The 57,671-nt window shown below is 38.0% G+C and carries 52 protein-coding genes and 1 pseudogene (1 of these 53 running past the window's edge); 50 read left to right on the forward strand and 3 right to left on the reverse strand.

Going from position 1 to position 57,671, the window contains the following annotated elements; all coding sequences use genetic code 11:
• Positions 1-662 precede the first annotated feature (662 nt).
• Positions 663-1,514, forward strand: coding sequence for a hypothetical protein (locus G602_RS0108280; RefSeq protein WP_026658585.1), 852 nt, complete (start codon positions 663-665; stop codon positions 1,512-1,514).
• Positions 1,515-1,580: 66 nt separating this feature from the next.
• Here G602_RS0108280 and G602_RS0108285 read toward each other — a convergent pair whose 3' ends face one another.
• On the reverse strand, positions 1,581-2,177 hold the full coding sequence (locus G602_RS0108285) for a TetR/AcrR family transcriptional regulator (RefSeq protein ID WP_026658586.1): 597 nt from the start codon (positions 2,175-2,177) through the stop codon (positions 1,581-1,583).
• Positions 2,178-2,457: 280 nt separating this feature from the next.
• On the opposite strand from G602_RS0108285, the gene G602_RS0108290 reads away from it, so the two are divergent.
• The 4 genes from G602_RS0108290 to G602_RS0108310 all read left to right on the forward strand — a co-directional run bounded on the left by G602_RS0108290 (position 2,458) and on the right by G602_RS0108310 (position 6,322).
• Entirely contained in the window at positions 2,458-4,401 is a 1,944-nt protein-coding gene (locus G602_RS0108290) for an NAD(P)/FAD-dependent oxidoreductase (protein ID WP_026658587.1), read from the forward strand.
• Between the two features lie 395 nt (positions 4,402-4,796).
• Positions 4,797-5,060, forward strand: coding sequence for a hypothetical protein (locus tag G602_RS0108295; RefSeq protein WP_026658589.1), 264 nt, complete (start codon positions 4,797-4,799; stop codon positions 5,058-5,060).
• A 426-nt stretch (positions 5,061-5,486) separates the two neighbouring features.
• Positions 5,487-5,870 carry a hypothetical protein gene (locus G602_RS0108305; RefSeq protein WP_026658590.1) on the forward strand — a complete coding sequence of 128 codons (384 nt, stop codon included), beginning with the start codon at positions 5,487-5,489 and terminating at the stop codon, positions 5,868-5,870.
• On the forward strand, positions 5,867-6,322 hold the full coding sequence (locus G602_RS0108310; RefSeq protein WP_026658591.1) for a hypothetical protein: 456 nt from the start codon (positions 5,867-5,869) through the stop codon (positions 6,320-6,322). Before G602_RS0108305 ends, G602_RS0108310 begins: the two co-directional genes overlap by 4 nt.
• Positions 6,323-6,482: 160 nt before the next feature.
• On the opposite strand, the gene G602_RS0108315 is transcribed toward G602_RS0108310, so the two are convergent.
• Together G602_RS0108315 and G602_RS0108320 are read right to left on the reverse strand one after the other, a co-directional pair.
• Complete coding sequence (locus tag G602_RS0108315) at positions 6,483-7,589, reverse strand: hypothetical protein (protein ID WP_026658592.1); 1,107 nt, start codon at positions 7,587-7,589, stop codon at positions 6,483-6,485.
• A 4-nt stretch (positions 7,590-7,593) separates the two neighbouring features.
• Positions 7,594-8,415 carry an SPFH domain-containing protein gene (locus G602_RS0108320; protein WP_026658593.1) on the reverse strand — a complete coding sequence of 274 codons (822 nt, stop codon included), beginning with the start codon at positions 8,413-8,415 and terminating at the stop codon, positions 7,594-7,596.
• 192 nt (positions 8,416-8,607) lie between these two features.
• On the opposite strand from G602_RS0108320, the gene G602_RS0108325 reads away from it, so the two are divergent.
• The 45 genes and pseudogenes from G602_RS0108325 to G602_RS25845 form a co-directional block, all read left to right on the forward strand.
• The gene (locus tag G602_RS0108325) at positions 8,608-8,802 is read left to right on the forward strand and encodes a hypothetical protein (protein ID WP_026658594.1); all 195 of its coding nucleotides are present in this window, start codon (positions 8,608-8,610) and stop codon (positions 8,800-8,802) included.
• Positions 8,803-8,863: 61 nt separating this feature from the next.
• Positions 8,864-9,559 carry a hypothetical protein gene (locus tag G602_RS0108330; protein ID WP_026658595.1) on the forward strand — a complete coding sequence of 232 codons (696 nt, stop codon included), beginning with the start codon at positions 8,864-8,866 and terminating at the stop codon, positions 9,557-9,559.
• Between the two features lie 54 nt (positions 9,560-9,613).
• Entirely contained in the window at positions 9,614-9,820 is a 207-nt protein-coding gene (locus G602_RS0108335) for a hypothetical protein (RefSeq protein ID WP_026658597.1), read from the forward strand.
• 50 nt (positions 9,821-9,870) lie between these two features.
• On the forward strand, positions 9,871-11,028 hold the full coding sequence (locus G602_RS28790) for a transglutaminase domain-containing protein (RefSeq protein WP_049945135.1): 1,158 nt from the start codon (positions 9,871-9,873) through the stop codon (positions 11,026-11,028).
• A 64-nt stretch (positions 11,029-11,092) separates the two neighbouring features.
• A complete protein-coding gene (locus G602_RS0108345) occupies positions 11,093-11,833 on the forward strand; it encodes a hypothetical protein (protein WP_026658598.1) in 741 nt (246 codons plus the stop codon).
• Positions 11,834-12,323: 490 nt separating this feature from the next.
• Positions 12,324-13,097, forward strand: coding sequence for a hypothetical protein (locus tag G602_RS0108350; protein WP_155829735.1), 774 nt, complete (start codon positions 12,324-12,326; stop codon positions 13,095-13,097).
• 211 nt (positions 13,098-13,308) lie between these two features.
• Positions 13,309-13,908: pseudogene (locus G602_RS31400) on the forward strand (DUF2625 family protein).
• 182 nt (positions 13,909-14,090) lie between these two features.
• On the forward strand, positions 14,091-14,942 hold the full coding sequence (locus tag G602_RS0108360) for a hypothetical protein (protein ID WP_026658600.1): 852 nt from the start codon (positions 14,091-14,093) through the stop codon (positions 14,940-14,942).
• A gap of 181 nt (positions 14,943-15,123) precedes the next feature.
• Positions 15,124-15,345, forward strand: a complete 222-nt coding sequence (locus G602_RS25825) for a hypothetical protein (protein WP_044931572.1) — start codon at positions 15,124-15,126, stop codon at positions 15,343-15,345.
• Between the two features lie 189 nt (positions 15,346-15,534).
• Positions 15,535-16,896, forward strand: coding sequence for a transglutaminase domain-containing protein (locus tag G602_RS0108370; RefSeq protein WP_026658601.1), 1,362 nt, complete (start codon positions 15,535-15,537; stop codon positions 16,894-16,896).
• On the forward strand, positions 16,897-20,007 hold the full coding sequence (locus G602_RS0108375; protein WP_026658602.1) for a clostripain-related cysteine peptidase: 3,111 nt from the start codon (positions 16,897-16,899) through the stop codon (positions 20,005-20,007).
• Between the two features lie 225 nt (positions 20,008-20,232).
• The gene (locus tag G602_RS0108380; RefSeq protein ID WP_026658603.1) at positions 20,233-21,735 is read left to right on the forward strand and encodes a TPM domain-containing protein; all 1,503 of its coding nucleotides are present in this window, start codon (positions 20,233-20,235) and stop codon (positions 21,733-21,735) included.
• Between the two features lie 20 nt (positions 21,736-21,755).
• Positions 21,756-21,908, forward strand: coding sequence for a hypothetical protein (locus tag G602_RS30245; RefSeq protein WP_155829737.1), 153 nt, complete (start codon positions 21,756-21,758; stop codon positions 21,906-21,908).
• Positions 21,909-22,093: 185 nt separating this feature from the next.
• Positions 22,094-22,843: an RNA polymerase sigma factor gene (locus G602_RS0108390; RefSeq protein ID WP_242835539.1), complete on the forward strand. Its 750-nt coding sequence runs from the start codon at positions 22,094-22,096 to the stop codon at positions 22,841-22,843.
• A complete protein-coding gene (locus tag G602_RS0108395) occupies positions 22,836-23,660 on the forward strand; it encodes a hypothetical protein (RefSeq protein ID WP_155829739.1) in 825 nt (274 codons plus the stop codon). Before G602_RS0108390 ends, G602_RS0108395 begins: the two co-directional genes overlap by 8 nt.
• 154 nt (positions 23,661-23,814) lie before the next feature.
• Positions 23,815-25,905: a peptidoglycan DD-metalloendopeptidase family protein gene (locus G602_RS0108400; protein WP_081675910.1), complete on the forward strand. Its 2,091-nt coding sequence runs from the start codon at positions 23,815-23,817 to the stop codon at positions 25,903-25,905.
• A gap of 323 nt (positions 25,906-26,228) precedes the next feature.
• Positions 26,229-26,825 (forward strand): hypothetical protein, encoded by a 597-nt coding sequence (locus G602_RS0108405; protein ID WP_026658608.1) that lies wholly within the window; start codon positions 26,229-26,231, stop codon positions 26,823-26,825.
• Positions 26,826-26,883: 58 nt separating this feature from the next.
• Positions 26,884-27,198: a zinc ribbon domain-containing protein gene (locus G602_RS0108410; RefSeq protein ID WP_026658609.1), complete on the forward strand. Its 315-nt coding sequence runs from the start codon at positions 26,884-26,886 to the stop codon at positions 27,196-27,198.
• 21 nt (positions 27,199-27,219) lie between these two features.
• Positions 27,220-28,065 carry a zinc ribbon domain-containing protein gene (locus G602_RS0108415; protein WP_026658610.1) on the forward strand — a complete coding sequence of 282 codons (846 nt, stop codon included), beginning with the start codon at positions 27,220-27,222 and terminating at the stop codon, positions 28,063-28,065.
• A 33-nt stretch (positions 28,066-28,098) separates the two neighbouring features.
• Positions 28,099-29,694 (forward strand): hypothetical protein, encoded by a 1,596-nt coding sequence (locus G602_RS0108420; protein ID WP_026658611.1) that lies wholly within the window; start codon positions 28,099-28,101, stop codon positions 29,692-29,694.
• Between the two features lie 162 nt (positions 29,695-29,856).
• Positions 29,857-30,297, forward strand: coding sequence for a hypothetical protein (locus G602_RS0108425; RefSeq protein WP_026658613.1), 441 nt, complete (start codon positions 29,857-29,859; stop codon positions 30,295-30,297).
• Between the two features lie 169 nt (positions 30,298-30,466).
• Entirely contained in the window at positions 30,467-30,655 is a 189-nt protein-coding gene (locus G602_RS0108430) for a hypothetical protein (protein ID WP_026658614.1), read from the forward strand.
• Positions 30,656-31,185: 530 nt separating this feature from the next.
• Complete coding sequence (locus G602_RS0108435; protein WP_026658615.1) at positions 31,186-33,027, forward strand: AAA family ATPase; 1,842 nt, start codon at positions 31,186-31,188, stop codon at positions 33,025-33,027.
• A 117-nt stretch (positions 33,028-33,144) separates the two neighbouring features.
• Positions 33,145-33,900 (forward strand): prolyl oligopeptidase family serine peptidase, encoded by a 756-nt coding sequence (locus tag G602_RS0108440; RefSeq protein ID WP_026658616.1) that lies wholly within the window; start codon positions 33,145-33,147, stop codon positions 33,898-33,900.
• Positions 33,901-34,096: 196 nt separating this feature from the next.
• The gene (locus tag G602_RS0108445) at positions 34,097-36,298 is read left to right on the forward strand and encodes a hypothetical protein (protein WP_026658617.1); all 2,202 of its coding nucleotides are present in this window, start codon (positions 34,097-34,099) and stop codon (positions 36,296-36,298) included.
• Between the two features lie 17 nt (positions 36,299-36,315).
• Entirely contained in the window at positions 36,316-36,801 is a 486-nt protein-coding gene (locus G602_RS0108450; protein ID WP_026658618.1) for a hypothetical protein, read from the forward strand.
• A gap of 25 nt (positions 36,802-36,826) precedes the next feature.
• Positions 36,827-37,288 (forward strand): hypothetical protein, encoded by a 462-nt coding sequence (locus G602_RS0108455; protein ID WP_026658619.1) that lies wholly within the window; start codon positions 36,827-36,829, stop codon positions 37,286-37,288.
• A 157-nt stretch (positions 37,289-37,445) separates the two neighbouring features.
• The gene (locus G602_RS25830) at positions 37,446-39,479 is read left to right on the forward strand and encodes an ATP-dependent DNA helicase RecG (RefSeq protein WP_049945138.1); all 2,034 of its coding nucleotides are present in this window, start codon (positions 37,446-37,448) and stop codon (positions 39,477-39,479) included.
• Positions 39,470-41,707, forward strand: a complete 2,238-nt coding sequence (recD2, locus tag G602_RS0108465; protein WP_026658620.1) for an SF1B family DNA helicase RecD2 — start codon at positions 39,470-39,472, stop codon at positions 41,705-41,707. The genes G602_RS25830 and recD2 overlap by 10 nt, the downstream gene beginning before the upstream one ends.
• 81 nt (positions 41,708-41,788) lie before the next feature.
• Positions 41,789-42,202 carry a hypothetical protein gene (locus G602_RS0108470; protein ID WP_026658621.1) on the forward strand — a complete coding sequence of 138 codons (414 nt, stop codon included), beginning with the start codon at positions 41,789-41,791 and terminating at the stop codon, positions 42,200-42,202.
• A gap of 116 nt (positions 42,203-42,318) precedes the next feature.
• Positions 42,319-43,914: a type I restriction-modification system subunit M gene (locus G602_RS0108475; protein ID WP_026658623.1), complete on the forward strand. Its 1,596-nt coding sequence runs from the start codon at positions 42,319-42,321 to the stop codon at positions 43,912-43,914.
• 2 nt (positions 43,915-43,916) lie between these two features.
• On the forward strand, positions 43,917-45,140 hold the full coding sequence (locus tag G602_RS30915) for a restriction endonuclease subunit S (RefSeq protein ID WP_044931578.1): 1,224 nt from the start codon (positions 43,917-43,919) through the stop codon (positions 45,138-45,140).
• 2 nt (positions 45,141-45,142) lie between these two features.
• Entirely contained in the window at positions 45,143-48,106 is a 2,964-nt protein-coding gene (locus tag G602_RS0108485; protein WP_026658624.1) for a type I restriction endonuclease subunit R, EcoR124 family, read from the forward strand.
• Positions 48,107-48,133: 27 nt separating this feature from the next.
• Positions 48,134-48,328 (forward strand): hypothetical protein, encoded by a 195-nt coding sequence (locus tag G602_RS0108490; RefSeq protein ID WP_026658625.1) that lies wholly within the window; start codon positions 48,134-48,136, stop codon positions 48,326-48,328.
• Between the two features lie 18 nt (positions 48,329-48,346).
• Complete coding sequence (locus G602_RS0108495; RefSeq protein ID WP_026658626.1) at positions 48,347-49,105, forward strand: GNAT family N-acetyltransferase; 759 nt, start codon at positions 48,347-48,349, stop codon at positions 49,103-49,105.
• A gap of 12 nt (positions 49,106-49,117) precedes the next feature.
• Entirely contained in the window at positions 49,118-49,561 is a 444-nt protein-coding gene (locus G602_RS0108500) for a flavodoxin domain-containing protein (RefSeq protein ID WP_044931580.1), read from the forward strand.
• 11 nt (positions 49,562-49,572) lie between these two features.
• Positions 49,573-50,355 carry a hypothetical protein gene (locus G602_RS28805; protein ID WP_049945139.1) on the forward strand — a complete coding sequence of 261 codons (783 nt, stop codon included), beginning with the start codon at positions 49,573-49,575 and terminating at the stop codon, positions 50,353-50,355.
• A 443-nt stretch (positions 50,356-50,798) separates the two neighbouring features.
• Positions 50,799-51,032 (forward strand): hypothetical protein, encoded by a 234-nt coding sequence (locus G602_RS0108510; RefSeq protein ID WP_026658630.1) that lies wholly within the window; start codon positions 50,799-50,801, stop codon positions 51,030-51,032.
• Complete coding sequence (locus G602_RS0108515; RefSeq protein WP_026658631.1) at positions 51,016-52,497, forward strand: hypothetical protein; 1,482 nt, start codon at positions 51,016-51,018, stop codon at positions 52,495-52,497. Before G602_RS0108510 ends, G602_RS0108515 begins: the two co-directional genes overlap by 17 nt.
• Before the next feature lie 129 nt (positions 52,498-52,626).
• Positions 52,627-53,025 (forward strand): PaaI family thioesterase, encoded by a 399-nt coding sequence (locus tag G602_RS0108520; RefSeq protein ID WP_026658632.1) that lies wholly within the window; start codon positions 52,627-52,629, stop codon positions 53,023-53,025.
• A gap of 122 nt (positions 53,026-53,147) precedes the next feature.
• The gene (locus tag G602_RS25840; RefSeq protein ID WP_049945140.1) at positions 53,148-53,489 is read left to right on the forward strand and encodes a DUF6465 family protein; all 342 of its coding nucleotides are present in this window, start codon (positions 53,148-53,150) and stop codon (positions 53,487-53,489) included.
• 101 nt (positions 53,490-53,590) lie between these two features.
• Positions 53,591-53,869, forward strand: a complete 279-nt coding sequence (locus G602_RS0108530) for an HU family DNA-binding protein (RefSeq protein ID WP_026658633.1) — start codon at positions 53,591-53,593, stop codon at positions 53,867-53,869.
• Positions 53,870-54,107: 238 nt separating this feature from the next.
• A complete protein-coding gene (locus G602_RS0108535) occupies positions 54,108-54,347 on the forward strand; it encodes a hypothetical protein (RefSeq protein ID WP_026658634.1) in 240 nt (79 codons plus the stop codon).
• A gap of 102 nt (positions 54,348-54,449) precedes the next feature.
• Complete coding sequence (locus tag G602_RS0108540; RefSeq protein WP_026658636.1) at positions 54,450-55,928, forward strand: hypothetical protein; 1,479 nt, start codon at positions 54,450-54,452, stop codon at positions 55,926-55,928.
• Positions 55,929-55,931: 3 nt separating this feature from the next.
• Positions 55,932-57,671: the 5' portion of a DNA topoisomerase gene (locus G602_RS25845; protein ID WP_049945141.1), read on the forward strand. Its footprint extends 507 nt past the window's final position; 1,740 of the gene's 2,247 nt are visible here — the first part of the coding sequence; the start codon lies at positions 55,932-55,934; the stop codon falls past the right edge of the window.

The raw sequence follows: 57,671 nt of genomic DNA on the forward strand, positions 1-57,671 counted from the left end.
AAGCTAGAAAGCGGCAGGCACCGCTCAACAAAGATGTGGTACTGCCGCCTCTATCACATCCTCATGTTACAACATTTGGATGCATGGGATCTGCCTTACGAATCCGCCCTGAGAAAGTTGGTTTGTAATGTAGCATGATCTCGTAAATATCATACAGCATTCTCAGGCATAGCAACAGTGTTATGTCTATTATTCATGCCCTGTTTTGCATCTTTTTTTCATCTTGGGTAATATTCACTTGTCAAAGTTCAATTGCCAGAATTTAGCTGGCATGATCACTCAAGATTCCGAGAGATCATATAATGATATGTTTTATCGGGAAGAGGAGGATATTATATTCATGCTCAAAATATCAGAATGGTGATGTTAGATGACGGAATATTGATGTTTTATTTGTGCAATTATACCAAATATGTTAAAGCCGTTATACTTTAATCAGAATAGTAGGACAGAAAACTATTCATCAAATAAAGAAATATCGGTTTCTTGCAAAATGAATGATATAAAAAAATCCCATAAAATATCACATGCTACGATTTGGTTCATACAGAAAATGTGCTATTGTATTTACATATATATTCTATTTTGCTTAGGATTATCTATTTCATATTTTGACTGCTGTTCTATCGTGTATGGCACAGCAAAAATATCAGGAGGCGTAAATGCTACATATCATAGTTCTCAGCAAGGGTTATTTCCCTGAAAAATTAAACACAAAGGATACTGCAAAGGACAGGGTCATTGTCATAGCATCAGCAAATGATTCCATACCGGTGTCTGCATATCAGAATGCGATGTTAAGGAATATGGAGGTAAAACTCCTTCCTGAGATAAAGGATACTTCTGCAGAAGGAAAGAATATTCTGCGCATTGCCCAGGCTATGCTCATAGGTCAGCTCACAGCAGCCGAGAAGGAATATGAACTTTATACAGATGATGATGTTCTAAAGAAAGGACTCGCTCCTTCTTCAGGAGCAAAAGCTTCTTCTAAAAAGCAGCCACGCAAAAAAGTGAGCATAGAAGTTGAAGTAAAAGAGAAGAAGTCTGAGCTTGCCAAAGAGAAGGTTCCAAAGAAGAAGGAAGAAAAGAATGAAACACCTTCTGAGAAACAGACTGTAAAAGCTTCAGATAAGAAAACAAAGTCTGAGACAGACGGGAAAGAAACAAAAACAGCGCCAGTAAAGAAAAGACCCATGATCACAAACAAGATGGCAGACTTTGCGCCAAAGCAGGAAAGCACACCTGAAAAGAAGGAGAAAAAAACAGCTAAGGCTCCGGCAAAAAAGAAGGAAGCCGTAAAGATTCCAACTCTTGCACAGATAAAAAAGGTGCTGGGAGCTGCAAACAGCGGTTATGCTAAGACCTTACTTGAAGTGTGTAAGAATTCCAATCAGATAACATTCGAGATGAATATAAGAATGGAACTTGCCAAAGCAGGACTTGGTTCAGGCACATGCCAGGAGATTGCAAAAACTCTAAATGATGAGTTTGGTAAACAGCTTCCACCGGCATAAGACAAAACACAAAAACCGCAAATCATCGATCATTTGATGGTTTGCGGTTTTAGTTTGCGCTAAAGATCAGTTATTAATGTACTTTTTATAAAGATCCTGGAGATCCTCCCTGACATCCAGCATGGCATTGAGCCCCAGGAAAAATTCTTCAAAGTCCTTGCTGCTGCCTTTATTGATGCACCATTTTACTTCATGACCAGTAAATAAATGTGCCAGGGCATTATAGAGAATCGCAGGAGAATTAGTGTTTCTGATTTCACCTTTTTCCTGGGCTTTTCTTATGATCAGTTCGCACATTTTGGTAAGAGAATCCCTCATGTCAAAACTATGCCTGTTGTCTTTAAGATTTGAAATTATCATCTGTGAAAACAGGTCGCTTCCAAATGACATGGTATCAGCTATAAGCTTTGAAAAAATATAAAGAAGCTGTTCAAGTGATGAATCAGTTGCTATGAACTGATATGGATCTGTTACAAGCTCTTTTATTGTCGTGTCATAGAGATCCAGAATAAGGTCATCTTTTGAACCTGCATATTTATAAAATGTCGGCTTGGTGATATCGCATGCATCACAGATATCATTTATGGTCACGTTCTGATATCCCCTTTTTCTGATAAGCTCAATGGTCGTATTTCTTATGGTTTCTTTGGATAGCTGTTTCATAATCGTGCAATTTACCTCGGTAAAAATTTATTTACTTTGATATGTTACCATATGAATTTTAAGTGGTCGATAGTAAATAAATCTTAATTAACCCCCAACAAGTCAAAAGTAAAAATATATAAAAGTTATCTGCGCAAATTAGTAAAGCTGACAGTATTGCAGTTTTAGAGCCCTTTTCGTTGACATGTATTTTTGTAAATGAGAACATTGACTTATGTTAATATTCAATTTACCCAAGTAAAATAGAGAAGGTTTTGGGTATGGAAAGGTAGGGGAAAATATGGATTACAAGGAACTATTTACACCATTTAGAATCGGCACAATGGAAGTAAAGAACCGCATCGGAATGAGCCCGATGGGCACAAACTCGGCATTTACCAACGGACGTAAGGATGCCCAGGAAATCGACTACTTCATTGAAAGAGCAAAAGGTGGCACAGGTATTATTTTCATGGGTTGCCAGATGCTTAATGAAGTGCTTGCACAGGGTTCAATGGAAGGTTATCTCGACAGCTTTACTGTACTTCCGTCACTTACAGCAGTATGTGATGGTGTACACCGCTATGGAGCAAAGATAGTATGTCAGATAAGCCCCGGTACAGGAAGAAATGCATTCCCTGATACTTTGGGAAATCCTCCGATTTCATCATCAGAGACGCCCTCTGTTTTCAATCCTGATATCAAGTGTCATGCGCTTACAAAGGACGAGATCAAGGAAATGATGGAAGGTTTTAAGTTTGCAGCAGGTCTCGCAAGGGATGCAGGCTATGATGCCATTGAGATCCATGCACATGCAGGATATCTCATTGACCAGTTCATGTCCCCTGTATGGAACAAGCGAACAGACGAGTATGGTGGAAGCCCTGAGAACTGCGCCCGGTTCCCTGTTGAAATTGTGCAGGCAATGAAGAGCGTTGTAGGCGACAGCATGCCCATCATCTTCAGAATATCTCTTGACCACAGATTTGAAGGCGGAAGAACACTTGAAGACAGCATGAAGCTCCTTAAAGTGCTCGAAGAAGGCGGCGTTGATGCATTCGATATTGATGCAGGCTGTTACGAGACCCTTGATTACATCTTCCCTCCGTCATATCTTGGAGAAGCATGCATGGCATATGTATGTGAGGAAGCAAGAAAGACAGTTAAGGTTCCGATTTTCAATGCAGGAACACACAATCCTGATACAGCACTTGAACTCATCAGGTCAGGGAATGCTGATTTCGTAAACTTTGGACGTGCTCTTATCGCAGATCCTGAGATCTGCAACAAGCTGATAGAAGGCCGCGTAGAGGATATCCGTCCCTGCCTTAGATGTAATGAGTTCTGTATCGGACGTATCTGGAATAACCATACAAAGCTTTCCTGTGCGGTTAACGTTCAGGCAATGGAAGAAGTACGTTTTGCACTTACAAAGACTGAGAATCCCAAGAAGGTTGTCATCATCGGCGGTGGTCCTGCAGGAATGGAAGCTGCAAGAGTGGCTGCGATCATGGGACATAAGGTATCGCTTTATGAAAAGGCTGACAAGCTTGGCGGCGTGATGGGAGATATATGTACAGCTAAGTTCAAGACAAACATTAAGAAGTATACAAAGTACCTCACAGTACAGCTTGAGAAGCTCGGTGTTGAAGTACATCTTAATACAGAAGTTAAGGGAGATGAGGCATTCCTTGCTGAGTGTGACAACATCATTATTGGTTCCGGTGCAACACCGTTCCTTCCTCCTATTGATGGAATAAATGGAAGCAACGTTGTTTCAATCCTTGATGCTCACAGAGACCAGTCAAAGATCAAGGGCGACAACATCGTTATCTGCGGTGGCGGACTTTCAGGCCTTGACGGAGCACTTGAGATGGCATCTGAGCTTGGCAAGAAGGTGACAATTGTAGAGATGCTTCCTGAATGTGGTAAGGACGTAATGTTCATCAATAAGATAACCCTTTTCCAGAAGCTTGCTGAAAACGGTGTCGAGATGAAGACGGATTCCAAAGTTGTTTCAATCGGTTCTGATTCAGTTACCATTGAAAAAACCGATGGATCAAAGGAAGACATCAAGGCAGATACTGTAGTCGCAGCATTTGGTATGAGACCTGTCAGGGATGTGGCTGAAAAGATAAGAGATAAGTATCCTACAAAGACAAGAATCGTAGGTGACAGCATGAGACTTGGCAAAATTGGTGATGCTGTAAGAGAAGGTTTCTATGCTGGTTCAAGCCTTGGCTAATTGCTAATTGTAACTTTGCACTTTAAATGTTTAAAGAAGCCAGATGGTACTGAAAAACTCGGTACTACCTGGCTTCGATTTTATATATAGCCAATTAATGAAGGAAGGCTGGCACCTTGTCACGGGAGTTGCCAGCCTATGTGTTTGAAGAAAAGTTTTTATTCTTATGAGGGGGGCCTCAGAAGGTTATCTTCTGATGGTCTTATGATACAAGCAAAATCGTATGATAAAGTGAACGGAGTGTGTAAATACTGTGAACTTGTATGTTTATTACTTTTGTCTTATCACGTAATAGCTGTAATTTTATTTTGTTTACAATAAAAGCATGGTATATCAGTACACCTTTTATTTTAGAATATAGGTGTAACAATAAACCAGATTTGAAAGGAGATACTATGGATTTACAGGATATGACAGATTTAGTTACTGCTTATGATGGATTAAACGAGATTATTGACGGAGTAGAGATCATCTGCGGCGAAAGGTACGGGGATGGAGCCCTGGATAAAGTCTCAAGTCTAATAGGGATAATCATTAGGTATTCGTCCCTTTTGGACATGGAAAATGATCCTGACCATGTAAATATCTACAAAATACTGGATGATACCAGCTTGGAGCCAGAAGAAAGGGCAAAAAGGTTATTAGGAACGGGAATTTGAATTTAAGAGCATCACTTAGGTGGTGCTTTTTCAATTGTTGTGTGCTGCCAGTGGAATACAAAGGCTGGAACGGTTTCTTTAGTTCAAGAGCAGAATTGTTGAAACGTATTTGGCAAGACCTAGAAGACGATGAAAATCAAGATCAAGGTTGGAAGTGGTACCAAGGCTCAAGAGACAAAAGAGAAGACAATCAACATCTTTAACAAAAGCACAGATGTTATAAAAGATTAGTCGTGTGATACTTAATCACTGGTGTATTTGATATTAATGAGTAATAATTATATTTGATAATTGCTCTGAAAGGAGCATGGGATATAAACATAATTTATGTTGGGGTATATATGAAAAAACAGGACATTTATTCTGAAACTAGCGGCTGTGCCATTATTGGTGCTTTCTTTAAGCGGGTGTGGCATAGGAAGCAGCGTGGAAGGTTCCGAGGCATCCACAGAATCCAGCGAAACATCGGACACTGTTAATGATACTTCGGAAGAAGCAACTACAGCGGAAACTGAAGAATCTATAGTGGAAAATGAAGAACCTACAGAAGAGGATTCTGTCGCTTCTGAAGAGGAGACGGTTGAATCAGAAATGGAAGGTCCTTATAAGGAGGATGAAAAAAAACCAGCCATAATAGGAACATATAAACCCAGCGAGGTTTATGACTTTTGCAAGGTTCAAAGCATAACAGAGGTTCTGTTTAACTGTACTGTAAATCAAAATGAAGAATATGCGCACAATGGTGGAGTGAATCTTGGAGAAGCTTTTCCTGAAAATACAAGGATATTGACCTGGATGGAGATGGATTGAAAGATCATATTTCCAGGGTTATAGGCCATACCGGGGATGGATGCATATATAGTTTTTCTTTTTGTAATGGAATCAGCTTTGTTTCTGCTCCATATACAATGTATCCAAACACTGGGGAACTGTTCTCATTTAGGGATTTTGATAACGATAACGTTGACGAGATACTGATAGTACACATCACTGATTCGACTGGAGGCCCAATAGCATCGAATTGTGAACTTTATACCTGGTCTGGAAGCGGATGGGAGCAGCAATGGGCTGTAGATGAGGATGGTGCCGCTGGTTTAGTGGGAGTCGATGAGTTACTGTCTGGTGAAGTAGACTATTACATGGTAAGGGATGTTGAATTAAGGGAAGATGGCATATTTTTTTTGATAGATTATGGTCAGAAAGACGGGGCGGACATGACGCTTGATCTTGAAGCGATACAAAATAGGCTTTTTCGGACATGATATGTATATGGAAGAACGATTAGATAAAGAAAACAGACAGACTCTGGCAGATAAAATCTGGCCATATGGGATATAAAAAGTAAAAAATGAGAGAATGCTGACAACTGATGAGAGTTGCCAGCATTCTCTTTTACGGAAGAAGGATTTTAAAATAACCATGTTACTTATATAAAACCATGTCTGCTGCGCACATCTGTCTTCCCCAGCCTCGTTCACGATCAATGACTATTCTAAGATCATTTACGTATTCGAGCGGAACTGAAATATTCACTGGATCTCGATCATCGGGATTTGTAACATAGGTGTATATCTCTGTTCCATCCGCAAAAATATGTATACCGGTATCACAATCCATGTTTTTGTAATCATTATCGTAAATTAGGGTAAATTCAAGTTTCGAATAGGCACCATCTAGTCTGTAAAAATTGTCTATGTCATAATTACCCCATTCATCGCAGACAGTATGCGGATAATTGTTTCCAAATACATCCGTAACTGAGCAGAATTCAAGATTAAAACCTTTATAAGGGTTCAACGCTAACAATGACTGTGGTTTTAATCCGATATACTCTTTAATCTTGTCAGACAATTCCATATCTTCCTTGCCGAGAACAGAATATCCTTCATCTTCAAGCAAATGCACAGCATCCTCCCACGTTCCGTTAGTATATTCTTCTTCGGCTCTTGAAAATAATTCTTCCCTATAGGGATTGGCATAGTTTTCATAGATTATTGAAAACGCGTCTTTTATTTCGCGATTTTTATCCATTTCTTTTCTTAAATATGTAATAGCGCCTTTTAAATCCCCAGCTGTATTATATTCATCCAGCTTCTCTTGTATTAAAGTTATTGCATCCTGTACGGTAGGAACAGTGCTTGAAGATTTAGACACAGGGCTAGAGATAGGTATATCTTTGTCATTAGTGATTTCTGATACAGATTCTTCAGGCGTAATACTTTGTGTAATAGGGTAATCTGATTTTGTATTGAAAGTTTTTTTTATTCCCGTTATCAGGTGGGAAAAGAGTATTATGAAGATCACTACAATAAAACCCGCGGCCAATAATACCATGGATATTTTTTTTGCGTGATTCTGCTCAAAATCATTTTTTGTACGTGTAACATATTCCTGCAGGTCAAACCCCATTGCGTCCATAGAACCGGAATTATCCTCAGGCAGTAATGTTCCTCCACAGAAAGGACAATTATTCTGGTTATCCGGGTTATATACTATTCTTTTACATGCTTTGCATTTGTAGTTCATCATAAAATCATCTCCTTTCGATTTGTTCCGTTACTTCTTTAAAAATCCTTATATCTTCAGTTGTGGTCAGTATTTGACTAAATTGTTCTAAAAATGTTTTCTTTTCTGAAGGAGTCAGTCCATGGAACATTCCGACTATATCTGGAGAAAAATTATCCATGGGAGGACGTGACCAGTCACTTACCTTTTGTATGTGCTTTATACTGAAATTACTAAAACGGAGGCCAAGTCTGTTCTCTGTCACTTCAATTATTTCCCTTAACAAATTTGTCAGTTTGGGGAGATAGTCTTCGATGTAATAAATGTCAAAATGGTTGCCTTTAATTATCTGAGCAATATTGGCCCGTATGGTTTCAGCTATGAAAAGTGTTGAAGCTTCGTTCAGCATCCATCTCGTCATATATTTCTGACCTCTGAAGAAGCTGATAGATTTTGATGTATCTTCAATTTCAATTCTGACTGTACCCGAGAGTCCAAAATGATATGGTACGGAAGAAGGATGACAGATATGGTTATAGACAATATCATCAACACCCCATTCAGCGTCATCAACGTACGTCGTTTCGACAAAATAGGATTCACAATCGAAAGTTCCTTCATTCTTGAGTACACTTATTGCATCCAGTAAAAATGCATCAATATCCATACCATGCAGAATGGGTTCTGTTCCATATGTATGCAGACAAGCAGTTCCGCCCTCATAGGTGATTGCTTCCTGATTAGCTCCAACCCGTATTTCTGTGTGGGATGGAACTCGGTCGATTGGATGACGGAACATTATAAGATCTGGATGCCTGTCCTGATGTTGAATAATAGGAAATATTCCCATAAGGTACCTCCTCGTAACAATTCACACTAATTCATTTCTGTTTCTTTACTATTAACTACGGTTATAGAGACAAAATATCTAAAAATATATAGAAAAAGTTTTGATATTTTTTTTGGATAAACTGATCTTCCATACGTTACATATATAGTAGGTAACTGATAGTTATTTTGATTGTTTAAGGAGAGATTGGAAATGATCAAGAATAGGGCAATAAATACATCCAAAAATGTAATCGCACTTTGGATAATCGCATTTTTAATCATTGGGCTGGTGCATATTCAGAAACACAGATTATCCACACGGGAGTTTAAGAGATATATTTTATATAAGAATCATAGACAAGCCAAAGCAAGATATTTAGATGGAGGAAGAGTTATTGTTGATTGAAATCGTATGTTTTAGTGATATATCATGATAATAAGTATATTAAATGAGAGGGAGACTAGGAGTGAATAACAGGATATCTTTAATTAAGAAAACACTTTTTTTCAAAACAATATTTGTTTTGATTTTGGGATGTATTCTATTCATTTCAGCATGTACAAACAGAGCATCAAATGGTGGATACTCTCATGAAACAAATACAAAAAGCATGGCAATTAAAAAATATAAGGAATTTTTGTCAGATACAACTAACTTTTCCCCCAATGATTCTTACATTTCTTCAATAAGAATTGCATATGGCCTAATAGATGAAGATGACATTCCTGAATTATTTGTTTGTTATGGAACTGCAACTGTGGATCGCGTACATATTTACAGATACGATGCTGATAACAATGAAGTAGATTATCTTGGAGCCTATTCTCAATATGGTTCAATAATATATTCTGAACAATTGAATAGAATACAGGCTCAATATGGAAACAATGGCTGGTTTGAACAGTTCATATACAAGATTGATGAGAATAAAACCGAAATTGTGGGGCGGTTATTATCAAATAATGTCGTTTACTACGCTGATTATGCTGATCTTACTGCAGATAGTGTAGATGAAGTGTTGGAGGGAACTCCAGATGTTCAATACACTGTCTCGGAAGCTGATTACCAGAAAGAGTTAGAGGATTATATGTGTGGATCAGACACATTACGAATTTCATATGATATGATGACGCCCTTGGAAACGGACATTTCTACAAATTAAGAATGAACTGCATAGTAGTTAATAATAAAAAATGATTAGGAGGATTATTCAATCATGGAAGGGAATAAGAAAAAGGTCAGAGAAACGGATCAGGATTCAAGTGCTAATAACAGTAGCGAGCAGTTTGATGATCTGGATATCGTAGTGAAAGAAATTGATAAAGTTCTTCATTCAGATGATGAAGAGCTGAAAATTAAGGAAATATCACCAATGAAGGAATTCCTGGAAAATATGGTCTTAAATGGGGATGATAAAGGCTGAATCAAAGTATTCGGCTGGATAGAATATTTATAGTTATAAGGGGGACTTTTATGGGTAAGAAGTTAGTTAATGTAATTTCTCTTTTAATAATTTGTATTTCTTTTTTATTTGAAGGATCTGTCAACGTATATGCCAAGGAAGATTTCGAAGTATATGAGCGAAATAACTATACATATGCCGTGTATTATGGAAATGGGAAGATAGTAAGGATTCCTGAAAATGTTACTGCCCTTAGGAGTATGCAATTTTGTATGGATGAGAATATTGAAGAAGTAATAGTTCCGGCTACTGTTCGTAGAATAGATGATCACGCTTTCTGGAGATGCAATAATCTTAAATATATATGCTTTGAAGGTGCCTGCGATTCGATGGGAGATAACATTATTTCTCAATGTAATAGCATTCAGAATATATCAGCTCCTTTAGGAAGTTTACAGTATAAATATGCTCAGATTAACAATATTCCGGTCATTGAGAAAAATGAAATAGGATTCAAAAAGAAAACTATTTATGCGATCAAAGGTGATAAAGTAAAACAAAACCTGTTTAACAATATTAAAAATATCTTATGGAGCAGTAGTAATACGTCTGTTGCCAGCGTCAGTGATACCGGTGAAGTAAAAGCAAAGAAGGCAGGAAAAGCAATAATTACTGCATATGTTGATGGGAATTCGTATAAATACAAAGTCATCATATATTCCAAAACAGAAGAGAATAGGATTAAACAAATAAAAAAGAATGAAATCACAAAAGGCATGTCAAAAGAGCAAAAAATCAGAGCTGCCCATGACTGGTTATTGGAAAACTGTCGCTATGATCGTGAGAATTACGATAGAGGTACTATTCCACTAGTTTCATATTCAGCATCAGGAGCACTAATTAAAAAGATCGCTGTTTGCCAGGGTTATGCCTGCGGCTTTAAAAAGATTATGGACGGATTAGGAATTCCTTGCGTAGTTGTAGTTGGCAAAGCTGGGAGAGAAGGTCATGCGTGGAATATGGTTAAGTTGGGCGGTAAATGGTATCACATTGACTGCACTTGGGATGATTCTGCACAGACAGATCTTAATGGAAGACCAAAGAAATATTACACATGGTATCTTAAATCCACATCATATGTAGTGAGCAGGGGGCGTAGCTTTTCATATGGTAGTTATCCTAAATGTAACAGTACCAAGTATGATAACTATATGTTTTTAAATAAATGAGGATGTTTTATAATTTTATTGAGTTGTTTTGTTGGTTACAAAAAATATGCGAGGAGATAGAGTAATGTTTGATATTATCTTAGCTTACCTTATATGGGGGATTTGGGCAGTGGTGGCTTTTAATGATATTTCCCCCATACTTGTTATTGTATTATTTATTGCTGCAATATTTGCTACGATAAATGCCTTGTCTCATGAGGCAATTAATGACGAATCATTAGCAAATAATAAGACACCTACTATATTGGCCAGTGTTATTTTATGCTTAGATGTTATAGCTTTAATTTATTCATGTTTGATTTTATCAAATAATGAAAGTGATGAAAATGCAATCATGATAGGAGTTGTTAGTATTTGCCTATTGTTTCCGTTTTTGATCATGGCTATAAAAATCACTAAGATAAATAAGGAAGCAATAGCACGTTTGATTGAAAGAAAAGAATTAGATGAAAGAATAAGAAAATCTAAAGAAAGACAAGCTCAAATAAAGAGAGAATTTGAAGAAAACTATTTGAAGACTCACACAAAGGCTCAATTAGATGAATATTATAGGCAACAACAGTATAATGAAGAACAAAAAATTCTAAAACAAAGAGAGGCTGATGAAAGGAGAAAGCAGGCTGAAGCATCTGCATGGCTGAATGCACCAGCGATAAATGATTTGTTTGTTGCTAGACTTGATGCTGATCCATATGACTGTTATTGTGTACAAGACATTGATACATGTAGGTACTGTATTCATAAATTTAAGCGAATAGAAGGTCACAAATGTCATAGAATTAATAATGTAGTAGATAGTACGTAAGAATGCTTATTGCAAACTTAACCACTTAAAAGGGAAAACTACATGCAAAAAACAACATAAGATTAACACTGGTTTCAAAAGCGTGCATGAGAAGTATAAATCCCTTGCACGCTTTTATAAAATCTAATTCGTTTGAACATGTGAATTCGATTATTATTATTCAGTTTTTTCACTATTAAATCTAAATTGAAATAAGTTTTCTATACACTGGATGTCTTCATTACTAAGTCCCTTTTTTATGCGTTGATATAATGAAGGAAAGATTTTATATCAGTTATTAGTTCCCTGAACGCTAAAGAATTATTGGCTTTCATATCACTGTTGCTAAGCCAATTAGAGGAAGTTGGCACTTTGGCAATCCTAAGTGAACATGGGTAGGATGATATAACATAGTTGGTGCGATATTTCTCAAGTACTGCTACAATTATCTTTAAGAAATTCCATGCTTTTTTTTGAAGTGGGATTATTACTTGACGGAAAGGGTTTTCTTATGACTACATTTAGAAAATTAGAATGTAAATGCGCTATTTGCGGAACAACAAGTGAATTTGACGTGCTTTCCAGCTCAAATACCTGCGATGGAGGCCCTGATTTAGACACAAGGCCTGCCGAGATGTATAGAAGTACTATGCACTTATGGCTACAGGAATGCCCGAAGTGTAAGTATGTTTCCGGTAATATTTCTGATAGGCACAATATTTCTAGAGAATGGCTTAACTCTAATAGCTATCGCTGGTGTGATGGTCACTTTTTTATGTCATCTTTAGCCAAACGCTTCTATAGGCATTACCTTATTGCAATGGAATCGAAAGATTATAAGGAGGCCTTTTATGCTATCCTGCACTGTGCCTGGGTTTGTGATGATAAGAAAGATATACGAAATGCAATACGCTGTAGAAAATTGGCACTTCCTTTAGTGACGGACATGATAGAAGATGATTATTATTCAGACAATTATAGCTCCCAGAGCAATGATGCTAGTTTAATACTGTTAAAAGCAGACATCATGAGACGTGCTAAGCGTTTTAATGAAGTGGTTAATGAATTCTCATCCAAGAGATTAAGCGATGATCGCATGAACGATTATCTCCAATTTGAGATAGAGAAAGCGAAAGCAAAGGACAATAAGTGTTATTGCACGGATGATGTGCCTTTCACAAATCACAGACCTACATATAGAAAACGCCCTGAAAACAGTACTAGTGATATGAAAAAGACGGAATCCAATGAAGGATCAGACTTATTTGATTTGCCTTTATTGTAAAATGATATTTTACATGGCTTTTTGGTCACACTTGAAAATGATCATGGAATATGAAGAAGTTCCTGTTAATGGTTTTATTATGCTGACGGGCAGGAGAAATTTTAAAAAATCAAAATAATTTAAGTATTGAAAGCGCCGGCTCAAATTGATATATACCCTCTTTGCTGGTCAAACCAATAAGAAGGGTATTTTTTATGCGTTATAGTTACGAATAAACAATAGTAAAAAGAATGTGAAAATAATTGAGGGATTTGAAGAATCCGGGATTAAGGAGTGTAAAGAATTGAACATTCCGGAGCAGTCACTGCTTTGCACAATTATCTGTAATACAGGTGGAATTATTGTTGATAATTGGGTGAGAATATTGGGACAGGATACTAATTGCGGCAAAGGAGTGATGCACTACAATAGGAATCCGGAGTTCTTAGATGAAACTGATGGATTATTTATTATCGCAAATGATATTGTTGGTGGCTTGTTTGCCATTGATATTAGTAGATTTGACAATGACAATAATAACGTCTGGTACTTTGCTCTGGACACTTTGGAATGAGAAAGCCTTGATTTGCAATACAAAGACTTTGTAGCAGGGGCTTTACACGGGGATATTGATTTATTTTATGAAACTATGAGGTGGAGAGGCTGGGAAAGTGATGCGGAGAAATTATCAGTGGACCAAGGCGTTTTAGTCTATCCTTTTCTTTGGGCTAAAGAATGTCAAATAGAAATAGCAAGCAAAAAGACAGTCTCTTTTGATGAATTGTTTGCATTGAATTTTGAGATGAGGCAAAAATTAATAAGAGGATTCTGATCAAGGTTCCTTTGGAAGAGAGTATGAAAAAATCCATGTAGTATCATATGCTATTATTTGGTTCATAAAGAAAATGTGCTATTGTATTTACATACATATTCTATTTTGTTTAGGATTATCTATTTCATCTTTTGGCTGCTGTTGTATCATATATAGCACAGTAAAAATATCAGGAGGCATAAATGCTACATATCATAGTTCTCAGCAAGGGATATTTCCCTGAAAAATTAAACACTAAGGATACTGCAAAGGACAGGGTCATTGTCATAGCATCAGCAAATGATTCCATACCGGTGTCTGCATATCAGAATGAGATGTTAAGGAATATGGAGGTTAAGCTTCTTCCTGAAATAAAGGATACTTCTGCAGAAGGAAAGAACATTCTTCGTATTGCACAGGCTGTGCTCATCGGGCAGCTCACAGCAACCGAAAAACAATATGAAATTTACACGGATGACGATGCCCTCATAAAAGGAATCTCTCCCTTTACAGGAATCAAAACTTCTTCTAAAAAGCAGCCTCGCAAAAAGGTGAGCATAGAAGTTGAGGTAAAAGAGAAGAGGTCTGAACCCGCTGAGGAGAAGGCTCCAAAGAAACAGGAAGAAAAGAAAAAAACCTCTTCTGAGAAACAGGCTGTAAATGTCTCGGAAAAGGAAGCAAAGGCTGAAACAGTTGAGAAAGAAACAAAATCAGCACCTGCAAAGAAAAGACCCATGATCACAAATAAGATGGCAGATTTTACGCCAAAGCAGGAAAGCATGCCTGAAAAGCAGGAGAAAAAACCAGCTAAAGGTCCGGCAAAAAAGAAGGAAGCCGTAAAGATTCCGACGCTTGCTCAGATTAAAAAGGTACTGGGAGCTTCAAACAGTGGCTATGCTAAGACCTTACTTGAAGTGTGTAAGAATTCCAATCAGATAACATTCGAGATGAATATAAGAATGGAACTTGCCAAAGCAGGACTTGGTTCAGGCACATGTCAGGAGATTGCAAAAACTCTAAACGATGAGTTTGGAAAACAGCTTCCAATAACATAAGAAAATAACCCTTAACTGAATTTTTGAGCACTATGTTCATGGTCAGCTAAGGGTTTTTTATAAAAAAGTGACAGTATTTCTTGGAAAATGCAAGTATACGTAAGTGTATGCTGATAGTATGATCCCGACGGTTCATATAATAGAGAGGGTTTAGTATGTATAAGAACAATGAGTAAATACTGTGGAACAAATATTACATTTTTATTTTAATCCTAAATATTCTCATATCATTTTCTTTTGTATGGTCGCATCTATTATGTCAAAGCATCTTGTAAATATTTGCATAGATGTCACTATAACAGGAGTGATAGTAGGTCTTTTTTCTATTACTTCTCTTATATGCAGGCCTTTTAGCGAGAATCTGGCAGATGCCATTGCTGCAGAGAATCTGTATAAAAAATGAGGGATGAAATTTCGAAATAAAGGATAATTATATGATATAAATGGTTTTTTGGGATCTTTAAACCATCTTAAATTTATTCTTTGTTAATGTTCATAATTTTTTCATTGTAAATTTATTACATTTTTATCTGCTTAGAAGATAATTATATAAATAAGAAAGAGATTCCGATGGGAAATGGAGGAGTAGAAATTGAGAAAAAATCTTATGCAAACAATAATATCCATATTAGTAATTATTCAAATAGTCGGATGTAGTACGTTCACAAAAGCAGACGCACAAAACACAAATGAAATGGCTTCTAACAATGCTGTACGCGTGGATAAAATTGATAATACTACCGAAAAATCAAATGAGAAAAGTGCTAACTTGGAAGAAACGCAGACCTTATCACCAAAGAGGATTGACTCAATGCGATTAGACAAACCAAGTGGGGATATAATTAAGCCTATTGCAATTGAAAAACCGTCAGAAATTAGTAAGGATGAGGCGTTGCAGATGGATCGAGCTATGAGGGCATATGTACCATCGGGGGATTCATTAGTGATAAATAATTCAAATCATTTCTTTTTTTATGAAAATATGAATGAAAATGAGCAGAGTATCTACGATGCAATCATGATGTTAGCTGAGGATCCTACAGATACCAATAACATAATAGTGCATACAACTGATAGTGATGTGCAGGCTGAAGATTTCAACAAGGAACTGAGTGTTGCATATTGGGGGGTAATATATGATCATCCTGAATTATTTTGGCTTTATTATGCGTTGGAAACAGATATTAAAATTCAGTGTTTGCCTAATGAAAATGGTAATTATGATTGTTATTTTTTCTTAAAAGAGCCATATCATAATTATGAAAAAGAAATGAATGCTTTTAATGAAGCAGTAGAAGCATTTCTCGAAGATATAAATATTCAGCAAGACGATTATTTAGTTGCTAAAGACATACACGATAAGCTTATAGATATGGTTTCCTACGATACAGAGGTTGCTGAAAAGCAGACTATTGATCTTGCACATACTGCATATGGAGCTCTTGTTGAAAATAGTAGAGGAAAAAAAAATACTGCGGTTTGTGATGGCTACGCTCAAGCATATTTATATCTCTTACAACAGGCAGGCATAGAAGCAACAGTAGTTCTTGGAATAGGAGGTAGTACTTATACAACAGCAGGTGGACATGCATGGAATATTGTAAAACTAGGAAACGATTGGTATGAAGTTGATTCTACTTGGGATGATTTTGGAGGATGGGATGAAGAAATAGAAAAAGCTGATTTAGACGATCAAAGCAAAAATGTATATCTTGAGGCTCTAAACGATAATGAATATAGAGAGAAGGTAGAGCATTATATGTATAATATTACAACTTCTGATATCAGAGATTTTAGGAGTAGTAGCGTATATGATTATTATACTAAGGATGGTTTGTATGTAATCAATTTGGTTTTTGATAGTGTTCATTTAAGAAGCACAGACATAGATGATGAAACTGTAGACAAATTATTGATGGAAATGATTCCGGAAGCCGAGGGGTTAGAATATTAAATGAGAAAGAGGGGAGCAGCTGTTTTTTTCTGCATATTATTGCTTTTACTGCTTGTTTTTATTGCAAAAAATGCAGGTGAAAACAAGTCTGTACAGGAGCGGAAGCTGGCAAAAGCAGGACAGTGGTATGATCCAACTGAGTCTAATCTTACTATCACAGATTCGCTTCAACCAAATGATAATAGGCAATATACAATTATGATTTATATGATTGGATCAAATCTTGAAAGTCGATTGGGAAATGCTACAAAGGATTTGGAGGAAATTGAGCAGTCTGATTATGATAATGAAAACGTAAATGTTATCGTTTATACAGGTGGTAGCAGAAGGTGGGTTGGCAATGTTCCAAGTGGCTATAATTGTGTTATTGATATGAGCAAAAGTGAGGAGGATCGTATAGTAGCCCATACGGAAGGAAATGCTGATATGGGTGCTGCAGAGACTTTATCAGCATTTGTTAATTTTTGTAGTTCTTATTATCCGGCAGAACATAATGCACTTATTTTTTGGGATCATGGTGGGGGACCTCTTTGGGGATTTGGAGCAGATGAGCTCTTTAATTTAGACGGACTTTTGTTACCTGAAATGCAAAATGCTATGCGAAAAACCATGTATTATGGAGATAAAAAGCTTGATTTTGTTGGTTTTGATGCATGTCTTATGGCATGCATAGAGAGCATGAATGTATGGAAAGAGTTTGCCCAATATTATATAGCTTCTGAAGAATTAGAACCTGGTGATGGGTGGGATTATTCATTTCTTGGCAATATTAGTGATGCTTATTCTGTGAAGGATGTAGCGAATCTCATTATTGATTATTTTGCAGAATATTATAAGCGAGCAGTTTCAGATTTTAATAATCCTGATATAACGCTATCATGCGTGGATTTATCTGCAATCGGTAAGGTTTATGCTTCGCTAGATAAGTTTTCATCTAAGCTTTGGGAAGAGAATAGAGATGGAAAATATTCGGAAATACTAAAAAGTAGAGCAAAAATAAAAGAGCTGGGATTATCTGATGGATTAAGGGAAGGCGAAAAGACATCATCGTATGATCTTGTTGATCTGTCTGATATGACAGATAATTTAGCCTGGATGGATCAGAAAGCAAGTTCGGATCTTTTAGAATCTATTGATAGAGCAGTAGTAAAAACATATAGCAATTTAGATCAAATTTCTGGGATATCTTTATATTATCCTTATGCCAATAAAAGTCAGTACAGACAAAAGGGCACGGATTATAAAAGACTTTCTTCTTCCCTAAATTATAATTATTTTCTCAGCGATTTAACAAACAATTGGCTATCAAATAAAAGAGATAGTTGGAATCTCGGGGATATTTCAGAGGATGAAACTGGCAGGTATATACAATTGTCAGAAACTCAAATTGAAAATATGACCAATGCATATTATTCGGTTTTATCTAAGGATGATACATTTGGATTTCTTCCGGTGCTTGAACAAATGACTATTGAACCAGATCCTAATGGTAGACTATATCTTCCTAGTAGTATAGATGCTGTCGTGATTGATAGTGAGCGTGAGGGGCTTATATGCCCTATAAGGCAAATTGAATCTGGAAGAAAAAGGAACTTATATTCCACGATAGGATTGAGAGCGGACAGTTCACCACTTTTTCTTTCTTATATAGATGGGATTGAATGCCTAGACATTAATATTATTTTTGAAGAAAACCTCGAGAATGGGGAATTATCGATACAGAGTATTAATTCAGCAGATGATAGTATCTCTATGGCGGGAAAAAATACAATAGATATATCAGAATGGAGTGGGATTCAGATTTTATATCATGGGTTAATTCCTAAAAATGATGGATATGGAGAGATGTTACCTTCGTCAGAATGGCTGGATTCAGGTTACTACGGATGGGAAGAAGGTAATTATGGAATGCACCTAGCATTTCATAAATATCCAGTTGAAAAGTGTTCAGCGAAATTCATAGGACAAATTCAAGTCGAAGATTGTTTTGGCGATTTGTATGCCACAAATTATTGTGAATTACCACATAACCCGGATTTTTGTGAAAAAGTATATCAGACAAATAATGGAGAAATTACCTATAGATTATATAAAGATTATGCCATTTGTATGAAATATTCAGGAAGTGATAAAAGTGTTGTACTACCGAAAGAAATTGATGGCATACCGCTTACTAAGATATACAGACAAGCTTTTGGGGGACAAAAAAGTCTTCAAAATCTTAGTATTCCCAGAGGAATAAGAGAAATTGGTAGTGGTGCATTTCAAGAATGCGAAAATCTTGAGAGTGTTAATTTGCCGGATACTCTTAATAAAATCGGTATTGGTATATTTGCTGGATGTAGCAATCTTAAAGAAATTGGCATTGAAGATAACAATGATTATTTTATGATTAAAGATAATATTTTGTTCTCGAAAGATAATAAGATATTATATGCGTGTCCGGCAGCTTTGAGTGGAATATATTTTGTGCCGGAAGGCACGGAAGAAATAGCATATGCAGCATTTTGTAATAGTAGCTTATCGCAGATAGTCCTACCTTCATCATTGCAAAAGATATGCGATTATGCCTTTTATAATGCGCAGCTTGCAGGGATCCCAGTGTTTTCTGATGAATTATCAGAAATTGGAGTGCGTGCATTTGGATGTGGAATAATTGACTCAGACTTAATTCCTGAAAAGCAAGAAGAGATAGTTATTGGAAAAAATGTACTTAAGATTGGTACAGAAGCATTTAGTATGTTTACGGCAAAAAGATTCGAAGTGGATATGGAAAATCCATATTATAGTTCAGTTGAAGGAAATCTAATGAACAAAGCAGGTGATTATCTTATACAATTTGCGACAAGAAAGGGTAATGTAGTAGTTATTCCGAATGGAATCAAAGAATTTACAAAGGAGAGTATGGAATTTTTTGATATTTATAGTGAGCTTTCTACTGATAAGTTAATACATATACAAATACCTTCATCTGTAGAAAGATTTCCAACGGAAGAGTTTGTTTTTAGCGAAAAAATGGTAATCCATTGTGATGAGGGTTCAATGGCGGAGGAGTATGCTATAGAAAATGGTATTTCCTATAGCCATGAAATGTATAACATTTTTCAGTAACAATTTTATGAACAATCGAATGAGTAAGCAATTAGGCTAGAGACTGGTTGCTTACTCTTTATGTTATTCTTTTATGATTATCATAAGATAATGCAAGTTTGGGTTAGTGCCTAACCGACAATTATTTGACTTCTTATTTTTTTCATGTCATGCAACTTTTGTCTGTTGCCATTTGTGTATTAAGTAGAACACGAAACCAACACACATAACAGAGAGGTAAAAAATATGAATATTAAGAAGACGACATCTATTATTGCTACACTAAGTATCATTATATGTGGTGGGTGTAATTCAAAACAAGCACAAGAAAATGTACAAAATCAACTAAATAATTTTAATATGGCTAATAATGATGCTGAAGAGAACACTGATTATAATACAGATACTTATTTAACTAACTCTGATTCATCACAAATTGTTCCTTCAAATGATAATGAAGAAAGCACTTTTACCCAAGTATACGATGGAACTGATACAGACTATTCAGATATGTTTCATTACACAAGTATCGAAGAGGTAAAGGCCAACATAGACTCAAAATATCCAGTTTTTATGATGAATGAATCGGGTTTTGATAACCTTAATCCAGCAGTTTATATACCACTTAATGTAATTGAAACATCCCAACATTCATATTTTTATAATGATGAATTTAGAGAGTCACTACTGATGGATAGTGATTCATATAATAGAATTATAAATGTTAATTCAGATAACCAAATGATTCTTGCTACTTTACATAACAAAAATCAGTATTCATTGTATCCTGTAGATAGTATAAACCATAATGTGGCACCATTTGTAATTAGTAATTGGAAATCGGACTCTAATGAACAGAAGATTTATGTCCGTGATGTACGTTTTCCATATAATTCGATGGAAAGCATAGCAGAAATCAATGGTAACAGTATTCCATTTAATAAAATAAATGAAAATGTAGATCCAGAAGATGACGACGAAGATAGAATGTTTAAGCTATTTGATATGGTTTTAGATGAGAATATAGACTTGCATAGAGCAGCCCCAGATTCAAAAGCGGATGGTGACTACTATTTTACATGTAATAATCCAAATCAGTCGATAGTTCTAGGTACATATAATGATGTTGATTATTCAGAAAATGAAGGATTATTTGATAATTCTTTTCTTATAATTGGAAAACAAGTTATGGTAGAAGATATATCAGAACCTACTAAAGAAGGATATTATATTGTTCACCCTGAATGGTTGGAAAGTGAATATGTAATATTACGTCAATTAGTCTTTGATTCAGAAAACTCTGATGTTCAAGAATATCGCTATTTAATTAAAACAGATTATGCGGAAAATAGCCATATTAACAATAATACATATATAGATAATATAGCTTTACTAGGAACATCAGAAGAAAACGACATAAAAAACTCCATTGGAAATAATGATAATTATGATATTGTGATTTATATTGATTATCGAGATTCTTTCAGTTCCTCAATTAATGAAAATGATTTTGCAAAAGACTATTATTACACAAATCATTTTAAGAATAACGGTATTATGCTTACAGTATTAATGGATAACAACGGTCACTGGGACACTTATTGCATTGACAGATTTGGAGATATGGAGTGGATGATTTCTCAAAGGCGAGTAGATTCTATGATGGACCAATTATACAATTTTTTTGATAATGAAGATTACGCTTCGGGCATAAAATGTTTTGTAGAATCTTTTAAATATCATTCTTAAAAAAGAAAGCGGGGTGATTGTTGGCTGCTGATTATGAAAAGCGCTATTGGCGCGTCAAAGCAACTGGCACCGCTACAGAAGATGAGCAGGATGAAATTATGGATATGGTTAGTGGATACTTAAGAACCAGAGTGTACTATCAGGCATTTGAGAGTGTTATCGAATATGCTTAACAGAAGGGTTTTTCAGAGTGAAAAATATTGTTATACGGGTATAAAATATCGATTTTTAGAGAATGTTTATAAACTTATGCCCTTATTTGGTATAGAATTATAGGAGAAATGAAGGGAAAATAACTGTTATCTGAAATATATAACAAATTATTATCAGAGATACAATAATTCTGTGGGGGAAAGCAGTGGAAAACCATATTCGATGTGTTAATGACAAGTTTTCTATTTTCGGGATGTTCACAATTGTAGGAAATGAACTATTAAGTCTTTTGCGCTTTATTTTGCTTAATCTTATCGTTAGTTGCGAAGAAATCCTTCTTCATTTGGTTTCCCAAGTAGACATTCTTTCTTCAACACGAGTATCTATGACAGGTATTTTTGAAGCAATCAATAATGATTTGCCAGATGATGTTCTGTCAAAATTAGATGATACAAAAGAGAAGGCATCTGATCTAATTGCAAAAAATACAAGAGTGGGATTATTGCTAGATAAATATGGTAATAACATTCTACGTATCGCGTATGTTTATCTCCATAATATGAGTGATGCGGAAGACATTCTACAGGATACACTTATTCAATACATTAGAAAAGCACCTCCTTTTGAAAATGATGCACATGAAAAAGCATGGCTATATAAGGTTGCAGCAAATCTCAGCAAGAATAAAATCGCATATCTTAGCATAAGAAAAACCGATGAATTATCGGAAAACCTTGTAGCGGAGGAGAAAGATGACTTGGCTTTCGTGTGGGAAGCAGTTAAACAGTTATCAGAGACATTTAGAGAGGTCGTCCATCTTTTCTATCATGAGGGATATTCAACAAGGGATATAGCTGGGATTCTTAATAGGAATGAGTCTACTGTACGTTCGGACTTAAAACGAGCAAGAGAACAGTTGAAAAAAATTCTTAAGGAGGCGTATGACTTTGATTAAATATAATGAAGTTATGGAAAATATCAAAGTTACAGATGAAATGCGCCGAAGAATTCTGACAAATATAGAAAAAGAGATAGGCGCTGAGCTTGAAAAACAAGGTGTTCATAATACTTCTGAAGTAATTGATAAGAGTAATAATAGTTATACCAGAAAAAATACATCTGGAAATAAGATTATTCAAATTATCTCAAGATATGGTTCAATGGTAGCTATATTTGTGCTTGTAATAGCAGGTACATATGCTTTTGTTAAGAACATTGGCTTGAACGAAACTGCTCCGGGAATGGATAATACATCGTCATATGAGCAATCAACATCAGAAATGCCGATTGAAATAAATCCTATAGATAAGACTATTATGAACAGTGATAATACTGGTGATATTTCAAATGATATAAAAGAAAACGATGCCCTGACCGACGCTCAGATATTTGATTCTGTTTCTGAGCTTTCGGGAGAACTGGGATTTGAAATTACAGATATTGACATATTGGCTAAAGATGCAGAGTCCATTGACTATTATAAAAGTAATGATGCAGGGATTATTAAATATACAACGGCTAATGATGTAATTACTTATAGCATTTCTCCAACTAATGATTATGCAAAAGGAAGAGAAGAAATAGTAGCTGAAGAATCTTTTGAAACGGAAAAAGTGATTAATACAGATGTAAAGCTATATGGAAAAGAGAATGTGTATAAACTTGTCAGCTGGCAAAATGATGGGTTGTGGTATGTGCTGGAATCCCAAAATGGCATTAGAAAAGAAGAGATTATTCATTTGGTAGAAGTACAACTAAACGAAAAAGAGTAAATAAACAAGCGTTTTATTTAGGAGCATTCATAGTCGAGTGCTCCTTTTTTAGTGGATTTTTTGGAACTCAAAAATATTAAAAGAATTTTTTTAAAATAGAGCAACATATTTTATTTCCTGTTTGTAGTAAGAATAGAACACAAAAAATCTTTCTATGAGAACAGGAGGTAGAATAATGAAACGTATATTGAGATTACTAATTTATTGCCTATGTACCGTGCTTATGGCAATTCTGCTATTGCCGTTAAAAGGATCCGCAGCAAGTATAGTCTCAGGATTTCCATTGCCAGTTACTGGAAATCCGTACTATGTCACAGTTCTTAATCAGTATAGCGATGGAGGTGAACATAGTTCTTACATCAACAAATATGTTTTGGGAAAATCAACTGCTCCCAATGACATAGTTGCAGATATAGCAGCATCATCAGGAACTAGCGTGTATGCTGTTACTGGAGGAACAGTAATAACATCCACCTTTTCTAACGGAGGTGGGAACTATGTAGTAATAAAACACAATGATGGAACATATTCTTATTATGGACACTTAAGCTCAAGATCAGTAGCCAAGGGAAATACAGTTTCGCAGGGTCAGACTATCGGTTACGTAGGAATGACCGGATCAGCAACAGGGTATCATCTTCATTTTGAATGGTCTGGACATGATCCATATTGTGAGTTTGCAGCTAAAGGATATGTACAAATAAGCTCCAATTCAGGAGCAAGTATTCATCCGCACAATCATGGTACGGTAACTCCTGTAGGAGGTGAAATAACATTTTCAAACATGCGAGCAGAAAATGTTACCACTGATGATGCGAAAATAATTGGTACTATAAATAACCCAAGTGGTTCAATGGTTACAAGAGTCTGGGTGATTGTGGAAGAGGAGGGAACCGGTGATCAGTGGAGTTTTTCTGAAAACTGTGGATTAACAAAAACATCATTTAATATGTGGTATACGCTGAAATCAGAATGGAAAGAGCTAAAGGATGGAACAAAGTACTATTACATATTTCAGGCTGAAGTAAATGGTAAATGGTACAGCTCAGGATATTACACTTTTTATACTACTGATACTATATCTCCACAAATAAGTGATGTCAGGGTGGAAAACATAACATCTTCAGGGTATGACGTATCATGTGTTGCAAGTGATAACAAAATGGTAAGCAAAGTTCAATTTCCTACATGGACATCCAACAATGGACAGGATGATCTCATATGGCATGATGCTATCAATCAGGGTGGAAGATATGTATTTCATGTTAATACAGCGGATCATAAGAATGAATCCGGAAGATATATAACGCATATCTATGCATGGGATTCAGATGGTAATAGTTCAAATTCGGAAGTTGAGGTAGACGTACCAACTCCTACAATAAGAGCTGAAAAAGTGAACTTAATTTCCACTCCTGAAAGCCAGGCAACAGCAATCATTTCAGCAACAGTATCTCCGGCAAATGCTACAATCAGTTCGATTTTGTGGAGCAGTTCAAACACAAATGTCGCTGTAGTGCAAAAAGATCCTAACAATCCATTACAAGCAAGGATGATCGGACTATCTACAGGAAACTGCACAATAACAGTAAAAATAAATAATGGTGAGTGCAGTGAGAGCATCGATGTTAAGGTAAATATTGAAGATAGCGACGTTGAAAGTGACGAATTATCTACACTTCAAGAAAACAGTGAGAATAAGGAAGTGATAAAAGAAGATGAAGATTATAAAGAAGATAAACCATCACTCACTATAGGAGATACGACGGAAGTTGAAGGATTAATATATTTAATAAAGGAGAATGATGAGGTGGAAGTTATTTCGGATGAAGGTCTTACTACAAATAACTTGGTTATTCCGGATACAATTGAAGTTGAAAAGAAAACATATATCGTAACTTCTATAGGCAAAGCTGCATTTAGAGATAACAGTTATATTGTATCAGCAAAAATTGGAAATAACATTACGGAAATTAATGACGAAGCTTTTAAAAATTGCAAGTGTCTGAAAAAAGTAATAATTGGGGATGGTGTTACACAGATAGGAAGGAAAACCTTTAATAAATGCAAGAAACTAAAGACGATAGAGATAAAATCCACTTATATTTCAAAGATTGGCAAAAGAGCTTTTTCAGGAGTTGCCAAAAAAGCAAAATTCAGAATCCCTTCATGGAAAATGAAAAAGTATAAGAAACTAATTAAGAAGGCTGGAGCACCAAAAAATGCGAAATATTTATCTGTTTGAAATATTGAGTTTTAGATAATAGCGGAGTTTAATTTCGTAATGTATGGCGAAGATTTGATGCCTATTATGACACTGATGAAGCAGAGAAAAAGACTCAAGAAGTTACTGCAGAAAAGCAGGATTAAAATCCAATTATAGTTTCTTATTGAGACTGCTAGTAATTTATTAGTATATAGATGGAATCATATTGAAGAGTTAAATGCTTTAATTCATAAAGACCAGGCTGTGTAGAGAGAATTCTCTGCCGATTGTTAATAAAAAGTTGGCAGAGGATTCGCTTCACATAACAAATATGATTTGTCATAAATAAGGAGGCTGCATATATGAGATTAATGCGTGTATTGGGCAAAAAACTATTTATGAAATCAGGTTATAAAGGACCAGAATCTGATTCAATTATTTCTAATCCACCATATTATACTTCTGAATCAGCGAGAGTCAGATATTTATTTGAACATCAAGTATTGAGAGATCAGTTCTTCAACTTACCCGATAAAACTGTAGAAACAATATTAAAAAAAGATGGATTACTTACTATATTTCGCATAGCAACTAAATTTAATGGATGTGACAATTCTTATAGTCCAGAAGATTATCATATTGTTTTTATGAGAAAAGATTTAGATATCAATACAATATGCATAGAGTGTCCAAACCCGAAATATACGCCATTATGCTATAGGATTTATATCATATTTTCAGACGACTACACTAATCTCGGGTACTATACGATTGAATGTGGGGTGAATAATAATGCTTTTTTATGTGGGTGGGACGGAGCCAAACATTTGCTGTTTAATGAGATAAAGACACCACCTATGTGGGAAGGCAAAGAAAAGAGTGTGTTTATATCAATCGAAACGTTGATTGTTATTGATCTTCATGCAAAACGATTTAATTTATGTTACGAGGGTAAATAGAAATCATTATTGAAAAAAAATTATGAACTTATCATTGTATGTAGGATGGAGGAAAACTATGTTTTGCAGAAAATGTGGCGCAAAAATACCTGATAATGCAGATTTTTGTTCGAAATGTGGCGAGAAAGTACCGGATTATTGGAAAAATAGCAACAACCACAAAGATAGTAATAATAATAGAACTGAAAAAGAGGGGAAAAGTGAAAGTATAGGAATAATAATAATAATGGCACTTGTTATAATAGCGGCAATGCTTTTGCTGAAACACATGGGAATTGAAAAGGTAAATAACGACCTAGGTAAGCTATATGATAATTCAGTGTGCACAATAGATATAGATGGTTTTTTATCATCAAGTGAAATTGAGATTTAAAATATAAAGGAGATAATAAATATGCAGGAAAATTCAAACAGCTCATTAGTTACTGTGAATAATATAGTCAGATTATTGGCGACAGTTTGTATTGTATTAGTCTTTTGTCCAACTTGTATGGTATCTTGTGCAGGTAAAGAAACAGGTGTTTCTTTGATGACTTTAGTAGAAGGAATCACAACTGATTTTGGTGGTAATGTTTTGGATCCGCACCCTATAGCACTTGTGTGTCTTCTTCTTCCAATTGCTATTTTAGCTTGTTCCATGTCTAAAACCATGACAGAAGATAATATTGCTACCGTCTTTTTGCTTTGTTCCTCTGTCGATTTGATAGGATGGATAGCTTTTAAGTACATTATAGAAAATGCTGCTAAAAAGTATTATTTCGACTTCAAAATGACGGAATGGTATGTAATAAATATTATATCGATTTCAGTAATTATACTGTTTTCAATTTTGGTTTTGGTTAAAAAGGTGCATTTGGATGAAAATCCAACGAGCATAAAGGGTATAGGAACCGGATCAGGCAAGGGTGATCCCAAAATTCCCAAGGATAAAATAATGGGAAAATGTCCGACATGCCATAAGTATCTCGTTGAAGGAGATCAATTCTGTACGTCCTGTGGGACATTAATTCCAAAGGAAATCATTACTAATTATATAAACAGACCAAAGGGCAACCCAAAACCAACAGAAAAGTCAAATAATGACGAGTTCTATTGCAATAAATGTGGCACGCTTTTACACAACACGGAAAATTTGAGATTTTGCATACGTTGTGGGACTAAGATAATCCACTGTTCTAGATGTGGGGCGGTTAATTTCTATGGGGATGAGTACTGCGTAAATTGCGGTGATAAGCTTTAATGATTTGAAAATGTTAAAAAAATGAGGGGAAAGATGAAAAGAAAAACTAAGCTCATAGTAGCAACTTTTGCGATAGCATTAATAGGTATAATTGGTGCAGAAGTATATGTTCAGACAAAAAGAGATATTAAACCTAAAAAAGCAGATATTTCTCAGGCGAAATCAGTTGAAGAATCAGCACAAGAACAGGAAAAAAATCCGGAATATGCAGAAATGAATGCTCAGGATACCGATACGGCTGTCGAGAAAAGTGTCCATGAAGGAGCTTCTAAAATACCAGAAGAAAAGATCAGTGAAAAAGATCAGTTACTGTCCTATTATGAAGAATTTATTGTCCCCAATTATGGTGAGATAGAAGATGCCACCATGTATGCCAAATATGTCTATAGACAGAACCTCTTTGGAGGTGGGGGTGATACATGGAATTACGATATCGATAAATTTGAAGGACAAGAGGGCATCCTTGGATATACTTTTGCTGATTTAGATGGAGATGGAGATGATAATGAGTTTATTGTAGTAATACGAAAATGCGATATATCGACTGAAAAAAAAGGATGGGAAGATGCTATCTGGACAGTATTCTTTGAAGCTTATAAATGCAAAAATAATTCTATTGAACAGATAGGTTCAGATATTTTGGATCAAATTAACGGAGAAAAATTAGATTGTAATTATCACTCGTCTAGCATTGAGTCACGAGTCTTTATAAAGCATTGTCCAAGTGGGGATGAATTGTGTACTTCAGCATATTATGGAAGTTCTATGGAAGCAGATGGATGGGATGTCCATTTTAAGTCTTATATTTATAATGGCAATACCATGGTCGATAACGCATATTATAGTTTTTCAGGTTCGGATGGATTTAATGAGGATGATGCTGCTTCAGATCAAGCTGCTAAGGCCGATTTAGAAACAACTGCCACCTTTTGGGAAGATTACAATAGAAGTAACGGTGAGTCTAGTATTTTTTTGGTTCCATGGAATGAGCCAAATTGTGTAGATTTGCTATATATTAGTACAGAGACTGATCTAAATTATGAGGAGCTATGGGCGCTCTATGATGGAACAGCTAGTAAGACACTTGATGAATATTTAATGGTTTTACATGTAACAAATTGTATGAAGGGGGAAGCTTTATTAATAGGACAGGCACCACCTTCAGAAAAAGCAGATAACGGTAATGTATTAAGTGGGACTTCTTTTACCACAGTTCATGGAAGTAAATTTTATATTCCGGAAGGTTTTGTTCAAATTGCAACAAATACCGGAGAGTATGAAAGAAATGCAGCAGGTGGCTACACTTATTCTTTTTCAAACAAAGATTTGAATATGAGTATTCAAGTAGATGAGATGGTTTGGTTCTATCTTCATGGAAAAGATGAAACAAAAGAAGAGTTTATTAAAACCGATTATGATTATTATTTACAGTATCCGCATATTGATATTGGCACATCTGATAATGGCTTCTATCTAGTCAGAGAAGATGGTTATGGTAACTATTCTTATGAATTGGAACTGGTAAATGATAGCTATTGTTCAAATATTTTCATTAATTATCCAATGAATTCTCCATCATGTGAGGAGATTAGAGATCAGTTTATAAATTCTTTTAAAATGAATTATTAATTTGATCATGGGAACATAAATGAAAAATATGTTAAACAGCTTGAAGGTAGTACTAGCGTTTTGTTAGTTTTTGTACTGAGTGGGTGTGGCATTAGCAGTAACGTATAGGGTTCTTGGGAAACAAGTAAACCGGTTGAAGAGCAGGATATATCACATGATTCTGTGCGCGAGTCTGGTTCAGAAGAAATAGCACAAGAAAATGATACGGATGTTACTGCTACTTCTCAAGAGACTCATGTAGATGAAAAATATTTCGCTGATATTATAATATATCAAATTGCGACTAAGTCATTTCGTAAGGAGTGTGACGGAAGTAAGAAATATGCTGATTCAGACATGGATTTCTCTAATAGGGTGTTGTTTGAAGGAAAATTTGTGACCGTTATGATGCCGGAGGAATATGCGCAAACTTATCCGGCTATGTATGAGGCGTTGAACAGCATAGCTAAGACGGAAATGGAAGAAGCCCTTTCTCATTATAAGTTTGAATCTAAAGCGGACTCATATGAGGATGATTATGAAAATGCTGAATTTCCATATATCTGGTACCTCTCTGGGGATGGTTTACATATAGTATTTAATGCTTATGATAATACTACCTAAGCTTATGGATCGTCCGATATACTTATCGCTTACAAGGAATATGCAGGTCTGATAAAAGAAAAATATCATTATGACTCTAATCAGGGCCATATCAGCTTTTATCGTACATTTTTGTGTGGAGAAGATGAGGAGGAAAGTGAAGAGATAAAAATGAGTTGCACTTATAATAGTGAGGAAGGATTGTCAAAAGAGCCTTACGCTTACATTAAATGGAAAATCAGCAACACTTGAGCATTCTTTTCCGCTTGATGGTGATTATGTTGAATATTATAAAGTGCACAGCTTCGTTGGCACGGATTTTATAGATACAATCGTTGATGAAACAGACGACATGAATGATTTATTTCATATGAAATAACAGATGGCATTCCAAAGGCAATAGATGTTGAAGAGTATAATAAGAACGTTGAAAAAATTGATAACGGATTTATCTTGCATACCGCTTATGCTGATCCCAATGTATTATATTCGGATCAGGCAGGGGATACAATTATTGAATAGGTTGATGAATTGTTTAAAGAGCAAAGCATTAGCTCAGCAGCGGAGGGAGCTTATTTAAGCCTTCATAATGAATATTTTAGAAGATTGTTTCTGGTGAAATTATGATGTATGGGAATTTTACATTAAATTATTGCTGAGGTTTTTAAGTCAATTTACATCATCTATAAATCATGCTATATTATTACTGTTATTTGTAGTCATTTTTAAATAATTATTGTTTGTAGAGCCTTGGTTTTTACCAGGGCTTTTGTTTTTGCAAAGAGTCAGCGCTCTTAAAAATCAGAGCCCTGGCTCTTTTTATATACATTTATTTATGTAACAGGCATGGCCTGATCACATACAGCACTTAACTTAAATCAAAAGTATAAGAAAAAAGGAGAAAAACAAATGGCAAAAAAACTTATTTCTTTTAATTTCAATGGAGAGTTTGTACCGGAGCTTGAAGCTCTTACAAAGAGGTATCCGATATCAGAAGTAAGCACCACATACTGCACAACAGCAGCTTCAAGAATGAAGGAATATAATACTGATACCTATCTGGCAGAGGCTATCGCAAACTATATTGGCAGCATAGATACAATGCATTTGTTCGTTGGAAAAACATCAAAGAACGAATATGTTGCAGAGTACAAAAAGCCTGATAAAGACGAGATCCAGATCTGCATCGGACAGATCAAAGATGGCAAATTTCAGTTTAAGGCAGGAATCATATCTGAAACAGGACTCCTTGGCCAGTATGCGGAGGGTCATAAAGGAACCATGTTTGCGATGGCGATGTTTCCTGAGATTGCAAAGGACTCGGAAGCCATGAGCTTTATAGACATTCTGAAGAACTATGATGTCTCTGATGAGAATTATTCGAAGAGCATGTGTGGTCTTTCCAACAATATGTACTACAGGCTCAAGGACGAAAAGTCGACTTCTCCTGTAAGATATGAGCAGGAGCCAAAAAAGCTGTCGCAGGCTGATATTGATGCAGTTAAGGTCGGCAGGATCTTCTGCGGAGAACCCAAGGTGTTTAACAGAACAGCACCGCTTCCTTCTGAGGATTACGATGAGGAGGAGATTTCCGGTATCCCGGCAGCTTCATTAAGGGATATGTATCCTCTTGATGAGGGGCGCGTTCTTTCGGCAGAGGAAGAAGCAAGAGTCCCACAGATGGGAGACTGGTATGTTGTACCTGAATGGAGCATGAAGACTGCCAAAAGGATTGCTGCATCAAACCGTTTCAGAAAGTCCATCAGAAACATACTTTTATATGGCCCGTCAGGAACCGGAAAGACAGAAGGCTCACAGGCTATAGCTGAGATGCTGGGGCTCCCTTACTATACCCAGACATGCAGCCCTGATGATGATAAGTTTGATATTTTAGGGCAGCTGATTCCGAATACAGGAAAGGGAAAGACAGGAGATACAGACGAAGCCTGCAAGCAGCTTGATATTCCTACATTTAGTGATGTAGAAAATGATTTTAAGACATCATTTATGAAGCTTTTTGGTAAGGAACCGGGGAAACTTGATTCCGAGGCTGACTGCTATCAGGAGATCACGAAGAGGCTTCTTGAAAAGAATGCAGGTGATGAGAATGACTTCGTGTATGTGAAGTCAGAACTTATCCAGGCGATCAAGCACGGAGGCTTCTGCGAGATACAGGAGGCAAACATCATAAAGAGAGCATCTGTCCTGGAAGCGTTAAACCCGCTTCTTGCTGGTGGCGGAAAGGACAACTTTATAAAACTTCCGACCGGGGAAGTGATCACAAGACATCCGGACTGCGTGATTGCATTCACTGTAAACAGGGAGTATGAGGGCTGTAACGACCTTCAGGAAGCTGTTTATTCCAGGATCAATCTTATCAAGCAGATACCGGAGCCTTCAGAGGATGAACTTTTTTCGCGCACAAAGGCACAGACCGGGTTTGACAACGCAGCTCTTCTCAAAAAAATGGCAAAATGTGTCGTCGAGATCCATCAGTACTGTCGTGAAAAGGACATCACCGGAGGCGTATGTGGTCCGAGAGAACTCATCGACTGGGCGCAGGATGCTATCCTGGAATCAGAAGACAGGGGCGAAGATAAGATATCTGAAAAAGCAGTAATAGCTGCAGCCCTTGAAACAGTTCTCGAAAAGGTTGCACAGAACGAGGACGATATTGAGGATGTTATTACAGGCGTCTTCAACAAGCACTTCAACCTTTCAACGGTTAACGGTATGAGGCGGAAGAAATAGGATTATAGGGGAAGGCTTAAGGCTTTCTCCTATTTTTTTATGTTTTTTTCATGGGCGTTCTTCGCTCATCCGGGTTTATAATATCAAGTATAGTTATTAAGAAAGGCGAGTGAATTCATGAGTTTACCGGCTGACTGGGATAAACCATCTCCTGAAAACAGCATATTATGTGAAAGGTTCCAGTATGGTGTGTTTGACTATTCTGGCACACTGCCATACCGATTCTTTGTGCCTGAATCCATGGAAAAAGTGCCGCTTGTAGTATTCCTTCATGGGGCTGATGCTTATGGAGATGACAATGAGCTTCAGCTTTCCATGCATGATATAGGGACGGTATTTGCCACAGAATCCTGGCAGAAAGAGCATCCCTGTTATCTACTGGCTCCCCAGTGCAAAAAGGGCAGGCACTGGTCAGGACTTCTTGATGGAAATCGTGTATGCGTCCTGGTGAAGAGATTCATGGATCAGTATGCCAACATAGACCCTGAAAGGATCTACATTTATGGCTACAGCGCAGGAGGCGTTGGATGTCTCGAAATATTAAAATACCATTCTGAAATGTTTGCCGGTGCTGTTTCCATATGCGGGGCTACGGGATTTAGAGACTTAAACAATCTTCTGAAAACACCCATATGGCTTATCCATGCAGCGGATGACAATATTGTAAAAACTTCATACAGAGAAAATAGCGTAGTAAGTACTCATCTTGGCTCACGGGACATTTACGCAGAGCTTAAAGACAAACACCCGGATCTCCATTATACAGAATATGAAGCAGGTGAGCATAAAGAAAAGTATGGAATAAATCCTCACTGTAGCTGGGTATTGGCAGGAAGAGATGACCAGGTGAAAGAGTGGCTGTTTTCAAGGTAATCATTTTACAATCCCTTGGAATAATGCTATATTATTACTGTTATTGTAGTTTTTAAAATTTAATTATTGTTTGTAGAGCCTTGGATTATTTCCAGGGCTTTTTTATTTTCTTAGCAGAGTCACGGTTCATTTAAAAGCCCTGGCTCTTTTTATATACAGCAACCCTAAATCAAAGGTAAAAAGGAGGAAAAACAAAATGGCAAAAGTTTTAAGAAGGCTTCTTAACGAAGTAAAAGACAAGATGACGGATGAGGAATTCTTTACATCAAAGGTGATGAAACAGCACTTTGAAAGCATTATCGAGGGTGTCTGTAAGACTTTTCATCGTCGCATAGCAATCAAGATCATTAACGAAGGCAGTTCTGTTGCCTATACCAATGGCGACACAATAACCATAAACCTTAATAATGGCTGGATAAAGAAACAGGCTTCAAGGCTTGATAAGTATTACATCATTGTGGGGATCATCCTGCATGAATGCGGTCATATCCTCTATACAGACTTTAAGCTTATGGAGAAATGCTTTGATGCACTTACAAACAACAGGCTTTTTCCAATCATCGACTACTCTGAGACACTGTCAGAGTGCTTTGATGACAACATGGGAAATCGCTTCCTTGGTATTTACCAGGCACTCGATAACTGTGTTGAAGATGGCCATATAGAGAAACGTGTCATTCGCTATGTCCCGGGCTACGGTGAGTGCCTTATGAAAGTAAGAAAGCTCCATCTTGCCCAGGAAGGGATAAAGACATATGAAGAGCAGCTTAAGGAGGCTGAAGAAGCAGGTAAGGACATTGACAGGATTGGAACCATTATGAGCCTGGTCCTTATATATGCAAAGTTCGGAGTTGATAATGCCGGAGATATGTCTGATGACCTTACGGAGCTCTTTTATGGGATGACACCTCATGTAGATGCGGCAGTTAATACAAACAATGCCACATTAAGGAAGAGAGAAGTAAATATCATTTTTGATATGCTAATTGACTTCATCTCAGATGAGATAAAAAAGGAAAAAGAGAAAGAACAGCCTGAACCTGAAGAAGAAACCTCAGATCCATCAGAAGAAGATGAGAAGGATACATCTGAGGAAGACACAGAACCTGACTCTGATGAAGAAGATGCAGAATCAGACACTGATGAAGAGGAAAGAGATGAGCCTTCAAGTCCTTCGGTCTCTGAAGATGATGGTGACTCAGAAGAGGAAGGCAGCTCTGAAGAAGCAGAAGAATCAGAAAGAACAATGTCCAAAGAAGAGATGGAAAAAGCGCTTGAAGAAACACTTGCAGGTCTAGGTGATCTATGCGATGAGATGTCAGATAAGACAGAGCATTCGGATACACCTGAAAACCCCGTTTCAGATGAGGACGAAATCACAGAGGCTGAAGGCAATGCTCCAGATGAAGGGATGGATTTTGATCCTTCTAATGAAGATGGTCCTGAAGAATGGGATCTGTCTTACTTAGAGGATCTTGCCGCAGAAGAAGAGCTCGCTATAGTAACCAAAAAACAGATAGTAAAGGCAATGACGAAAAATGCTGATGACACCAGAAAAGGAAGGACTGACAAATACCCCTCAATCCAAAAGTATGCGGAACCGGATGATGAAGCAATTGCCATGTTCACCAGCCAGCATGAAGAACTGGACAGGATTGCAAGAAGGGTCAAGAAAAACCTTGATAAAGTCATAAAGGAGCGCCAAAAAGGTGACCGCTTAAATGGACTTTATACTGGGAAACAGCTTGACTCATCCCATGCTTACCGAAAGGATAAGAGGATATTTGCAAATAAGATACTCCCTGAGGATGTTCCTGACATGGAAGTATGTGTCCTTGTAGACTGCTCCGGCTCAATGTGCTGCAGAAGCCGCATGGATCAGAGCAGGAAATGTGCTTATATCACATGGAAGTTTTGTCAGTTTATGGGAATCCCGTGCTCAGTATATGGGCATACGACTGATGCATGCCCTGAAAGGCATGTTGTGATGACATGTGTTGCACATCCCGATAACCTCGATAAGGATGATGACAAGCGGATATTCATGCTTCGTCCTGAATATGATAACAGGGACGGATGGGCAGTAAACTTCTGCGCTGAAGCACTCAATAAGAGTAGTGCCACATCCAGGATGCTCCTTATCATCTCAGACGGACTTCCTGCTGCAGAGGGATATGGTGAAACACTTGGCAAACGCGACTGCCAGGAGGTTGTAAAGCGCTATAGGAAAAAGGGGATATCAGTTATAACTGCTGGTATTGATGACTGTGCAGGTGACATTAAAAGTCTCTATGTCGATGGGATAGCCCCCAAAGACGCTGCAAAGTTCCTTGATTACAGCGATATGACACAGCTTCCGAAAGCCTTTGCGACAATAATAAAAAAGGAGCTGCTGTAGTAGCCCAGGAGGTAAAAATGTTTGATGCGATACTTGCTTTAACAGCAATTGCCCGCTCGGCAATAGAATGTAGCGGAATAGCCTTTGCAAATAAGCAGATGGATAAACGTGTACCTGATAATGCCTATGACGCTTCCGGATTATATTATGATTCGCTGGAAGAAAAGAACAGAGTAATGGTGCTTGATGATCTTTCTACAGTAAAGAGTGAGACTCCATCACAGAGGATGAACAGGGAGCATATCGAAAGGGAAGCTGCAAAGAGAGTAGCTGCCCGTCATGCCAATGACAGCAATAAACCCAGGGAAAATCCTATGGCTGACTGGGTCATGAACAATGACAGGATGCTCCTCGAAGTATTAAAACCCGGTGTTCATCTTATCCCGAACAACGTTATGGAGGGAATGGATGCTGACGAGATCGCAAAGTGGCTGTTTGCAAAGATTGAAGCAGTTGAGTCCGTGGAACATGTAACGGACGGACTGGAAGTAACAGTACGATGAAAGATACTGTAAAAAGGAGAAGATAATGAAAATCAAATATGTTGACTATGAACTCCCATCTGGCAGTAAGGAGTTCGAGCTCTGGAATACCATGACTTTCTACGGATGCAAGGTACTCAATATCAACACTGTTGAATACAAAGCCGGGAGAAGGATGACCATAGAGATAGAAGCTCCAAAGCTCAGAAAAAAATATTATCTCTATGCCTGGTCTGATGCCGGTGCCTGCGAAGCCATAGAAAAGTCAGGGCTTAAAGTGGGAGATTACATCTCCTGCCACACAGAGCTTTCCTATTATCAGAATAAGGACGGAAGACACTGCGAAGCTTATAAGATAATATCAAACGCAGCGTATGACAGTAAGATCCCTGAAAATGAACGTTACTTTAAATTCATGGTGATAAAAAGGGAAGTAAAAACAAATACCAAGACTCAGAAGAATTCATATATAAGTAAAAATGACATCTTAAAGAAAATGCTTGGTTAAAAGCAATCATGCCCCTGGGAAACCGGGGGTATTATATTGCTCAAAATGGCGGTTTTATCGGATTTTCGAGCGTTTTAAATTGACAATAAACACATGTTTGTGATATTATTATATTGACAGCAAACACATGTTTTTATCATTTTATAGAGGAATCTTTATGGAACTAAAGGATCTTGGTTATAAAGGAAAGAAACTTGAAAAACTAGCAGGCGACGGCATTACAACCGTGCCGGAGCTTTTATATAAAGAACCCAGGAAATATCTGTATTTTAACAGGGATCACGATATCGAGCTTAATAACTTTGTAAAGCAGGCGGCAGCACTTAAACAGCCGATCTGCTTTAATGGAAAAGTCATAAGCGCCGTCCTTGATAAGGTAAAGGGAAAGAACATATCTGTAATAAAGATAAAGATGGAAAACCCAGAAACACACTTCAAGCTCTATGTGAACATATTTGGCTCATATTACGACTTTGACATGTATGAGCGGACAATAGGCCATACAGTATATGTGGGCGGTGTCGTTCAGTACACGAATCTTAACGGTTTTGAGCTGTTATCCATATCAAATCCGCAGCTATTTTCAACAAGTGATGAAGACCTGATGATATACCCAATCTACAGGAAGTATAAGGGGATATCTGAAAGCTTTTATAAGGATGCCATAAAGACTGCATATGAAAAGATAGATCATGATTATCTTCCTGAAGGGCTCGCTAAAAAATACAAACTCCTTGATTATGAGGACACTGTAAGGGGTCTTCATTTCCCCGCATGGGAAGATGATGTTATCCTGGCCCAGAGGCGGATCGTATTCGACCAGCTCCTTTATTTTGCATCAAAGGTTGAGATGAATAATGTAAGAAACACCACGTCCGACATAATCCCCGCAAAAGAAGATGTGCTAAGTAGCTTTATAAAATCGCTTCCCTATGACCTTACAGATGATCAGAAGAATGTCATAGAAAGCATCAAAAACAGCATGAGAAAGGGACAGACATCAGCCCTTGTACAGGGTGATGTGTCCTGCGGTAAAACAATCGTTGCCATGTGCCTGATGCTACTTATGGCAGAAAACGGATATCAGAGCGTACTTGTTGTTCCCACAGTCATACTTGCAAGACAGCACTATGAGGAACTGTCAGGTTATTCAGAAAAGCTTGGATTTAGCGTGGCATTTCTAAGCTCGGATATAACAACCTCAGAGAAGAAAAAGCTTGTAAAGGAAATAAAAGAGAACAAACACCTTCTCATAGTCGGGACACACAGCTGCTTTGGAAAAGATGTTGAATATCCTTCCCTTGGCCTTGTCATAACAGATGAAGAGCACAAGTTTGGAGTTGTACAGAGGGAATCAGTAAGGGAAAAATCGGATGCCGGTGTACACACGATAACGATGTCCGCAACACCCATTCCAAGGACAATAGCGTGTTCCCTTTATGGAGACAACATAGAAGTCTTTACAATAAAGCAGATGCCAAACGGCAGAAAGCCTGTGCAGACAGCTATCTGCGTATCAGATAAGCCGGTATTTACCTTCATGGAAAAAGAACTTAAAAAAGGTCACCAGGCATATGTCGTATGTCCTCTCATTGATGAGGCAGAAGATGAATCTAGGATGGCAGGCATATCATCGGTAGAAGAGATATCCGCTAAATATCAGAGATATTTTGAACCCCTTGGATACAAGGTAGGAGTCATAACCGGAAAGACAGAAAAAGAAGAACAGGGACAGATAAAAAAGGCTTTTTCAGAAAATCAGATACAGATACTTATAGCAACGACCGTTATAGAGGTAGGAATAAACGTACCGAATGCCACAGTGATAGTCATTTCATCAGCTGAAAGATTCGGACTTGCAACACTCCATCAGCTAAGGGGCCGTGTAGGAAGAGGCGACAAGCAGAGTTACTGCGTTTTGCAGAAATCATCAGCTGACATATCATCCGAAAACCTTCATATCCTTGAAGGCGAGACAGATGGTTTTGAGATTGCAAAGGCTGACCTTAAGAACCGCGGAAGCGGTAATGTTCTTGGACTTGAACAGTCCGGAAAGAACAAATTCATAGACCTTATCATCCAGTATCCGAACCTTTATGAAAAAGTAAAAGAAATAGCCAAGTCACTAAAGAAAACTGAGAGAAGTGCATATATACGAACATTTGAGGAGTACTATCCATCATGCATGTAAAGTTCAAGTACAGAGTCTATTTTGATGAAGCAAGCGGCTACAGTGTATGCCAGTACCGCGACATAGATACCGGCAAGAAAGTAACCTGCGTAGGGAACAATCTCCCTATAATCAAGAACATTTCATATGAATTTGTCACAGAAGAGTTCTCAACTGCAAAGTATGGCAAAAGCTACCGTGTAATTTCATGGGAAGAGTTTGTGAACAGGACAGAAGAAGATATCGTAGCCTATCTTTCATGCGGCATGTTCAGGGGCATTTCAAAAAAAATAGCGCAGAGTATATATGATGCATTCGGAGAGAACACCATTTCCGTTCTCGATAGCGACATAGACAGGCTCATAACAATCCCCGGCATTGGAAAGAAGACCCTGGAAAAGATAAAGAAGTCCTACATCGAGAAGAGGGCAAGCAGGGAGATAGCTGCAAAACTCATAAAATACGGTATCAGCATAAATGCCATCAACAGGATATATGAAGCCTACAAAGCAGATGCACTTAAGATAATTGAAGAAGATCCTTATGAGTTATGCAATATAAGAGGAATTACATTTCTCATGGCAGACATGATAGCAAAGGATAATAACTTTGCGGATGATTCCTATGAGAGAGTAAAGGCTGCATCCAACTATGTCCTTACTGAGGACATGATGTATGGCAATGTATGTATGCCTAAAAAGGATTATGCGATAAAGCTCCTCAGAGTCCTCAATACATCAAAGATCACAAGAAAAAACATCCTGGACTATGTCCTTAAGATGATAAAGGACGGCACTGTCAGATATAACAAAAGAGTTACTCCTTCGGGAAAAAGAGAGTATTTTTACTATCCCCTCACATACAAGACAGAGCGTGACATTGCATCAAGGATCAAAGCTTTGCTGTCACATGAAAAAAGACATGTTCCAAATATCGATGCACTAATAGATAAATATGCAGGGGATATAAAACTTGATGAAACGCAGAGAGAAGCTGTAAGAGTAGGCGTTACTGAGCCTGTATTCGTAATCACCGGAGGCCCCGGCACGGGAAAGACCACAATTCTTAAGATTATCGCACAGATAAACGAGGAACTCAACGGAGGAAATGACAATAATGTATTTCTTTCCCCGACAGGAAGAGCTGCAAGAAGAATAACAGAAAGCACAGGATTTCCTGCAAAGACCATTCATTCTGCACTTGGACTCGGTATCGTTGATGATGAGAGATTTGCAGACGAAAAGAGATTCCATGAAGAATGCCTCAAGGATGTTAATGTGATCGTGGATGAGGCTTCCATGATAGACCTCTGGACAATGAACGGACTCCTTAGGAACATCAAGGATTCCACTCTGGGGCTCGTAGGAGATACCGACCAGCTTCCTTCAGTAAGATGCGGTTCAATACTCCGTGACCTTATCCAGTGCGGGGCTATCCCATGTGTCCAGCTAGATACCATTCACAGGCAGTCAGCAGACGCGCTAAATATCTGCGAAAATGCTCAGAATATAAAGAATGGTATTCATATGCTAAGTACAGGTGATGATTTCCATATCATTGAAACAGAAACCCTGGAAAATGCGGAGGAAAACCTAATAGAGTCAGCACTCAAGCAGATATATCTCTACGGAAATGAAAACGTAAAGGTTCTCTGTCCTTTCAAGAAAGGTGCCTGCGGGGTATACAGGGTAAATACCATCCTGCAGAATGAGCTGAATCCTTCAAAAGGTGACACAGAGCTTAAGATTCCAAACGACATGGTACTTAGAGCCGGAGATCCCGTCATGCAGCTTAAGAATATAGAAGATGTTGCAAATGGTGATGTGGGATATGTCCTTGAGATAACACATGAAGAAGTAAAGGTACTCTTTTCCGGTGAAAATCCTGTAAGCGTGGAATATTCCTACACTGATGCAAAAGAGCAACTAACGCTTGCCTATGCAACAACCGTCCATAAGAGCCAGGGTTCCGAATTTGATTCCGTTATCCTGTGTCTTACACCAAAGCACGGTCTTATGAAAAAGAGAAACATCCTCTACACAGGCATCACAAGGGGAAAACATCAGGTAACTCTTATCGGAACCTACGAGGCTTTTTATGAGTCCATCGACAACAACATGATAGAAGACCGACACTCTATGCTTGCTGAACTGATCGGGGTATCAGAGTCCTCTTCAAAGCCGGAAACAAAGGTTGTTCCGATACCTCAAAAGCAGCAATATGAGCAGATGGCTCTTCCATTTGTCTGAGATTTATCATGACAAAAACGACATAAAAATGATATAATTTCTTTTAAGGTAAAAAGCGATATTTTAAGGGAAAATCTCTGAATGAAAACAAAGAGTGAAGATCATAAGGGCATCATTTATGCTTCCGTAAAGGACATGTGTGATGCTTATGATGTATCTCCAACTTTATATCTGAAGCGAATTGAAAGAGGCTGGTCTGTTCAGGAAGCACTAGAGGGACGGCAGCCTTATTTTTCGCGGGATGGAGTAGATTACTACTCACAGAAGGAAGTCTGCAAGGCGTTTGGCATTCACCCGAACTCATTCCGCCTGAAACAGAAAAACGGCTATTCCATTGATGAAATCGTGGACCGTGTATCATACCGGGCAGAGGATCACCTTGGGAACAGATACAGGAACGAAGAGGTGATGTGCGCTGAGTATGGCGTTAAAGTATCCACGTATAGAGCGAGGATTCGTAAAGGAATGAGCAAGGAAGAGGCTTTGACAAGTTAAGGGAATCTCCTTAAATATTATTTAATGTCACACATAAATACATAATTACATCTGAATAAAAAGTGCATATCTCTATAGCACATAAAGAAAACAAACAGAAGAGGAAGGTAACTATCATGGCAGAAAGCAAAGATTTGTTAGCAGTATTATGGAGCGGAGCAGACGTCCTTCGCGGAAAAATGGATGCGAACGAGTATAAGACATATCTCTTAGGACTTGTATTCTACAAGTATCTATCAGATTCATATCTTGTTAAAGTCTATGACCTTCTTAATGATGAAGAGCCCAGTGATCTATTTGAAGCTCAGGCCGCTTATGAAGAAGCTATGAAGAGCTCTGACAGGGACGACCTTCTTAGCGAGCTTAAGGATTCTCTTCATTATACACTTGAGCCTGAGATGACATATGTAAGCATTTTGAAAGAGGCAAAGGAAAACAGATTTAACAGAGAAAAACTCCAGGCTGCTTTTAACAGAATCCAGGAATCAGATGAGCTCTTTAACTCTTTGTTTGCAGATGTTGACCTTTATTCCAACAGATTAGGAGCTGGCGACCAGAAGCAGAGCTCAACTATATCGGATCTTATAAAAGTTCTTGAAGATGCAGATTTTATTAACGCCAAAGGTGACGTTCTTGGAAATGCTTATGAGTATCTGATCGGACAGTTTGCTTCTGAGACAGGAAAGAAGGCAGGAGAATTCTATACTCCCCATGGCCCTGCTCAGATTTTGTGCCGTATTGCTATGACTGGACAGGAAGAGAAAAAAGGATTACAGGTTTATGACCCTTGTATGGGCTCCGGTTCACTTATGCTCAGCTGCAGAAATTATTCCAAAGAGCCTGAATATATCAAGTATTATGGGCAGGAGCTCATGCCTTCAACATATAACCTGGCAAGAATGAATATGTTCCTTCATGGCGTTATGCCTGAAAACCAGCACCTAAGAAATGCAGATACTCTTGATGCTGACTGGCCTACAGATGAAGAAACAGAATTTGATGTAGTTACCATGAATCCACCTTATTCAGCAAACTGGTCTGCAGCAGAAGGATTTAAGCAGGATGAGAGATTTATGGATTATGGTGGAGCACTTGCGCCTAAATCAAAGGCTGATTATGCATTCCTATTACATGGCTTTTATCATTTAAAGCCTAATGGAACCATGGCTATCGTGTTGCCTCATGGTGTCCTTTTCAGAGGAGCTTCAGAGGGAAAAATCAGGCAGATATTGCTTGAAAATGGTTCGATTTATGCTGTAATTGGACTTCCTGCAAATATGTTTTACAACACATCCATTCCTACATGCATCATAGTTCTCAAAAAACACAGAGAAGGCAGGGATGTACTGTTTATCGATGCATCTAACCTGTTTGAAAAGGATAAAAAACAGAATGTGATGAATAACGAACATATAGATCATGTTCTTGAGTTATATAGAAATAGGCAATCCGTAGAAAAAGAAGCATATCTGGCATCTTATAAGGATATTAAGGACAATGATTTTAACCTTAATATTCCTAGATATGTTGATACAAGCGAAGAAGAAGACGAAATTGATTTAAAGAATCTAACTACAGATATCAAGAATACAAATGAAGCTATCAAGGAAGGTAATTCTCAGTTAAAGCAAATGCTCTCAGATCTGACCTTCAATAACACAGAAACAGCGGAAGCGGTTCGCGAATTCATGAGTATTTTTGAGGAGGTGTAATAATGGCAAATACACCTAATATCAGATTCAAAGGATTTACTGACGCTTGGGAACAGCGTAAGGTTACGGAACTGGGTGAAATATATATAGGATTGGTCACAACAATGACATCTCACTACACTGACCATGGAGCGTTACTTATCCGAAATTCAGATATTAAAGATGGACGATTTGAGTTTGGTGACAATCCCATTTATCTTGATGATGAATTTGCAAAACAAAATGCTTCGAGGAAACACAAAGTAGGGGATGTGATTACAGTACATACTGGTGATATAGGAACATCAGCTGTAATTACCGAAAAAGAGGCAGGTTCAATAGGTTTTGCTACTATTGTTACAAGACCAGATAAGGAAAAAATAGCATCGGAATACTTGTGCGCTTATCTAAATACAGATACGCATAAAAACTTTGCTATGAACATTTCGACTGGTGACGGAAGAAATAATTACAATCTTAAAGATTACTATGAGTGTGTTGTTCCTGTTCCAAGTATAGCTGAACAGAGAAAAATAAGTAGTTTCATTGATGAACTTAACAACCTTATCGCTCTTCATCAGCGTAAGTGTGACGAAACAAAAGAGCTAAAAAAATATATGCTTCAAAAAATGCTCCCGAAAAAGGGTGAGAAAAAACCAGAGATCAGATTCTCTGGATTTACTGACGATTGGGAACAGCGTAAGTTGTCAGACCTAATAATAGAATACAAAGAAACAGTAGATTCTGATTGTACTCTTCCTATATTGACATCATCAAAGACCGAAGGCGTTGTATTGCAGGAAGAACACTTTGGAAGAGTGCAAAATCATGACATTACTGGTTACAATATTCTTCCTAGAAATTATTGTACTTACAGGAATCGTAGTGATGGAGTAGACTTTACATTTAACATCAATAGATGCTGTGATAAGGGCATTATCAGCAAGTTCTACCCTGTTTTCTACGGTAATAATAGCGATATATTTTTTATTTCAATGGTTCTGAATTATTGTGATGAGGTAGTGCATGAAATTGCTTATACCTGCACGGGAACTGGACAAAAAGTATTGTCATTTCTTGACTTACAAAAGATGAATATTAGAGTTCCAAGCTACGATGAGCAGAAGAAGATAAGCCAGTTTTTTGAACAACTTGATAACCTTATCACTCTTCATCAGCGTAAGTGTGATGAGCTCAAAGAAGTAAAAAAATATATGTTACAAAACATGTTCCCTAAGAAAGGATAATTATGGCTGAATTAGAATCAGTTATTGAAAAAAGACTTATAGATCAGCTTTGCTGCGACGAATCACAGTGGACTTACAGACCGGATCTTAATACAGAAGAAAAGCTGTGGGCTAACTTCAAAAAGATTCTTGAACAGAATAATAAGGCAAAACTAAACGATACACCTCTTTCAGAATCTGAATTTGCCAAAGTAAAGAATGACTTATCACACGCATCATTCTATGAAGCTGGCAAATGGCTTATAGGTGAGAACGGCAAAGTATATGTTCATGTGCAGAGAGGAAATGAAACACTACACCTTGTTGTATTGAATAATGAGCATATTGCGGGTGGAACCAGTGTATATGAAGTAATCAATCAGTATAATTCTTTCAAATTGGAAGAAGGAGATAGGGATAGAAGATTTGATGTTACACTTCTTATCAATGGTATCCCTATGATTCATATAGAGTTAAAGAATAAGGAACACTCATACAAAGAAGGATTCCGTCAGATAAAGAAATATATCCAGGAAGGTAAATTCCATGGATTATTTTCTAATATTCAGATGTTTGTGGTAAGCAATGCTGTAGATACTAAGTATTTTGCAGCAGCAAGGGATACAGAGCTAAATGATAAATTCCTTTCCGGATGGCTCGATCATGAAAATCAGCCTGTGTGTGATTATATAGAGTTTGCCAAAAATGTACTTCGCATCCCGGAAGCCCATGAAATGGTCTCAAAATATGTTGTTCTTGATAATGATAAGAGAAAACTTCTCATTTTAAGACCTTATCAGATCCATGCTATTGAATCCATGCGTTCTGCTTCAAAGCATAGTGAATCGGGGTTTATTTGGCATACGACTGGTTCCGGAAAAACCATGACATCGTATAAAGCCACAAGAAATCTTCTGATGGATATACCATCCATTGAAAAAACCATATTCCTGATTGATAGAAAAGACCTGGATATGCAAACAAAAATGGCATTCCAGTCTTATGCCGAGAACGACACCATCGATGTAGATGACACTGAAAACGTAAATATGCTCATCAAGAGGCTTACTGACGGTCAGAGACAGATGATCGTCACGACCAGACAGAAGCTTCAGATAGTTATCAGCAAAAAATTGCAGGAAGGCACTCCGCAATACAATAAAATTAAAGCACTACGAGTAGCATTTGTTGTAGACGAATGCCACAGAGCAGTAACACCTTCTACTAAGAGAGAAATAGAGAAGTTTTTCAGTAATTCATTATGGTACGGATTTACCGGTACTCCTATTTTTGAAGATAACAAATATGAACTTAAAGGGGATCTTCCGCAGACTACAGAACAGCTCTATGGAAGATGCCTTCACAGCTATACCATAAAAGAAGCAATCCATGACGAAGCCGTTCTTGGATTTATGACAGAGCTCTTTGGTGCAAAGGGATTATCAGAAGACGATGCCGCTAAATACAATGTATCTGAAGGACATATGCGAAAGGTCCTTGATATTATTCTCAACCAATCATATTCGAAACTTGGTATGGAAAAAGGAAGAGGTCAGTCATATGAGGCTATGCTTACAGTAAGTTCGATTGCCATAGCACAAAACTATTACGATTTCCTTACTAAAATAAAAAACGGAGAAGATGAGCTTAAAATCAGCGAGAAAGTAAAGCAAGCCCTTCCTGATTTTCCGAAATTTGCCATAACTTATTCTGTTACAGAGAACGATGAAAGCTCTCATGTTAATCAGGATAAGATGAAGAAGTCTCTTAAAGACTACAACGAAATGTTTGGAACAAAATATGAGATTGAGAATATTAATGCATATAATAGTAACCTTAATGATCGCCTGGCCCGCAAAGAGAACAAATACCTTAACAGAAGCCAGCAGCTTGATCTGGTTATCGTTGTAGACAGGCTCCTTACTGGCTTTGATGCACCATGTCTTTCAACACTTTTCATGGACAGACCACCCATGAGTCCGCAGGGACTTATCCAGGCATTCTCAAGAACAAACCGACTGTTTGATAAAACCAAGAAATTTGGTCAAATAGTGACATTCCAGAGCCCTGATGAATACAAGAAAGCAATAGACAATGCACTTGTTTTATATTCGCGTGGTGGCGAAGGAACACCTATATCTGAAGATTATGAGACGATAAAAAACCTCTTTATCCTTTCCGTTAAAGCATTACGCGCTTTAGCACCACTTCCCAGCGATGTTCCGGGCTTATCAAAGAAAGAAAAAAAGAGATTCATCTATTCCTTTAGAGACGTGGATCGTAGCTTATCACATCTGAAAGCCTTTTCTACATATGATCCTGCAATTCTTAATGAAGTCGGTTTTACTGAAAAAGATTATGAGGATTATTATGGACAGTACAAGAATGTTCTTGATGAATTTAGGGACAACCCACCGGGGGGTGATGCCGGAGATGACGGAGATGATACTACAGTAAACGATGATTATGATTTTGTTGCTTTCTCCAGACTTCGCATAGACTTTGAATATATAGTCGAATTATTGCAGGGATTTGTCGATTCCCTCGATCAGGATAGTGATGACTTTAATGAAGTTGATTTTGACAGAAAGCTTGCGTTTATCCGTGAAATGGCAAAGGATTTTGCTCAGACCAATCCTCGTCTTGGAGAAATGTTTATACAGATCCTCAATGATATAGAAAATGATAAATCCAAATATATCGGAAAAGACGTATCAGTCATTCTTAATGAGATGCGCTATTCTGCAATAGACAAAGAGGTAAAAGCATTTTCGGACAAATGGTTTATTCCCTTTGAAGATGTAAAGTATGAAGCATACAACTATAAGCATGGCGAACTGTCTAATGAAAATAATTTTAAAGACAAGGCTGATTATGCTGCATACAAGGAAGCTACTGAGAATGCACTGCCCAAATTCAAATTCAGGTCAGTTATGATAGATGATTTTAAGAATAATCTCATGCCTGAGATTGAACCACTGTTATAAAGATTGAATAATGATAGGAAAATTAAAATGATAACTCAAGACGAAGCAAGGGCTGCGCTTAAAGAAAAACTCGCCAAAAACCTGGTTATACTAAGCGAATTCGAAAATACCTATCAATGGTGCTTCGGGCTTGGATTTGTAAATGATAACGATGAGATTGTACCGCTAATAGGCGATAGCATCATCAGGATCGATAAGGAAACCGGCGAAATGGATCAATAGAATAATATTGGAGGCAGCATGAACGACATACTATGTGAACAACTATCCAGGGACTATTGCTGTTCCAAGGCAGATGTCCTTGATGATAAAAATCATTTTACAGAACACAGCTTTATAGATGGAAGGCGAAGATACCACGAGAAAGAGGAGTGTTACCTTAAACTTATTGTCATAAATGGCAAAATCCTGTTCACTGGGCAAAAAGACATAATAAACTGGTGCCAGGAAACATATGCAGAAGAAGGCTCTGAATGGTTTCTGGAGGCAAAGAATCTACACAGACTTAATGACAGACTTGGCAAGGATGGGTATCAGATTGGAATGGTACATCCATTCTATATCACAGAAAAGACCTCTGAGGTTGATACGTCTGACTATGAGATTAAGTGGTACCGCGGCAAGGAAATAGAGCAGTTCAGAGGAGATTCAAGATTCTGCGAAGCATATACATTCTGCAAAACCGCACCTGACATGGTTGGAGTTGCAGCCATCAGGGACGGAAATATTCTCGGGATGGCAGGGGCAAGCATGGACAGTCCTCTTATGTGGCAGATAGGTATAAACGTTGAGCCTGCAGGAAGAAAAAAGGGTATTGGAAAAAAGCTCGTAACTCTTCTGAAAAATGAGATACTCACAAAAGGAAGGCTGCCATACTATGGAACATCAATGGGACATATAGCCTCACAAAAGGTCGCTCTCGGTGCGGGCTTTATACCTGCATGGGCAGAGCTTGTTACTGACAGGATCGAATTATCACCTACAGGAAAAAAGTTTTAGGGAGTTTTGTTAATGGGGAAAACAGCAATAGCATATTACAGCAAACATCAGGGAAACACTAAGAAAGTGCTGGATGCCATAAAAGAATATGATCCTGAAGTAGAGCTTATCGATGTGACGGAAAAGCATGAAGCTGACCTCACAAAATATGACAGGATCGGACTTGCTAGCGGAATCTACTATACCAAATTTGCAGAGCAGCTCCTAAATTTTGCAAAGGTGAATCTCCCCACAGGAAAGGATGTATTTTTCATCGCAACTGCCGGGAATCCAATAAGCATGAATTTCAACTCGGTTGCGTCAATTGCAACCAGCAAACACTGTAACGAGATTGGCAGATTCCAGTGTCCTGGGCTGGACAAATTCGGACCTTTCAAGATGTTTGGTGGTATACAGAAAGGTCACCCAACTGAGGATGATCTTAAGAATGCTGTTGAGTTTTACAGGAATCTATGAGGACAGTCATTATGGCAAAAGAACCCAAATGTATATATTACTATGTACTTGATGAAGAAAGTGGCAGCATATCACAAACTAAGATCATCAATTTTGAAATTAGTGAATATGGAAGCGGCAGAGGGCGTTCCATCCGCTATAGAAGAGATGACTATGATAAACCATCAGAGTATCATCTGCTTTACGAAAATGATATGGAACGTGTTTTACGCAATAGGATCTATTCCTTCAGCCTGGATTATTCCAATGCTTGTGAAATGTTCATTGCTGACACAAAAAAAAGAGTCGAGAGTGCAAAATTATCGGTGGACAGGTATACAAATCTCCTTGACAAAATACAAACTTTTAAAGAAAGTAATCCTGACAATTTCAAAGAAATAGACCGTGATATCCTGACAATCCATGTTAATATCACAGCCATAAACGAAGTTAAAGGTCATGGCAGAACAGCAAGAATGATTCTCTTCGACGGTGATTGTAATAATAACTTATTCTCGGGGTATGTTCTCCCCGGTGGTGTCGATACCCAGACAGATGCTTCCAGTTCTGAAACCCTTCTCTCAGCAAGATACATCCTTGAAGGACATGACAAAAGCGGGGAAGAATGCCGCATATTTGTTGAGAATAATGGCAAGGTTCAGAAAGGCGGAAAGATATTTGCAACTCCGCAGATTGTCACAGACAGCAAGCTCCTTTCATATCTTGAGAAAGCAAAGTTATCATCTGAGGTAGAAGGAGTTGAAGGTGGCGTTATAGTTCACATATTTAAAGCTGAAGACGATTCTGAATCCTGAAACAAAAAGGCACATAGTATCTATGAACTACCACCACCTAACGGAAGTGGTTTCTAGGATACCTTAGTGGTATCGTAAGGCACGTTCACAGTGCCACTACTCCATCGAGCAAGCTCTTTGGCATACTTTGAAAATTGATATTAGTGCGCTTGTGGCGCTTGGGAACTACATACCTTGCATATTTTACGTGCCGAAGGTCTTGGTTTCTAGTTCGCGGCACAACCCCATATATACAGTTTTCAATGTTCCGGTCAGCAGTTATTATAGCACAAACTACTGTTCGGAACAAGTGTGCGATTCATCCTGCAACCTATTAGGATGAGGTTTTCTCGCTAGGTATCTATAATTGGATCATGCGTTTTACACGCATGGTCTTTTTTATTGACCTTTATATATATTTAGATATATTATACATATAAATATATTATATATGGAGGCAGATAATGAACTATTCAAATATGCTGGTAATTCCAAATGGCCTTTCAGACACTCTCTTTGGTGTATTGGCAATTATTACATTGGCAGTACTCATCTATACATTCGGTTTCTCAGAACTTATGAAAAAAAAGATCTCAAAACTGAAGGAAGCAAAAAGAACTGCTGTTGACGGGCTTATGCTTCAGAAGATAAGAGCAGAAGCTGCGCAGGAAGAGGATGATTATGAAGAAGCACAGTAGAATCCTAACTATTATACCCACATGCCTTCTTACACTTGGATTTCTAACAGGATGCGGGGATGTCCAGATATTCCAGACAAATACAGATCCGTATGCGCTTGTGGCTTTAAAAGATTCAGAACTTACTAATGACAATTACTATGTAAAAAATAATACCAGGTTCTATCAGACCTATCTTCCTGCCCGTGGGAATGCCTCATCCCAGGTGTCAGCGCTTAACGAAAGCCGAGTCCTTGTGACCATGGAGGATGATGCGCTTATACCCACATACTATTCAGATGAGCTGATAGCGGTTCCATCAGACAGCCCCGACCTTGGCGAGATCAGTCTTGAGAGATTCAGTATCCAGGGTTACACAATAGGTGGTATCTCAGGTTATATTACAGAAGATGGATATCTGCGTTTTACAAGACAAGGCCTCGTTTCTGATTCTTCATTCCTTGCTGCTATTGGCGATACCACATCAGATGCTATAAGGATAGCTTCTATTGACGGGAAGGAGATTTCTCCTGAGCAGATAAATAAAAAAGCCGGGATTATCATGGGGCTGGAACAGGGAAAATCATACAAGATTGGCTACTACGTTGGCACTAAATACTATGAGAAGAACATAACAGCTGACTGCAAAGTATACGAGGCATACGAGATGTTTTCCTTCAGCAGCGACTATATCGATGACACGCCAAACGGATATATGGCTTTTTCAATGCCTCAGGATCTAAAACCTGGCTTTTATAACATAAACGGAAGAGGTCTTTTTAGATACTTCAATTTTACCCGTGGTTCACAGGACGAAGAGACCATAGCGCTAAACGACAGCTATTACGAGGATGAAAAGAGTAAGATAGAGGCATATTCAAGGCAATACAATCTGTCTGTTCCAAAGCGGGTAAAAGACTTAAAGGTAACTGTTAAACTTGAATCCATAGAAACAGATTTTGCTGAAGATACCATTCAGGGAATCGTATTTGCCCCTGACGGAACGACCATGAACATGGATTACGATTCCAACGATAAAGAACTGACAATTGCAATGGCAGAGGGAATGGCAGGTGACTGGACATTTAACATCATTCCCAAGACGCTTGAGATATCTGATATCGTTGTAGATAATGACAAGCTCGCAGAGGAAGCAACCTGTGAGGAGACCATATTCAATCTTCCGGAAGACCGGGAAAATCAGGAGTTCTATGCTGAATACACCTCATTAAAAGCTAATCCCTCAGAATGTACGGTATTCGGAACCGTGCTGGCTGAAGATGGCAAAACCTACGAAATGAAACTCGGTATGGACCAGTCTGATCCTGATAATAAAAAGTATTACATAAGCTATGAGGTTCCATTCGCACAGGCAGGACAGTATATCATAAGGATCTATCACTACCCGGAAGAGACCACCATTGCAACTCCCGTTGTCAGGGATAAGACAGAAAAAGATACAGAGATCATCATCGTAGATGGCTGATTTTTAAAGGAAGCTCCTTGTATTTTAAGAGCTTCCTTTTTCGTTCTGTATGATATAAGCTATGATGGTATATGCAAACATTTACTGATGAAAATCAGTCATAATTTGATGTTCAGGGAGAAAAGAACTATGGCAAGTACTGACGAATTTGTAATAAGCAGGATGAAAAATCCTTTCATGGAGCATAACGGAATCGAGATAGTTTCCATTTCTTTGGAGCACAGTGTCCTTAAGGCAACTATTACTGATAAATCCAGGAATCCATATGGAATGATCCATGGAGGTCTTATCTATACCATGATGGACTGCAGTGCTGGAATCACAGCAAGGGCGGATAATAACAACTATGTTACCCAGAATGTTAATGTTACTTATCTGGGCAATGTAAAGGATAGGGATGTTATCTATGCAGAAGGTACAGTGATAAAAAGAGGGAAATCAGTAACCGTAGTCCACTCCATAGTCAGGACGGAAGAAGGGAAACTTCTTGCTGATGGTACTATATCCATGTTCAAGCTGGCTGAATGATTAGTTATTTCTATGCCCCAAATGCAGCCTTTCGTATTCTGATACTTGCAATATCGTAAACAGAGGAATATTATCTAAATTAATATTTTTTTACAAAATGAGGAGTAAAGGAGATAGGAATAATGGCCAGAGCAAAAAAGACACCTAAAGAAGCTACAAAGACAAAAGTTACCGCAGCTGCTGCAAAGCTTGCTGAAGCTGTTGTAACAAAAAAAGCAGTAACACCCAAGAAAACAGCAACACCTAAGAAAGCAGCCGCTTCTGAAACAAAAACAAATCTTGTTCTTCAGTTTGCAGGAAAAGACCTTTCATATGATGAACTTGTCCAGAATGCAAAGAACGTATTCCAGTATGACATGGCAGGTGACCCTGCTTCAATAAAGGAGATCAGCCTCTTCATAAAGCCTGAAGAAAACAAAGTCTACTTTGTAATAGATGGTGCTGAGGGTAGTTACGACCTTTAATATGACACCAACCATCACTTGTAATACGCTTATTTAGTAAGTTTTCTGCCAATCCATGGCAGAATGCTATTATAAATCATTCTTACGGAGGAGGAAAACAAATGAATAAGACAGAACTCATTGAAGCTATGGCAAAAGAGACAGGCCTTAGCAAGAAGGACACAGAGAAGGCTCTCAACGCTTTCACAGCTACTGTTTCTAAGGCACTTAAGAAAAAGGACAAGGTACAGCTTGTTGGTTTTGGTACATTTGAGACCGCAAAGAGAGCAGCAAGAACAGGTAAGAACCCTCAGACTGGCGAGAGCATCAAGATTCCCGCTTCTATAGCACCTAAGTTCAAGGCTGGTAAAGCTCTCAAGGATCTTGTAAACAAAAAGTAATTCCACTTCATCTAGGCCGTCCTAAAAGTGGGGCGGCCTTCTTGGTTCAATTCATATTTTGCCTTTTATCAGACTGGCGATCAAACCTGCCTTTACGATATACATAAGCAATGCTATACTTATTTTGTTATTTGTAGTATTTTCGTATTGGGGCTCTGATTATCCACGGATTTTTTCCGTGGCTTTTTTTATCCCTAAGGCAACCTAAATCTAAATCTGGCAAAAAGGAGAAACTGGTATGGAAAGGAAAAAACTGGTATACAACGCGATCCAGGACATCTGGAAGATAGCATCATCGGATTTTGCAAACAAGACCGGCGCGGATATGACAGACGACGACTGGACAAAGCTGGTAACTGCAATTGATTCATCCCGAAAGAAATATCACGATGTCGGACCGGTAGAAGATGCTTTTTATGGCAAAATGAGCATGGCTCTACTTGATCTCATCGAGCAGGAGTGCAAAGAAACACAATAACAGATACAGCAATTAAAGGCCCTTTGCAGGGTCTTTTTTGTTTGTTGACTATTATATATTTACCGATATATTATATTTATATCTATATCGGAGGAATAAAATATGAAATCAAGAATTTTGATCTTAATAGTCATAATCGCTGCAGTAGTAATGGTCATAGGCTCTGTCTTCGTAAATGCAAACCAGGAGACATCAGAAGAAGCCCTGACTATAAAAGAGCACCCGGGATTTTCAGAAATAACCAGTGTCCCCGGCGTCTCTTTCTATATCAACTCACCATTCGTTGAAAAAGCCACAGCCATCACTCAGATTTCAGATAACATCAGCTTTCAGAAGAACCAGTATTATTCCTACAAGAACGGCACTGACAAATATCTTCTATTCAACATGGAAAGCCTTATCGTGGCAGTCCAGAAAGGCACGGACTTCTGGATAGAAGAATCAAGCGACAAGGAATATTCCCTTCTTAACACAAGCCTTATGAATATCTGGTTTACCCAGGGAACAAAAAAGTTCTCTTCTGAGACAGAAAACGGGATGACAATCACAAAAGCATGTGCAGGTGTTTCCATAAATTCAACCACATATGGCGATTTTGCGGGAGAACTTGCCAATATAAATAAGGACGGGGAGGAATGGTCTATATTTGTCGGTGTTCCCGGAGAACGATATGACAAGATCTCTTCCAGCGCACAGGACGGCATACGGAACATCATAAATTCCTTTACTTTTTCAGATTCAGAAGGCGACACTGCCCAGGACATCTATGCGGTATCCCTTTCAGGCGACAACTCAAGAGAGGCAGTTGATACCACAGAGGAAGTATTTGAATATGACGAGAACTCGCTAAACCTTTCAAATCAGAGCAATATCGTTGATAAGGATGAGGAAAAAGCCTACACCTCAACTCCCTATAACATGCTGCAGCTCGGTGATAATGGCCTCTTAAGCGCATTTAACGATTATAAGATATCCTACGAGGAACCTATCATCTGTCCCAAGAAAGTATACAGGGGGGAAGATGCAGAAAACCTTATCAAGGACTACTGCACAGCTTCAGGAGCATACGACTACTTCAAGGCTCCCGACGGGCAGTCATGGGAGGTGCTTGAGTATGACCTTAACTATAAGAACTGTGAAAACGAAGACTATGTGAATATCAAACTCAAAGGTCTTGACGGTGACGCCTTAAGATACAGAGGCATCCGGTATGAAGGCAGAACTTATGAGATGGAGCACAAGAAAGCTGAAGACGGCGACTGGATAAGAACCCTCTATGTTTACTATCCCGTACCAAATGGCTGCTATGAATACTGTATCGAATGCGGAGAAAGTAAGTCACTCACAAGCGAAGAAGTAAGTGCAGCATATTATTACGTAGTAAACGAAGACGAGGTCCACAGTGAACCTTCCACCGCTGAATCATCAGAAAGTAAAGAAACTCCCTCTGTAGATGAAAGCACGGATGAAGCAGAAGAAGCTCCGGCTTCTACAGAAGGGGCAGAAGAGCCTGGCATCACTGAAACAGAAGAGGTTTTGGATGAAAATGCCAAAGCCTCCACAGAGGAATCCAAGGAGTGAATTATGAATATCGTAATGATCGCAGAAAAAGCTTCAGTAGCACGTACCTATGCTGATGCACTGGATCTTGAAAATCCAAAGAAAAGAGAAGGGTATATTGAAGGAAAATCAGGGTGGGACGGAAACTACTACTATGTTACATGGTCTGTCGGGCACCTGGTAACTCTTTCCTATCCCGATAAATATGATCCCAAATATAAGAAATGGAATTTTGCTGACCTTCCTTTCCTTCCTGAAAAGTATAAGTATGAAGTCATAAAGGAGAGTGCAAAGCAGTACAAGATAGTAAAAGAGCTGTATCACCGCCCCGAAGTCGATCAGATAATATATGCAGGTGACTCCGGAAGAGAAGGAATCCTCATACAGACCTATATCAAGATGCTCGCAGGAAACAACGGACATGTTACAGAAAAAGTACTATGGATAGACTCCCAGACAAAGGAAGAGGTCAGAAACGGTCTTCTAAGGATGAAGCCCTTTTGTGCATACAAGAGCCTCATAGATGCAGGGTTTATGAGGGCGATCGAGGACTACGCTTTCGGGCTCAATTATTCAAGAATGCTCTCCTGCAAATTCGGAAAAAGCTTCAATGACAAGATACGTTCACAGAAGTGGAAACCTATATCAGTAGGACGTGTCATGACCTGCGTTCTTGGCATGGTCGTCAGCAGGGAGCGCGAGATACGTAATTTCAAGCCCACATCCTATTCAAAGGTATTTGCAAACTGTTCAAACGGAAAGTATGAATTCTCCGCAGACTGGCTCATAGATAAAGACTCCAGATACTACGATTCACCCCTCCTTTACGAGAACAAGGGCTTTTTAAATAAGGCTGAAGCAGATATATTCCTGGACGAGCTAAGCAAGGTCCCAAAACTTGTAGTGACATGCATAGAAGACAAGATAGAGAAAAAGAGTGCACCACTCTTATTCAACCTTGCAGAGCTCCAGAACAGCTGCACAAAGAAATTCAAGATATCTCCAAACCAGACCTTAGAAATTGCACAGTCCCTCTATGAAAAGCAGCTCACGACATATCCTAGAACTGATGCAAGATACCTTTCAACTGCCATCTGCAAGGAAATAGATAATAATCTTAATGGCCTTAAAGCAATCGGCTACAATAAGAAGTTTATCGAGCAGATCCTTAACTTTGGGATGTACTCAGGAATAGAAAGCACAAAATACTGTAACGACAGTAAGATTACGGACCACTACGCGATAATTCCTACCGGTCAGGGAGATATATCCGGGCTTTCCGAACTTGAACTTGCTGTTTATAAGATGATCGTTGACAGGTTCATATGTATCTTCCTGCCACAGGCAGAGTTTATCACTTCCACTACAATCCTTAGGGCACACAACAATGAGCGGTTCAGGATCTCAGAAAAATCCATGACGAAAATCGGCTTTCTTGAGGTCTTAAAAGGAAAAACAGATGAAGCGACAGACTGTGATGGAGCGCGGCTTGGACAGTTCCTTATGCAAGGCGATGAGTACGAAGCCGAATTTTTCACTGAAGACGGAACCACGACTCCTCCAAAGAGATATACATCCGGTTCCATGATCCTTGCAATGGAAAATGCAGGAAACCTTATAGAAGACGAAGACCTTAGGGCACAGATAAAAGGTTCCGGCATAGGAACATCTGCAACAAGGGCAGGTATCCTTGAAAAGCTCATAAAGATCGGATACCTTTGCATAAATAAAAAGACTCAGGTCATCACTCCACACACAGATGGC

The sequence above is a fragment of the Butyrivibrio sp. AC2005 genome (assembly GCF_000424145.1).
GTDB lineage: Bacteria > Bacillota > Clostridia > Lachnospirales > Lachnospiraceae > Butyrivibrio.

Bases quoted from the DNA above. Each gene is read 5' to 3' on its own strand.
- G602_RS0108280 (WP_026658585.1), top strand. From the start codon at position 663: ATGCTACATATCATAGTTCTCAGCAAGGGTTATTTCCCTGAAAAATTA.
- G602_RS0108285 (WP_026658586.1), bottom strand. From the start codon at position 2,177: ATGAAACAGCTATCCAAAGAAACCATAAGAAATACGACCATTGAGCTT.
- G602_RS0108290 (WP_026658587.1), top strand. From the start codon at position 2,458: ATGGATTACAAGGAACTATTTACACCATTTAGAATCGGCACAATGGAA.
- G602_RS0108295 (WP_026658589.1), top strand. From the start codon at position 4,797: ATGGATTTACAGGATATGACAGATTTAGTTACTGCTTATGATGGATTA.
- G602_RS0108315 (WP_026658592.1), bottom strand. From the start codon at position 7,589: ATGATGAACTACAAATGCAAAGCATGTAAAAGAATAGTATATAACCCG.
- G602_RS0108320 (WP_026658593.1), bottom strand. From the start codon at position 8,415: ATGGGAATATTTCCTATTATTCAACATCAGGACAGGCATCCAGATCTT.
- G602_RS0108325 (WP_026658594.1), top strand. From the start codon at position 8,608: ATGATCAAGAATAGGGCAATAAATACATCCAAAAATGTAATCGCACTT.
- G602_RS0108335 (WP_026658597.1), top strand. From the start codon at position 9,614: ATGGAAGGGAATAAGAAAAAGGTCAGAGAAACGGATCAGGATTCAAGT.
- G602_RS28790 (WP_049945135.1), top strand. From the start codon at position 9,871: ATGGGTAAGAAGTTAGTTAATGTAATTTCTCTTTTAATAATTTGTATT.
- G602_RS0108345 (WP_026658598.1), top strand. From the start codon at position 11,093: ATGTTTGATATTATCTTAGCTTACCTTATATGGGGGATTTGGGCAGTG.
- G602_RS0108350 (WP_155829735.1), top strand. From the start codon at position 12,324: ATGACTACATTTAGAAAATTAGAATGTAAATGCGCTATTTGCGGAACA.
- G602_RS0108360 (WP_026658600.1), top strand. From the start codon at position 14,091: ATGCTACATATCATAGTTCTCAGCAAGGGATATTTCCCTGAAAAATTA.
- G602_RS0108375 (WP_026658602.1), top strand. From the start codon at position 16,897: ATGAGAAAGAGGGGAGCAGCTGTTTTTTTCTGCATATTATTGCTTTTA.
- G602_RS0108380 (WP_026658603.1), top strand. From the start codon at position 20,233: ATGAATATTAAGAAGACGACATCTATTATTGCTACACTAAGTATCATT.
- G602_RS0108400 (WP_081675910.1), top strand. From the start codon at position 23,815: ATGAGAACAGGAGGTAGAATAATGAAACGTATATTGAGATTACTAATT.
- G602_RS0108405 (WP_026658608.1), top strand. From the start codon at position 26,229: ATGAGATTAATGCGTGTATTGGGCAAAAAACTATTTATGAAATCAGGT.
- G602_RS0108410 (WP_026658609.1), top strand. From the start codon at position 26,884: ATGTTTTGCAGAAAATGTGGCGCAAAAATACCTGATAATGCAGATTTT.
- G602_RS0108415 (WP_026658610.1), top strand. From the start codon at position 27,220: ATGCAGGAAAATTCAAACAGCTCATTAGTTACTGTGAATAATATAGTC.
- G602_RS0108420 (WP_026658611.1), top strand. From the start codon at position 28,099: ATGAAAAGAAAAACTAAGCTCATAGTAGCAACTTTTGCGATAGCATTA.
- G602_RS0108435 (WP_026658615.1), top strand. From the start codon at position 31,186: ATGGCAAAAAAACTTATTTCTTTTAATTTCAATGGAGAGTTTGTACCG.
- G602_RS0108440 (WP_026658616.1), top strand. From the start codon at position 33,145: ATGAGTTTACCGGCTGACTGGGATAAACCATCTCCTGAAAACAGCATA.
- G602_RS0108445 (WP_026658617.1), top strand. From the start codon at position 34,097: ATGGCAAAAGTTTTAAGAAGGCTTCTTAACGAAGTAAAAGACAAGATG.
- G602_RS0108450 (WP_026658618.1), top strand. From the start codon at position 36,316: ATGTTTGATGCGATACTTGCTTTAACAGCAATTGCCCGCTCGGCAATA.
- G602_RS0108455 (WP_026658619.1), top strand. From the start codon at position 36,827: ATGAAAATCAAATATGTTGACTATGAACTCCCATCTGGCAGTAAGGAG.
- G602_RS25830 (WP_049945138.1), top strand. From the start codon at position 37,446: ATGGAACTAAAGGATCTTGGTTATAAAGGAAAGAAACTTGAAAAACTA.
- recD2 (WP_026658620.1), top strand. From the start codon at position 39,470: ATGCATGTAAAGTTCAAGTACAGAGTCTATTTTGATGAAGCAAGCGGC.
- G602_RS0108470 (WP_026658621.1), top strand. From the start codon at position 41,789: ATGAAAACAAAGAGTGAAGATCATAAGGGCATCATTTATGCTTCCGTA.
- G602_RS0108475 (WP_026658623.1), top strand. From the start codon at position 42,319: ATGGCAGAAAGCAAAGATTTGTTAGCAGTATTATGGAGCGGAGCAGAC.
- G602_RS30915 (WP_044931578.1), top strand. From the start codon at position 43,917: ATGGCAAATACACCTAATATCAGATTCAAAGGATTTACTGACGCTTGG.
- G602_RS0108485 (WP_026658624.1), top strand. From the start codon at position 45,143: ATGGCTGAATTAGAATCAGTTATTGAAAAAAGACTTATAGATCAGCTT.
- G602_RS0108490 (WP_026658625.1), top strand. From the start codon at position 48,134: ATGATAACTCAAGACGAAGCAAGGGCTGCGCTTAAAGAAAAACTCGCC.
- G602_RS0108495 (WP_026658626.1), top strand. From the start codon at position 48,347: ATGAACGACATACTATGTGAACAACTATCCAGGGACTATTGCTGTTCC.
- G602_RS0108500 (WP_044931580.1), top strand. From the start codon at position 49,118: ATGGGGAAAACAGCAATAGCATATTACAGCAAACATCAGGGAAACACT.
- G602_RS28805 (WP_049945139.1), top strand. From the start codon at position 49,573: ATGGCAAAAGAACCCAAATGTATATATTACTATGTACTTGATGAAGAA.
- G602_RS0108510 (WP_026658630.1), top strand. From the start codon at position 50,799: ATGAACTATTCAAATATGCTGGTAATTCCAAATGGCCTTTCAGACACT.
- G602_RS0108515 (WP_026658631.1), top strand. From the start codon at position 51,016: ATGAAGAAGCACAGTAGAATCCTAACTATTATACCCACATGCCTTCTT.
- G602_RS0108520 (WP_026658632.1), top strand. From the start codon at position 52,627: ATGGCAAGTACTGACGAATTTGTAATAAGCAGGATGAAAAATCCTTTC.
- G602_RS25840 (WP_049945140.1), top strand. From the start codon at position 53,148: ATGGCCAGAGCAAAAAAGACACCTAAAGAAGCTACAAAGACAAAAGTT.
- G602_RS0108530 (WP_026658633.1), top strand. From the start codon at position 53,591: ATGAATAAGACAGAACTCATTGAAGCTATGGCAAAAGAGACAGGCCTT.
- G602_RS0108535 (WP_026658634.1), top strand. From the start codon at position 54,108: ATGGAAAGGAAAAAACTGGTATACAACGCGATCCAGGACATCTGGAAG.
- G602_RS0108540 (WP_026658636.1), top strand. From the start codon at position 54,450: ATGAAATCAAGAATTTTGATCTTAATAGTCATAATCGCTGCAGTAGTA.